This is a genomic window from Psychrobacillus sp. NPDC096389 (assembly GCF_044762855.1).
GTDB lineage: Bacteria > Bacillota > Bacilli > Bacillales_A > Planococcaceae > Psychrobacillus.
On sequence record NZ_JBIWFB010000001.1, the window covers coordinates 1,268,775 to 1,310,602 of the forward strand.

A 41,828-nucleotide genomic window follows, 5' to 3' on the forward strand; every position below is an offset into this window, starting at 1 on the left:
ATGCTAACAGATGTGAACGTCCATCCAGCTAAACATCAAATAAGACTTAGTAAAGAAAAAGAACTAATGGAGCTTGTACGACAAACTGTTCGGTCGGTTATTCACCGAGTACAGCAACCACCTAAAATTACAGAAAAACAAGAAGTGAAAAAGCAACCAAGTGTGCAATTCGATTTCTTTAAACCATACTCGCCTCCTGAAGAGCCTGTTGCACCAGTAACAAAAGAACCAACTGAGCAACCAACAATCATTCATGAAGCGCAAGTACAGTTACCAGAGGAACCGACACCAGTAGTTGATCCGTATGTGGAAGAAGCATATGTAGAAGAAGTGGTGGAAGCAAAACAGCCTTTTCCCGATTTACATGTCGTAGGACAAATTCATGGAACATATATTGTTGCGCAAAGCGATGACGGTTTTTATTTGATTGACCAACATGCAGCACAAGAACGAATAAAATATGAATTTTACAAAGAAAAAGTCGGAGAAGTAAATGCAAGCGAACGGCAAGCATTATTACTGCCCCTAACCTTTCATTATTCACTAGACGAAGCATACCGGATTAAAGAGTCACTGCAAGCACTCCAGGATGTTGGCATATTTTTAGAGGAGTTTGGTACTTCGAGTTTTGTTGTCAGAGAGCATCCAACATGGTTTCCAAAAGGGCATGAAACGAAAATTATTGAAAACTTAATCGAACAAGTATTAAACACTCGAAAAGCGGATATTAAAAAACTGCGAGAAGAAGCAGCTATTATGATGAGTTGTAAATTATCGATTAAAGCGAATCATTATTTAACGATGCATGATATGGAGCAACTGTTAGAAAGCTTGAAAAATGCACAGCATCCACTTACTTGTCCGCACGGGCGACCTGTTATTGTTCATTTTTCAACGTATGAAGTGGAAAAGATGTTTAAACGAGTCATGTAGGAGGGGTCCAGATGGGGAAATTTATTTTATCAATTGATCAAGGTACTACGAGCTCTCGAGCAATATTATTCGATAAACAAGGCAATAGTGTGCATACTGCCCAAAAGGAATTTACACAATATTTTCCGAAGCCAGGATGGGTGGAACATGATGCACAAGAAATTTGGGGTTCTGTATTATCCGTTATTGCAGGTGTTTTAACAGAAAGTGGGTACCAACCAGAAGATGTGCATGCGATCGGTATTACGAATCAGCGTGAAACAACGGTCGTTTGGAATAAGAAAACAGGAAAGCCAATCTATCATGCGATCGTTTGGCAATCGAGACAAACGCAAAACATTATCGATGAGTTGAAAAAAGAAAAGCTCGATACCTTTTTCAAGGATAAAACAGGACTTATGCTAGACCCTTATTTTTCTGCTACGAAAGTAAAATGGATTTTAGACAATGTGGATGGTGCAAAAGAGCAGGCTGAAGCAGGGGAACTACTTTTTGGAACAATCGACACTTGGTTAATCTGGAAATTATCAAATGGCAGTACACATGTGACAGATTACTCCAATGCTTCAAGAACGATGCTTTATAACATTTATAAACAAGAATGGGATAAAGAAATTTGTGAGAAGCTACAGATTCCAATGAATATGCTTCCGAAAGTCGTACCTTCGTCTGAAGTATATGCACAAACGGATCCTTCTGTATTTTTCGGGAAGGCAATTGATATTGCTGGAGCAGCAGGGGATCAGCAGGCAGCATTATTTGGTCAATGCTGTTTTGAAAAAGGAATGGCTAAAAACACGTATGGTACTGGTTGTTTCATGCTACTTAATACGGGAGAAGAAGCCGTGCAATCCTCCTCTGGGCTGCTAACAACGATTGCCTGGGGGCTAAATGGGAAAGTGACCTATGCACTTGAAGGGAGTGTCTTTGTTGCTGGTTCTGCCATTCAATGGCTCAGAGATGGGCTGCGGATGGTGAAAAAGGCAGCGGACTCAGAAGACTATGCAAAAAGAGTGGAGTCGACAGAAGGGGTATATATTGTTCCTGCTTTTGTAGGTCTTGGTACGCCTTATTGGGACTCCGATGCAAGAGGTGCTATTTTTGGGCTATCTCGCGGAACGACAAAAGAGCATTTCATCCGCGCGACACTGGAGTCTTTAGCGTATCAATCAAAAGATGTACTCCATACGATGGAACAAGATTCCGGTGTGGATGTGGAAGTGCTGCGTGTGGACGGCGGTGCTGTTGGTAATGAATTTCTCATGCAATTTCAAAGTGATTTACTCGATTTACCAGTGGAGTTAGCTAAGTTAAATGAAACAACTGCTCTTGGTGCCGCATTTTTAGCAGGTCTCGCTACCGGGTTTTGGAAAGATGAGCAATCTCTTTCGGATATGCGGGAGAGTCAAAAACTGTACGAACCGAAAATGGATGCATCTACGCGTAACCAGCTATATAAAGGATGGAAAAAAGCAGTGGAAGCAACAAGAGTATTCAAACTTTCAGATGAAGAGGTGGATTAAGTGAAATCTTCTGTGGAACGAGAACAAATTTTGCACACATTAAATTTTTATGAATTCGATGTATTAGTCATTGGTGGAGGGATTACAGGAGCGGGAATTGCTCTAGATGCAGTGACTCGAGGTATGTCCGTAGCACTAGTCGAGATGCAGGATTTTGCTGCTGGAACTTCTAGTAGGTCGACGAAACTGGTACACGGGGGACTTCGCTATTTAAAACAACTAGATGTAAAAGTAGTGGCAGAAGTCGGCAAAGAACGAGAAATCGTGTATGAAAATGCTGTACATGTGACAGAACCGGAATGGATGTTACTGCCCTTTCATAAAAAAGGAACATTTGGACCAATTAGCACATCAGCTGGATTGAAAGTATATGACTTTCTCGCGGGAGTAAAAAAAGAAGAGCGACGTCATATGTTAACGCCGGAACAAACACTAGAAAAAGAACCGCTTATTAAAAGCAAGGATTTACTAGGTGGAGGCTATTACGTCGAATATCGAACAGATGATGCAAGACTGACGATTGAAGTGTTGAAAAAAGCAATGGAAAAAGGTGCCGTTTGCTTAAACTATGCGAAAGCAAAATCGTTTTTATATAGCGAACAAAACAAAATCATCGGTGCAGAAATTGTAGATGTAGTCAAAAATAAACGCATTCACATCCATGCCAAAAAAGTCGTCAATGCAACTGGCCCTTGGGTAGATACAGTTCGGGCACTGGACGCAATTGATAATAAGAAAAAATTGAAATTAACAAAAGGTGTCCATATTGTCATGGATCAATCTGTTTTTCCTTTAAGGCAGGCTATTTACTTTGATGCACCAGATAAACGGATGATTTTCGCTATTCCACGTGATGGAAAAACATATGTTGGCACAACGGACACTTTTTTTGAAGGCAATATCGAACATCCAACTGCTACAGAAGAAGATGTGGACTATTTAGTCAATGCCATTCATCATATGTTCCCACTCGTAAATGTGTCGAAAAACCAAGTGGAATCGACTTGGGCTGGTGTCCGTCCGCTTATTTATGAGGACGGGAAAAACCCTTCCGAAATTTCTCGCAAAGATGAAATTTGGCGGTCCGAAGCTGGATTATTTACAATAGCTGGTGGAAAATTAACTGGTTATCGTAAAATGGCGGAAACAATCGTCAACGCTATTTCCAAAGAGCTAGGGGACGAACAGTATGGTCCTTGTGTTACAAAGCATATAACTTTATCTGGTGGCGATATTGGAGGAGCGGACCAATTCGAAGCTTTTATCGCGACAAAAGCACAAATTGCTCCTTCTTATGGATTAACAACCGCAGAAGGAAGAAGCTTAGCAAAATTTTACGGGACAAATGTGGACCGGGTGTTTCATTATGCGCATATATTATCGGCAATGCCATCTACTTTACCGTTAAGCCTTCTTGCACAAGTCTATTATGCGGTGCATGAAGAAATGGCCTATACGCCAGCTGACTTTTTAGTAAGAAGAACAGGCATGCTTTATTTTCAAATCGCGCAATATAAAACGTATAAAGAGGATATATTGAACGTTATGAGTCAATTATTGTATTATACCGAACAAGAAAAGAATTTTTTCCAAAAACAATTAGATGCACTATTAATAGAAGCTACTATTTATGAAAGCGGGGCTGCTCTCTGAAAACGATACTAGAAGGTCAAATGTCTGATCATCACTTGGTTCATATTGTCCAATATATGCCTGAACAAACTCCCGTCGGACATGTGCACGTATTGCACGGAATGGCAGAGCATATAGAGCGTTATGATGAATTTGCAAAAGTTTTGGTGGAAAATGGCTTTATCGTAAGTGGTCATGATCATCGTGGTCATGGAAAAACGGCAGAAAAAAATGGGCAACTAGGTTTCTTTGCAGAACAAGATGGTTTTGATCGAGTAGTAGAAGATGTCAGGGAAGTATTAGTGCAAGTGAGAGAAGATATGGGGGATTTGCCGCTTATTTTATTTGGCCATAGTATGGGTTCATTTATTGCAAGAAGATATATGCAAAAATATAGTGAATCCCTTGCTAAAGTAGTACTAAGCGGCACGACATTTAGTCCAGGTTTAATGGGAGATATCGGCACGATCATTGGAAAGTTTGGAGCGAATCAAAAAACACCGCAAACCGAAAGTACTTTACTGAACAAGCTGTCTTTCGGTGGATTTAACAAGCAATTTAAAGACGCACAGACAGATTTCGATTGGTTAAGTTCTGATGCAAACGAAGTGAAAAAGTATATCGACGACCCCTTATGTGGTTTTATCCCTTCCAATCAGTTTTATATTGATCTATTTCATGGATTAAAAACGATTCATCAAGATAATGAAATAAAGAAAATTAGAAAAGATTTGCCTGTATTATTAATCAGTGGTTTACAAGACCCGGTTGGTAAATCGGGCAAAGATATTTTTAAAGTAGCGAAAGGTTTGACGAATGTAGGAATGGAAAATGTAACCGTACAATTAGTAGAAAATGCACGACATGAAATTTTAAACGAAATGAATAAAAAAGAAACATATCAATTTATCGTAAACTGGATGTTAAAAAATGACTGAAAAACCGGTAGTACTAGCAATTGTAGGACCAACAGCAGTAGGGAAAACTGCTCTAAGTATCAAGCTTGCAAAAACATTTAACGGTGAAATTATTAACGGAGATTCGATGCAAATTTATCGGGAGCTTTCGATAGGGACTGCTAAAATTACCGAAGAGGAGATGGAGGGAGTCCCTCATCATCTATTGGATATAAAGGATCCAACAGATAGTTTCTCCGTGGCGGAATATCAAAAAATCGTGCGACAACAGATAGAAGAAATCGCATCGAGAGGGAAACTGCCAATAATAGTTGGAGGCACAGGGCTCTATATCCAATCCGTTTTATATGATTTTCGTTTTACAGAGCAACCTAAAATAGACGTAGATTTACAACGCGAATTAGAAAAGTTGTCACCTGAAGCACTGTTTAATCGATTGCAAATCGTAGACCCGGAAGCAGCGAAGGAAATTCATCCAAATAATATACAACGTATTATGCGAGCGATTGAACGGGTAGAGCTTAGCGGGAAACAAAAAAAGGAAATCGAACAAGACCAAGGGCATGAAAAAGCATACCCACATTATATTATCGGGCTAACTACTAATCGTGATATTTTGTATGAACGGATCAACAAACGGGTAGATTTGATGGTAGAAAAAGGGTTAATCCAGGAAGTAAAGATGCTTCATGAAAAAGGAATTCGAGGAGTGCAATCGATCCAAGCGATAGGCTATAAGGAAATCTATGCATATTTAGATGGTCTCCTGACACTTGATGAAGCATTGGATAATTTAAAGCAAAATTCTAGAAGGTATGCCAAGCGCCAATTGACGTACTTCCGGAACAAAATGGATATTCAGTGGTATGATCCATTTGTAGATACTGAAAAAATCCTCAAAGAAATTACAGATTTCTTGCAGGAGAATAAATAAATAAGGCGAATACTAGTAGATGGAGAGTACTTTTTGTAAAATGCACAATGGGGGAATTGAAATGAAACCTATGAATATTCAAGATATTTATTTGAATCAATTAAGAAAAAACAATATTTTTGTTACTGTATTTTTATTAAATGGCTTTCAACTAAAAGGATTAGTGAAGTCCTATGATAATTTTACCGTTCTTTTTGAATCAGATGGAAAGCAACAGTTAATATACAAACATGCAATTTCAACATTCGCACCTTCTAAACCGGTCAATATTACCGAAGAATAGGTCAGGTAAATTGACAGACAAGCATGTTCCTATTATGATTTTAAAGGAATAGATAAAGAAGGGTAGAGTAAAAAATGAATGTAATTACAACTCAAGAACTATTACAAAAAATTGATGCTGGAGAAACAGTTAGCATCATTGATGTACGTGAAAGTGAAGAAGTAGCAACTGGTGTCATTCCGGGTGCAAAACATATCGCATTAGGCCAAGTGGAAACAAGTATCGATCAAATCGACAAGTCGATTCCTCATTATATTGTTTGCAAAGCTGGAGCGCGCAGTGCAATGGCTTGCGAAATTCTAGAAGAAAACGGTTTTAACGTTACAAACGTAGCAGGCGGTATGCTTGATTGGGACGGCGAGCTACAATTTTAAGAGCGAAGACTAATTTCATTCTTTGAGATTAGTCTTTTCTATTTGTCATGAATTAGCAAGGAGCGAAACAAATGAATTTTACAACAACCTTATCAGAAGAAGTTTTAGACCTAGCAAATAGCGCAGAAGCGAAAATAGCTAGCTATCATCAAGCGGTTGAAAAAATAGCATTTTTCAATCAACAAAAAGTAATTCATGCATTTAAAACGCATCACGTCAGCGATCATCATTTTAACCCATCCACTGGTTATGGTTATGATGATGAGGGACGGGATACGTTAGAAAAAGTGTATGCGACTACATTTGGAGCAGAAGCGGCACTCGTTCGTCCGCAAATTATTTCAGGTACACATGCCATTTCGATTAGTTTATTTGGTGTGCTCAGACCCAACGATGAGCTATTATATATTACTGGAAAGCCATATGACACGCTACAATCCATTGTAAGTGGTGGAGAAGAAGATACCGGTTCCCTTGCAGACTTTGGAATTTCCTATCAGCATGTCGACCTACTGGAATCTGGTGCGGTAGACTGGGAAACGGTAGAAAAAACTGTCAAAGGAAATACGAAAGTAATTGCCATTCAACGTTCGAAAGGGTACGCAGTAAGACCTTCTTTTACAGTGGAACAAATTAAAAAAATGGTAGAAAAGATTAGAGCGATCAAAGAAGACGCCATTATTTTCGTGGACAATTGTTACGGAGAGTTTGTGGAAGAATTAGAACCGACCAATGTTGGCGTAGATTTAATGGCAGGCTCGTTGATTAAAAATCCGGGTGGCGGACTAGCAAAAACTGGTGGTTATATTGCAGGAAAAAGCGACCTTGTTACGAAATGTGCATACCGTATGACTTCACCGGGAATTGGAGCAGAAGCTGGCGCATCTTTAAATACATTAATGGATATGTATCAAGGATTTTTCTTAGCTCCGCATATTGTTTCCCAAGCGGTAAAAGGAGCGATTTTTACTTCAGCCGTTTTAGAGGAAGTGGGCATGACGACAGAGCCACATTATGCACAAAAAAGGACCGACCTTATTCAATCAGTATCGTTCCAAACAGCTGAACAAATGATTCAATTTTGTAAAGCAATTCAAATGCACTCGCCGGTTAACGCCCAATTTGCTCCCGAACCTGCTTATATGCCAGGTTATGAGGACGATGTTATTATGGCTGCTGGTACATTTATCCAAGGGTCTAGTATGGAATTAACGGCAGACGGTCCAATTCGTCCTCCTTATACCGCTTTTATTCAAGGTGGTTTAACGTACGAGCATGTGAAATATGCTATTTTAGGGGCCGTACAGTCTTTAAGATAAATATAGAAATAAAGAAGTGTAGGAAGTGACTCAGTCATTTTCTGCGCTTTTTTAATACTTTTTAACATTTGTTGAAGGGGCTGGTAGTCTATTATCTTATAGTTCATGAGAATGTGGAAAGATGCGGAGGTTGATGTAATTGATTCATCAACGGTGTTCTCAATTATTTAACAAACATACTAATTAAAATTTTCAAAACATATTGAAAGATGAAACAAAATGTTTTATTATATTACCTAACGAACATTAGGTAGGTGGTGAGATTACAAATTGACAAAAAAGAAACTAATTGAAGCTGCTTTGAACATTTATGCAGAACAAGGGTATAAAGGGACCACAATGAAAAAAATAGCCGATGCCGTTGGAATTAAAGCATCCTCTATTTATTTTTTTTATCCAAATAAAGAAGCGCTGTTAGAAGAAGTATTTCAACAGATATTGGAAAATCATCAAAAGGAATTGCATCGAATTTTCGAGAAAACAAAGGGGTTACCTGTCCGTAGTGGCTTGCAACAGTTATTAAGAAGCATCGCTTATTTTCATAGAAAAGATGTAGTAAATACAAAAGCCTTTGTTCAATTAACTTCCGATTTTGCAGACTTCAAAAATGAATTTTCGGAATACTTGGATGAATTTGAAAGCTGGTTATTACAAAATTATTTTAACGAACTATCAAACGAATTTCCGAATGCAACCCACGTAGAAATCAAGCAATGTGCACATCAAATAGAACTAATTGCAAATGGGCTTTTTTGGTCAACAATCGTATATTCTGACGAGGTGTTTGAAAAACAAGTTCAAGCTGCTGAAAAATTATTACTTGCGCTTATCAATCAACTAAAAAAAGGAGAGAACGAGTCATTATGAGATTATTAGGAAAAGAAGAAATTGAAAATATTGCAATTGGTGCTGCGCTCCTTGGCACTGGAGGGGGAGGAGATCCGTACATCGGCAAACTAATGGCTTTACAAGCAATCGAAGAATATGGACCCATTCGTCTCATTTCGATTGATGAAGTGCCGGATGGTGCATTAATCGTCCCTTCTGCTATGATGGGCGCACCTACAGTAATGGTAGAAAAAATACCAAATGGTGATGAAGCAGAGGCTGCTTTTAAAGCATTGGAAAACTATATCGGGCAGGAAATTTATGCAACGATGCCCATTGAAGCTGGTGGTGTGAATTCATTATTACCGCTTGCATTGGCAGCAAAACTTGGCTTACCGGTAATTGATGCGGATGGAATGGGACGAGCTTTCCCGGAATTACAGATGGTGACATTTTATTTAAATGGCATTTCCGCATCTCCAATGGTTTTAGCGGATGAAAAAGGAAATAATCTGGTTATGAATACCATTAATAATAATTGGGCTGAACGGATTGCCCGCAGTGCCACAATTGATATGGGCGGCTCTGTCATGCTAGCAATTTATCCGATGACAAAAGAAGAAGTAAAAGAAAGTGCCATATTAGAAAGTTTGACACTGGAAGAACAAATTGGCGCTGCAATACGCAAAGCCAAAGAGCATGAAGCGAATCCAATAGATGCTGTATTGCAATTATTAAATGGTTTTGAACTGTTTAAAGGAAAGATTAGCGATATTAATCGTGTAACTGTTGATGGTTTTGCAAAAGGGCAAGCGAAAGTACAGGGCTTAGATGCTTATACCGATCAAGAGTGTATGCTTCACTTCCAAAATGAACACCTTTTAGCAACTAAGGGCGAGGAAACGCTATGTGTTACACCAGACTTAATTGCTGTGCTAGACACAGATACTGGTATTCCGATTACTACGGAAGGCATTCGCTATGGAGCGCGCTGCACAGTTATTGGTATACCTGCAAATGAAAAATGGCGTACAGAAAAAGGGTTGGCAACAGTCGGACCAAACTATTTTGGATATGAAGTGCCTTATGTGGAAGTTGAAAAATTACAAGCGAAGAAGGAGTTATCGTAATTATGGAAATTTATCGGATAGGAATCGACGTTGGCGGTACTCATACGGATGCTGTCATTTTGGATGCTTCAAATAAGGTGATCGCAGAGGCAAAAGAGCCTACAACTGCAGATACATCAACTGGTATATTCAATGCATTAAAAAAAGTAGTTTCAAATTCTAACGTTGATAAAAGTCAAATTAAGTATGCGATGCTAGGTACGACTCATTGTACAAACGCGATCGTTGAACGAAAAAGATTAAACAAAGTCGCTTCGATTCGCATAGGTGCGCCTGCTACATTAGCCATTAAACCACTGGTTGGTGTACCTGAGGATTTAAAAAATATTATCGGTAAGCATCTTTATATCGTTGAAGGTGGTCACGAATTCGAGGGTAGGGAAATTACCCCACTAAATGAAGATAAAATAAGATCCATTTGTAGGGAATTAAATGGGAAAGTAGATTCGATTGCAGTTGTTTCTGTATTCTCACCGATTTCAAAAGCACATGAAGAACGTGTCAGTGAAATTATTCAAGAAGAACTCGGTTCAGATATAGCAATTTCGCTTTCGTCAGAAATTGGAAACGTAGGGTTAATCGAGCGTGAGAATGCTACGATTTTAAACGCAGCGATTGTGGATGTTGCGAAAATCACTGCCCAAAGCTTTGTTGATGCACTTGAAAACGAAGGAATTCAAGCAACTGTATTTTTTGGACAAAATGATGGCACATTAATGTCGGTTGAATACACCGTGAAATACCCGATTTTAACAATTGCTTGCGGTCCGACAAATAGCATTCGAGGCGCCTCATACTTGTCGAAAAAAGCAGATGCGCTCGTGATTGATGTCGGTGGAACAACGACGGATATCGGTGTACTAGCTAACGGATTTCCTCGCCAATCTTCTCTTGCTGTAGACGTCGGCGGCGTTCGCACCAATTTCCGGATGCCGGATATTTTATCGATGGGATTAGGAGGCGGTACAATTATAAAATTGCATGATAACGGCGAATTTACAATTGGTCCCGAAAGTGTCGGTCATCGTTTGTATAAAGAAGGCTTAGCTTTCGGCGGCAATACGTTAACAACAACAGATGTTATTATCGCTTTAGGAAAAGCTAAGATCGGAAATCCTGAGTTAGTAGCGCATTTAGATCGAAGTTTATTAGAAAAAATATATGCAGAAATGACGTTTATGGTAGAAGAGTCTATCGATAAAATGAAAACTAGTGCAGATGACATACCCGTTGTTTTAGTAGGCGGTGGCAGTATATTATTCCCATCTGCTTTAAAAGGGGCAAGTGAAGTCATTAAACCTGCTAATTTCGGCGTTGCAAATGCAATTGGATCTGCAATTTCTCAAGTGAGTGCAGAAATCGAAAAAATCTTCAAAATGGATGATTTAGGGCGGGAACAGACGTTAGATTTAGCTAAATCGATTGCATATGACGAAGCGGTAAAAGCTGGGGCTGACAAAGAAAAATTAAATGTGGTTGATATCCAAGAAGTTCCACTTGCCTACATGGCGGGGAATGCTACAAAAGTACGGGTGAAAGTTGCTGGGGATTTAATCTAAATTAATAGGGGGCATACATGATGAAAGTTAAAGTAATCTTACCAATCACTTCGGACATTTTTAACGAGGAAGTTTTGCAAGAATTTTCTTTTTACGCATCAGCTGGAACTGAAATAAGCATGACGAACTTATCCACCGGTCCCGCATCAATCGAAAGCGAATACGATGAAGCGCTTTGTTTGCCAAACTTTTTAGAGAAAGCAATTGAAGCAGAAAAAGAGGGGTATGATGCCATTATTAGTGATTGTTTCGCTGATCCTGGCGTTAAAGCGGCTCGGGAGGTACTTGATATTCCTGTGATTGGTCCAGGTGAATCCTCTATGCTTTATGCCAGTTCATTAGCCAGTTCTTTTTCGGTCGTTACTGTATTGCCTAATGTTATTTCAATGATTCGCAATGTTAGCAAGTTAGCTGGTTTAGATAGCAAACTTGCATCCGTTCGATATGTTTCAATTCCAGTGCTAGAGGTGCAAGACAAAGAACGTTTGGTGGATGCTCTCTATTCCGAAATGATCAAAGCAATCGAAGAAGATCAGGCGCACGCTTTAGTATTAGGATGCACAGGTTTCCTAGGCGTTGCAAGCGAATTGCAAGAACGTCTAAGTGCTTCCGGGTATGATGTACCTGTTATCGATCCTGCTTTTGCTTCACTTCAAATGACGGAATCACTTGTAAATATGAAAGTCAAACAAAGCCGTTTAACCTATATGACACCACCATCAAAAGTACGTATTTAATTTAAAGGGGGACTAATATGAGCGCAGCAAAAAATGCTATCGGTGATGATTTCTCGTTATCACGTGTGCCACAATCCGCACGAAAATCTTTATGGAGCATTACGATCATTCGAGTTGGGGCATTTGCCACAATTTCACAATTTATTTTAGGGGCTACAATGGGATACGGCATGACATTTACGGATGCGCTCATTGCCACTTTTTTTGGTAGCATCATACTTCAAGTTGTTGGATTCCTTTTGGGCTACATCGGTGTTAGGGAAGGGCTATCAACGAGTTTATTAACGCGTTGGGCGGGCTTCGGTAAACATGGAGGTACTATTTTTAGTATTATAATAGCAATTTCCTGTATCGGTTGGTTCGGTGTACAAAATACGATTTTTGCCAGTGGGTTAGTAGAAGCATCTAACGGCAAATTACCGTTAATACCCGCTATGTTCCTTACTGGTTTAAGTGTAACTTTCTTAGTTATTTTTGGGTTTAAATTGCTTAGCATTACAGCTGCAATTGCAGTGCCTGCTTTTTTACTTGCCGTATCGGCAGGGGTATTTTCTGTCTTTCGTGAGACTTCTTTATCCGAGCTCTTTTCAGCAGCTCCAGCGGGTGAGCCGCTATCAATTGGGGTAGCTTCTACAATGATTGCGGGCGGTTTTATCGTAGGGGCAATCATTACGCCTGATATTAGTCGTTTTGCTAGAAGTGGAAAAGATGTGTTCTGGATGACTACAATTGGCTTAATTATAGGAGAACTAGGTATCAATATGATAGCAGTTTTACTAGCATTAGCTGCAAGAACAAATGACGTTGTCAGTATTATGGTTCAAGCATCAGGGGTTATTGCCGCATTAGTCGTTGTTTTTTCTACTATTAAAATTAATAATGTCAATTTATACGCTGCATCTCTAAGTGTTACATCCATTTTTGATTCTGTCTTTAATTTACGGTTAGGTCGTGCGAAAGTTACCCTTGTCATTGGAATAATCGGTACAGTGTTATCTGCAATCGGGATTTTAAATTATTTTATCGATTTCCTAGTAGTACTTGGTGTGTTAGTTCCTCCGGTTGCGGGAATTATTATTATAGACTACTTCATTCTTAAAACGAGTCGTCAAGTATTAGATGAATCCAGAGAACGTGGCGAGTTACCAAGTGTTGCCGGTAGATTAAGTCCTATTACGATCATTGCTTGGGCAAGCGGGTTTTTAGTGGGCTATTTTGTAACGTGGGGCATTCCATCTTTGAATGCACTATTCGTTAGCGGCGTTATATATTACATTGGAGGACTGGTTGTACGTACTAGAAGTGTGGCTATCTCGTAGGATAGTAGTAGACTTGCATATTAAAAGTATTTTAATGCGTCCCTGAGTTAGAAAAAAGAAGCGTGGAAGATGATTTAATCATTTTCTGCGCTTTCTTTATTTTCAGTTTGTTTAGTTTAGATTTTGATAGGGAAATCATGGAACGGTAGGCTCAGCTAAATAAATCCCACTAAATGGCTAAAGGAAACCAGCTGGTCAGTAAAAACAACCACGGCTCAAAGTAAAAGGATTAAGTGGTGTGAGAAAATGATTATTTCTAAGAGTTAAGTGGCTTTTTATGTTAAATAAAAATTCATGTCACTTTTTCTGACATGATGTTGACATGTTAGCTAACATGACATATACTACTTATATATCCAACTAGGAGGTGCAGCGATGGAAAAGGAATGGAGACGTTCCATGCCACTGCTATCTATGAATATTGTCATGCAGTTAACTGGCTTAACAGCTAGACAAATTCGATATTATGAAGAGCATGAACTTGTTCAGCCTGCACGGACAGAAGGAAAACAACGCATGTTCTCACTGGATGATATCGATATTTTATTGGAAATAAAAGATATGCTTTCAACTGGCGTGAACATTGCAGGTATTAAACAAATTTTTGAAATGAAAAACAATCCAGCTGCAAAAAATGATACAAAACAAGTGATCACAGATGCACAACTACGTGCAATCGTAAAAGAAGAAATGCAGCTAGCCCAAAGGCATCAACGGGCATCTTTACGGCAAGGAGACCTATCTCGATTCTTTCGATAGAACGGGGTTTGACTATAAAATAATTTAGGAGAGTGAAAAAATGAGCAAGTATACAAAAGAAGATATTAAAAAGTTCGTTCAAGAACACGAGGTGAATTTTATTCGTCTTCAGTTTACAGACATACTAGGTACGATTAAAAACGTTGAAATTCCAGTGAGTCAGCTCGATAAAGCTCTCGATAATAAAATGATGTTCGACGGATCTTCTATTGAAGGATTCGTACGAATTGAAGAATCAGATATGTATTTAGTTCCGGATTTAAATTCATGGGTTGTATTCCCTTGGATTACTGGTAAAGGGAAAGTAGCTCGTTTAATCTGTGATGTTAACAAAGCAGATGGAACTCCGTTCGCAGGAGATCCACGTAATAATTTAAAACGTGTATTAAAAGAAATGGAAGAGTTAGGATTCACTAGCTTTAACTTAGGACCTGAACCAGAATTTTTCTTATTTAAATTAGATGCACAAGGTGAACCAACTCTAGAATTAAACGACCACGGTGGATACTTCGACTTAGCACCAGTTGACCTTGGAGAAAACTGCCGTCGCGATATCGTACTTGAGCTAGAAGAAATGGGCTTTGAAATTGAAGCATCTCACCATGAAGTAGCTCCTGGACAACATGAAATTGACTTTAAATATGCAGATGCAGTAACAGCATGTGACAACATTCAAACGTTTAAACTAGTAGTTAAAACTATTGCTCGTAAACATGGTTTACATGCGACATTCATGCCAAAACCACTATTTGGCGTGAACGGTTCTGGAATGCACTTTAACGTTTCATTATTCAACGGCAAAGAAAATGCATTTTTTGACGAGTCGACAGAAAGTAAAATGAGTGAAACAGCTATGCAATTTATGGCAGGTGTCTTAAAGCATGTACAAAGCTTTACTGCAATCACAAATCCTACTGTAAACTCATATAAACGATTAGTTCCTGGCTACGAAGCACCATGTTATGTTGCTTGGTCAGGTCAAAACAGAAGTCCACTAATCCGTATTCCTTCTTCACGTGGATTAAGTACACGTATTGAAGTACGTTCTGTAGACCCAGCAGCTAACCCATATTTGGCAATGGCTGTAATTCTACAAGCTGGTCTAGATGGCATTAAACAAAAAATGACTCCACCACCAGCAGTTGACCGTAATATTTACGTGATGACAGAAGAGGAACGTATCGAAAACGGTATTTATAACTTACCACCAACTCTTCATGAAGCTGTGTTAGAACTTGGAAAAAGTGAAGTAATTCGTGGAGCACTTGGTGACCATATTTATGCAAACTTTGTAGAAGCGAAAGAGATTGAGTGGGATATGTTCCGTACGACTGTACACCCTTGGGAACGTGAACAGTATTTGAAGATGTATTAAGCTTGGAAACACACGAGTTATTGGGTTTTAGTATGGGGTGACTCAAGTAAAATGATTAGTCGAAATCATAGGCACCCCATATCCACCCCGTATTCCTGCAATAAATTTTTAGTTATTAACATCATATGATATACCTTTAAAGACATCGTTCAGTCAAGAATTGACTTGATCGGTGTTTTTCTTTTTTTATTTTTTCGATAAATGTATGTATACATCATTAGAGATTTCTTGACTGCCATGACCTAATTGACTTTGAATAAATTTAAGATCAACTTTTGCTTACATTACTAAAAAAGACCGCTTTGCGCTAACAGCAGTAAGAACAGACGGCTATAAGATAACTGATATTGGATTGCGTATGTTGTAACCACATGAATTATTTGCTGGACAAGGTTTCCCATCCAACTATCAGCACCCAGGGTCAAAATCAGAACAAATCAAACGTGTTGGAAATAGTGTTCCTCCACCATTTGCAGATGCCCTTGTAAAAGCTAATTTGCCAGAAGTGTGTGTTGAAAATTAAAGATATAAAGTAGCTGTTGAGGGAATAGGCAGCTACGCAGTACGACCTTAATGTTGAGTAAAGGAAGTTGAGAAAATGGAGTAAGATCTTATCTTTCATCCATTGTCAGAATCAGTAGCCTATAAACGAAGAATACACCAAGATAAGCTCCAGTTGTCAGGAAAAAAGGATTAAGAAAAATGCCATGAATTGCAGTCATAAATACAGCATTGTCAATTAGGATTTGGAATATGGAAGTAGAAGCAATACTCCCGAAAATGACTGCTGAAATAACAGCAATAATATTAAAAAGAAATTGGAATTTCATATTTTTATTCTGTAGATAAAACATAATAATTGGGAAAGAAATGCTGGCAATAACTAACAAAACCTTCAAAAGGTCACTCCTTTCGTATGTATAGCTAATTATCACCAAAAATCAGGCGAATAAACAAAGCGGAATATTATTTAATAAAGTAGACAAGATGTTGTGAGTTTATTAAAGACAAATTGGATGTTGCGTAGTTCGGCCATTATTTGCAACTAATGGAGTTCAAGCTTTCTTCTTACGGTACTCCTTTATAAAAATAAGATAGATAAAGGTACTGTATAAAAGATTAACAGCGATGATTATTAAAAATGTATGCATGAGGTTCACCTCGTTTGAATAAAAACAACAGAACCTAGATTGGCAAATCAACAGAGCTTCCTAAGAACTGCTTTCGGTTCTGTGTAAAAGCATTATAAACAATTGATTGGATATTCATACATGATATTCCGACTACTAAAAGGAGCTTTTGACTCATAAAGAGACCTAATTGATGTAGTTAGAAATGTGACTAAATTACATGAGTGGAATATAGGTACATGTGTAATCCTACAATTAGTTCCAAAGAAAGGAGACGGCAATGGAACTTAATAAAATCTATCAAGGCCCAATGTCTTAATGTTTTAAAAACATTTGATGATGAGAGCGTAAATACAGTTATCACAAGCCCTTCGTATTGGGGTCTTCGTGACTATGGAATGATGGGACCTATCCTTGATGAACAAAGCAATCCTCTAATGAAAGATGTCAATTATGTGGACTTCAACGAATCATCTATGGTGGATGGTTCAATCATTACTGAGGTTAAACAAGATAAAGATGGTGTATCTATCAAGCTGGCACAAGATGAAAGCATTAGACAACCTATCATTATACTTAGACCTCTTCCCTGACGAGTTCCAACGTGAAGTTGAAGAAGAAAAACTTAAAATCGTGCATCATCAAGCATTCGGAGCTAATTAATTAGAAGAGTATGAAAATGATGGTTTCAACAAAGCACAAAATGTAATAACTTCGGAGGTGCGCGGCAATGTCAACGCCAACGCCAAAGAATCCTAAAACTAGCTATCTTTCGTTCTTCACTGAAAAGAGTAAGTTTAAAAGAAGCCAGCACCTTTCAAATTTAAAACGTTTTCTACCAAAAAGAAGCAAGTTTTAACTTGGTGGCGTGACGTTTCACCTATGAAGGGATATGGATGGTATCATTTGTGACGGATCCCTACGTACTGATAAAACGGTTGTTACCTCCCTTCCATATGTTATGTGGGTAATGAACGTGGATGATAATGATTTTGAATTGTAGTTACAGTTTGAAAAAGCAAATAATGATTTAGAAGATGCTATTGAAAGTGAGAGCGGACCAAGAGGAAACCCTAATATTCTTTTAACTGAAAGATATAATTGCTTTAAAGAATTTATTCAGAGTAGCATAGTTACGTATAAAATATAGAAAACTGTATATTAGAAAATAACTGTGAAGAAAACTTTAGTATGTTTATATGATAGTTGGAACATAAAGCGTCATAAGAAAAAAGTGAATAAGTTTTATGAGGAACCCCCATTGGGCATTCTTATTGTCTACAGCTTCAGGAATATGCCTTTAACTATAAAAAAAATTATTATATATCCGATAATAATATTACTAAGTAGGCTAAAGGAGATTATTAATTGGATATTGTAGAACTGGTGAAGAAAATCAACCAATGCTTCGATAATTTGGACTTAGTAAGAGCAAGAAAATATATCGAGGAAAATCTCGAATTATTAAATCAGAATAAACATCTCCTTCGGGGCAATGCTAGGTCGTTGTTGGATTTTATAACAAACAGAACAGATGCAGGAGTTATTCCGTTAAATCGCAATGAAATGAACGTGATTTATTCTATAAATGCCTATGCTTCTAAATTTGATTTAAGAGGACTAAAGTTATCGGTCAAAAACAACACTAACTTATTAATGAGAGAAGATGTGAAGCAATACTTTAATGAAGATGCAAGAACTCTCCTAGCGGGATTGAATGTAATTCATACAATTGAATAATTTATTTGTTTGAACGCTCTAAATGGGCGTTCTTTTTGATTTGAAAAATTGGGGGTGCAGAACGGAAAGAACAGTGGTGGTAGCTATGTTGAGTGCACTATTTGGAATGCTACTCGGTTATCTATCTTTAAGTAGTAATCGAGATGAAAAAGTAAAAACAGATGCTGCAGAAAATGCAGTTGTTCGAACTAAATTTATCAAATTGGACAAGGTATGGATTCTATTAGAGGTAATTAAAGGAAGTTTTATCATTTTGAAACGAATTATACTACTAATCGTAACAAGTATAACCTTAATCATTTTGACAGCATGTGCTCGTTTCAAACTTCAGCTACGGTTATCCAAAACATTCAACCTATTATCGATGTCACACAATATAGTCGTATAGCGCCAGATCAGTTAAAAGAAAAGTTGGGGAATCCTGCTGCAGAATACGAAGAGAACTGGACAGTTCCAAGCAGCGGGGAAAAATCTGCAATGAAGATTTATTACTACGATCTGAATGGTAATTATACTAAATTTCTAGTAATAGATGATGCAGTAGATAAAATGAACATTTTCCAACAGACAATCCAGACAATGCTTTCACAATTAAAAATAAAGAAAAAATGTTTGCTCTTCTAAATATACAACCGGGAGAAAGTTTAATTGAAGTAGCTAAAAATCCAAGCACTTTTAGATACTCTTCTGTTTCTGATACTGTCAGAGGGGGGCACTATAAGTGACGGAAAAGCAGATATCATTAAAATTACATACAACTTTAACTACTTCGATTACAGTAAAAAGCCCTTCCGCAATGGAAGGACTATTTTTTATTTATGGGGATAATCCACTTTTTTGTTTTCCAATAAGACTGTATAGGATGCCATTTCTAAAAAAACTAATTTAACTACATTTCTGCAAGCCTATTTTATAGAGTGTTTAACAAGCACATCATTAGAACCGCATTTCATCCATGGGAGAGAGAACAATACTTGAAGAAGTATCAATAGAAAAAGGGCTGGAGCTGTTGGGCTCTAACGCTTTATCTTTTGATTGAATAAGTAGTTCGTGGAAAGTATTTTGAATCTGCCCCATTTCTACCCCAAAACTATTCAATTTCTTTCATGTACTCTTCAAATTTATCGATGGGTTTTTTATTTTTATTCACTATGAGATATATTACCTTATCCATATTTTAAACTTTTCATAATCTAGAAATAATATTAGGAAAGGGGGCGTATAAGATGTCTGGATATGAAGGTGAATGTGGTGAAAGAAACAATTCGAATTTTGCGTTGATTGTTGTTCTGTTTATCCTACTTATTATTGTAGGAGCATCATTCCTATATTAAAACTTGTAATTATGAAGACTATTTAGTTTGGAGAAATTTTCAGCTACGATGAGCTTCATGATTAAATCGTTGGATATAAAGTTAGTTAATAAAATCGAGATACTATCCGCCTGTTTTCACTTCTCTAAAAGTGACTTTCTCTTAATGGAGTTGGTCGCTTTTTTCTACTTAATAAAATTAATTTTATTTGTATTCGACTTTACAAGATCCTTTTTTTAGTAATCGTTTGAAAGCAGAGTACAGTTGGAGGCATTTCTGTAATGGGTCAGTGTAGTCGTTTTCCGATCGAAAAAGATTATGATCTCTGTTTTTTATTCTTTTAAAAGATTTGTGTAGTTTTAAATCGATGATGAATAGTGTATAATAAAAATGGAACGCACGTTTCTTTTTAGGGGGATAGTAATGAAGAAAGCACTTTTAGTTATAGACGTTCAAAATGGGATGTTTCAAAAAGACAATATCGTACATAATGGGGATAATTTACTGCGAAACTTGAAGGTCTTAATAAGTCAGGCCCGCTCTACTGAAACACCTATTTTATATGTGCAGCATAATGCTCCGGTCGGTAAAACTTTGGAGAATGGCACAAAAGGTTGGGAGATTCACCCGGAAATAACACCCGAAACAGGAGACATTATTATTCAAAAAAATACGCCCGATTCATTCTTTAGAACGACGTTAGATGATGAACTAAAAAAACTAGGAATCGAGCATTTGGTTGTTGCAGGAATTCAATCAGAAGTGTGTGTAGATACAACTTGTAGAAGAGCTTTTAGTATGGACTATAAAGTCACGCTCGTTTCAGATGCCCATAGTACTTGGGATTCGAAAGAATTTTTAGCTCAGCAGATTATTGACCATCATAATGATGTGTTGCGCTGGTTTGCTGATGTTTATACTAGCAAAGATATTGAATTTTGATCGTTGTGGAAAGCTGCAAAGTTAATAATGACTAATAGTCCTACTCATGTATCACGGGTAGGACTTTTTTTGTTTAATTTACCTTTTTTAGAACAGATAATTTAAATAATCTAACCTCACTCTTCCTCCAACCACTCTTGATTGTATAAAATCATCTCATTGATCTGTTCCTCACTGACCGTTACATCCTTCTTATAAAGTAATTCCAAAAAGACTTTATGTGAATAGAGTGTTTGTTCGATATTGCTTGATTGTTTAGAGGCAATCATCTTGGGTTTATACAATTCATAGATGGTTTTTCCGATTTCGATTACAAAGGCATTTTCAGTAGCTTCTAGTACAGCATAGTGGAATTCTAAGTCAATGTCGGCCAGTTCCTCAGGGCTTAAATCGGGCTTTAGTCGTTGGGCTTGACTATAATAGACTTCCTCAATTTTCTTTATTTTTTCTTCGGACCATTTGGCACGAATGAGATTGATCATTAGAATTTCAAAGTGTTGACGGAATTCGATTAGCATTTGTGTATTATTGCTGTGCAAAATCAAGCTGAAAATCAAGGGATTTAAGGAAAAGTGGGAAGGATTATTGGTGATGAACATCCCTTCACCGCGCTTAATCTGTATAACTCCAATCGATTCCAGTACTTTTATTGCTTCCCGAAGAGGGGTCCTGCTTACACCGAGCTGTTCGACCAATTCAGCTTCTGTTGGTAATTTATCGCCATTTTTAAGTGTTCCGTCTAATAGTTTGTTTTTTATAGTGGAGACAATTTCGGTTGAGATTTTGTCGGAAGTTGTTAGTTTTTCGAAATGCATAAGGTGAATCCCCCAGTCCTGTTTACATTCTTTTCTTTAGATTATATCGGATAAACTCATTTATAAATGAAAAATATTAATTTTATAATTATTTAGAATATTTCATTTACAATATGCAGTTATGATGATAACATATAAAATTGAGTACATCATATGTAGTATGTAATGAGCAGAAAGGAAGTGTAGTGTTTGATTAAGCACACAATCGCAAGTATTCCAGGGGATGGAATCGGTCCAGAAGTTATAGAGGAAGCCATCAAAGTATTAAGAGCAGTGGAAGAGATACATGGAAATTTGCAATTTGAAATCGATTCTTATGATTGGAATTGTAAGCGTTATTTGGAAACCGGACGAATGATGCCGGAAGACGGTATAAAAACATTGGCTCCCTATGACGCTATTTTATTTGGTGCAGTTGGATCGCCAGAAGTGCCGGATCATATTTCCGTTTGGGAGTTAATCCTGCCGATCAGAAGAGAATTTCAACAATACATAAATTTAAGACCTATCAAATTATTAAAAGGAATTGAAAGTCCTTTAGCAAACAAAGGCATTGAAGATATTGACTTTGTCGTAGTGCGAGAAAATACGGAAGGGGAATACTCCAATAGTGGAGGCCGCTTGCATGTAGGAACTCCATATGAAGTAGTAGTTCAAAATAGTGTTTTTACAAAAATGGGTAGTGAACGGGTTATAAAATATGCCTATGAATTGGCTCGAAAAAGAGGTTCTAAGCATTTATCTGTTGCTACTAAATCTAATGCCATAAACTTTTCAATGCCGTTTTGGGATGAAGTGACGAGAGAGGTTGGCGTAGATTATAAAGAAATAGAACCGAAATTTTACCATATTGATGCCTTAGTTGCCTTTTTTGTATCGAAGCCAGAAATCTTTGATGTAGTAGTCGGAAGCAACTTGTTTGGTGATATATTAACAGATTTGGGAGCAGCGATTTCAGGTGGACTTGGAACTGCGCCTTCAGGAAATATCAATCCAGAAAAGAAATATCCTTCTATGTTTGAAGCAATACATGGCTCTGCCCCAGATATCGCGGGTAAAGGCATTGCAAATCCAATCGCACAAATTTGGAGCACTTCTTTAATGTTAGAACATCTAGGGTATCCGGACCTAGCAAAAATAATTGTCGATGGAATAGAAGATACATTAGTAGATGGTAAAGTGAGAACACCGGATTTAGGTGGAAATGCTTCCACAACAGAATTTGCAGATAAAATTATTGAAAATATGAAAAAGTATGCTAAAGGGGGAATTTTAAATGGGTCAATTAGAAGCTAAAGTCATTGCTGTCACAGGAGCTGGCGGAGGAATGGGAAAAACAGTAGTAGAAAATCTTTTGGCAGAAGGTGCAACAGTCGTTGCTTTGGATATTAACACAGAATCTTTATCATCAATCGAAAATGAAAATCTACGTGTTAAAGCTATTAATCTTTTAGAAGAAAACAGTATTCAGCAGACTTTCAAAGAAATATTTGATGAGTTCAACAAATTAGATGGGCTAGTCAATATAGCTGGAATCGCACAGTCTGCAAAACCAATTACAGAAGTAGAGCTTTCGGAGTGGCATAAAATAATCGATATCAATGCCACTGCGATATTTTTAACGAGCCGTGAAGCGGTAAAATATATGAAGGAAACAAAAAATGGATCTATTATTAATGTAGGTTCCGTTTCTGTTACAAGACCGCGTCCAGGTTTGCAAAGCTATGTTGCCTCAAAAGGGGCAGTAGAAGCATTTTCCAAAGCTTTGGCACTGGAAACAGCACCATTTAATATTCGTGTAAATGTATTACACCCTGGTCCAGCGGATACACAAATGTTAGGACAATTCTCTTCCGCTCAAGCTGGCGAAGTAGAATTAAATAAAGATATTTTTGCAGAGAGCGTTCCATTAGGTAGATTGATTAATCCAACTGATATTTCAGCAACGGTAACACACTTATTAACAGATGGTGCTCAAATTATTACTGGTGCAGTAATCCATGTAGATGGCGGAAGAAGTATCTAGAAAGGAAGATCAAAATGGAAAATATACAAATGCTAATTGACGGAGAATGGGTTGGAAGCGAGCAAGAACAATGGATCGATGTGCTTAATCCTGCTACTGGAGAGTTAATTACACAAATCGTTCGTGGGAATGAAAAACATGCAGATCGTGCTGTCGAAGCGGCGAGAAAAGCGTTGAAAAGTAAAGAATGGAAATCTTATAAACCCTTTCAAAGAGGACAATTTTTACAAGAAACGGCAAGATATATTAGAGAGAATGCGCAAAGATTAGCGGAACTTGAATCGACGGATATTGGTAAGCCGAGTGCACAAGCAAAAGGGGATATTGAAGCAGCTGCTCGTTATTTTGAATTTTATGCTGGCTTGGCAGACAAAGTGTTTGGAGATAGTATTCCCATTGAAGAAGACTTATTGAATGTAACGGTTATTGAGCCGATTGGAGTTACACTTCATATTGTTCCTTGGAATTATCCTATCCAAATTACCGCTCGTAGTGTTGCGGCTGCAATTGCTACGGGAAATGTAGTTATTGTAAAAAGTTCGGAAGATACACCACTGACAACGAACTTTTTAGCCAAATGGTTCCACGAAAAACTTCCGCAAGGAGTATTTCAACATCTTACAGGATATGGAGCAGAAATTGGCTCTGCATTGACTTCTCATACAGGTGTCAACCAAATTACTTTTACAGGCTCCGTTCCAACAGGAATAGCAGTAATGAAATCAGCTGCAAACAATGTTGTGCCTGTTACACTTGAGTTAGGTGGAAAATCACCGAATGTTGTTTTTAAAGATGCTGATTTAGAAAGAGCAGTTCCTGTGATCGTTAATTCGATTGTACAAAATGCTGGTCAAACTTGTTCAGCAGGATCTCGTTTATTAGTAGAGGAAACCATTGCAGACGAATTACTAGAAAAGTTAGTAGAGAAATTTAAAACTTTAAAAGTGGGACCACCTGCTAACAATGCAGATGTGGGACCGATTATTAATGAAAAACAGTATAAGCGAATTTTAGAGATTTTAGGATCTGTTGATGATCAAGCAAAGATTTTAGTAGGCGGGGAAGCTGTTCAAGTGGAAGGTTATGAAAATGGCTTTTATATCAGTCCAACCATAATCGAAGCATCTGATCATGATAATTCTTTTGTACAGGAAGAAATTTTCGGACCTGTGCTCAGTGTTGTACGTTTTAGTGATGTGGAGGAAGCAATTGAACTAGCAAATGCCACAGAGTATGGACTAGTTGCTGGCGTTTGGTCTAAAGATATTGATGTTGCACATTATGTCGCTTCGCGTATTGACAGTGGTCAAGTTTTCGTTAATAGTTACGGAGCTGCAGGCGGCGTTCAGATGCCGTTTGGTGGATACAAAAAAAGCGGCATTGGACGAGAAAAAAGTCATTTAGCCGTTCAAAACTATATCCAAATAAAAAATATTGCTATTCAAGTTCAGCTGTAATGTACTCAAGCAAGCTGAGTAAGGAGACAAAAAATGAAAGCACTAAGCACAATAAGTAGTTTTGCAGGTAAATACTTTGCTTTTATAGTAATCGTATTTTCCATCTTGGCTTTTATGGTTCCTAATTTATTTTCTTCATTTGGTGCGTATATAACGATCTTACTTGGAGTCGTCATGTTCGGTATGGGTTTAACGCTTAAAGCTTCTGACTTTAAACTAGTTTTTACAAACCCAATCCCTGTTTTAATAGGAATAGTTGCGCAGTTTTCGATTATGCCAACGATCGCTTTTATTATTGCTTACTTATTAAAATTACCCGCAGAACTTGCAGCAGGCTTAGTTTTATTAGGTAGTGTTCCTGGAGGGACTTCTTCCAATGTAATGGTCTATTTGGCAAAAGGAAACGTACCTCTTTCGATTACGATGACGAGTGTTTCTACCTTACTTGCGCCTATCATGACGCCACTGCTCTTGTTGATTTTTGCAGGGCAATGGTTGCCAATTGATCCAATGTCTATGTTTATGTCCATTATACAAGTGATTATTATTCCGATCATTTTAGGTTTATTAGTTAGTAAATATTTACCTACTGTTACCCAAAAAAGCGAATCTATTTTACCGTTAATCTCCATTGTGGCGATTACAATTATAGTTTCTGCTATTGTTGCAAACAATAAAGAAAATATTGCGACTGCCGGAGCACTAGTATTCGTAGCGGTATTAATGCACAATGGATTTGGTCTTCTATTAGGATACTTTGCGGCGAAGGCTTTAAGACTTTCGCGTCAAGACCAGCGTGCCATATCGATTGAGGTAGGAATGCAAAACTCTGGGCTCGGTGTAGCTTTAGCTGCATCTTATTTCACGCCACTAGCTGCATTACCAAGTGCATTTGCATCTGCTTGGCAAGTAATTACCGGAACATTTCTTGCCTCTTACTGGGCCAAACATGAAGTAACAAATGATACTAACTCTAAATTAGAAAAAAAATCACATCCCAAGACTTTAGCTAAAATAGAAGAAGTCAAATAATATAAAAAAGCGTTTTGGCCATAACTAGCCTCAACGCTTTTTTTTTATTTATTTTTAGTGTATTCGATTGTACTAAATCACCCTATATATAAGATGAAGGGAGAATTTGATGATGAATAAATACACTGAAATTCGGAGCATGATAACGCAATTAAGTGGACAAGATCGCATCGTTACAATTCTTAAATTATTTATTGAAATGACAGGTGACCTGGCGGAATCTATCTTGTTAAATCAAATTGTTTTTTATTCGGATAAGTCCAAAAGGACGGATGGATTTTTCTATAAATCGAACAAAGAGTGGTACGAAGAAGTATGTTTAACCCAAAGGCAAGTTCGTTATGCAACGACTATATTGGCAGAAAAAGAATTGATCGAAACTAAACTTTTTAGAGCAAATGGAGCCCCGACTGTCCACTATAAAATTCGTTTTGACAATCTTATAAGAAATAGCAGTGCCTATTAGATGAATTCTATTTCTTAAAATTGATAGAAGAGGTAGATTTCCTAGTGTTGGATGATCTTGGTGCAGAGTCAGGAGCAATCGATATAGAAAAGGCGGCTACAGACTTTGTCCATAAGTTTTTATACGCTTTATCATCTAGCAGACAACATAAAGTGACCATTTACAAAACTAATTTATCAAGTACTACATTGACCAAATTATACGATGAAAAATTTCTATCGCGTTGTTTTAAAAAACCAAAGTTTATAGTGTTTAAAGAAACGAAAGACTACCGAATTGGAAATGTTCCATTTTAGATGGGTGGAGGTGACATGTCATGACAAATTGGACACCGGGACCAGGATTTTACATTGTGCAACCTTCTGGACCTATTGATGAAAAAGGATATACAAAGCGGCTAGAAGAGGTAAAACGAAAAGTAGAAGAAGCAGAAAGAAGGTTTGCCGCGGAGATTTTTGAAATAAATTATGTAAACGCATGATAAGAAACTATGAAATAATATTTCTTCTGCATTTAATAATAAAGAGACTAAAAAACTACAAATAGTAGAGAAAGGAAAAATAGCATGTTTATTAGACCATGTGAAGGAAGAATCACTTCGAGGTTTAGTCCCCTTCGAAAAAATCCGGTCACAGGAGAATGGAAGGCGCACAAAGGAGTAGACTTTGGAAGTGATGGAAGCCCAATAATAATAGCTTCCGAAAAAGGGAAAGTGAATCGAGCGGAAGTCATTGATGGGTACGGAAATGCGGTTATTCTAACACATATAGTAAACGGAAAAAAATACGAAACATTGTACGCACATTTGAAATCCATGTCTGTAAGAGCAGGACAGACAGTCAAACAAGGACAACAAATCGGGATAAAAGGAACTACAGGCAATAGTACAGGTGTACATTTACATTTTGAAATGCATATTCCTGCATATGCACCTGGTCAACCAAATGCTGTAAATCCATTACATTATATCGTTGACCCAGCAGTGGAAGAAGTGCAGAAAATGTTAGTCTTTATTGGCTACGAGCTTAATGTGGATGGGATTGAAGGACCAATTACAGAAGCGGCAATTAAAAGCTTCCAACAATCGAAAAATCTAGCAGCAGACGGAATTGTAGGAGCCAACACATTGGCTGCATTAAATGATGCAGTTGCAGCGAAAAAGGAGGAGTTAAGTATGGCAGAACCAAGACTAACAGCTGGACAAGAAGCGATTCGTCAAGAAGCAATGAGATTGAAAATTACGGATGGCAATGATCCATTTAAAAGCGTCAACCAGTACTATGCTTGGGCGGTTGCAGTACCTATAGCACAAAAAGTCGAAGAGCTAGAAAAGCGGATCTTAGAATTAGAGAAAAAAATTGTGTAATAAAAGAGGTTGTTGAAAAAGTCTATGTGGTGACTTATTCAACAATCTTTTTTATTTTAAGAAAAGCATGCTAATTTTCGTCATATTACATTAACGTTTGGGGAAACATAGGTAGAAGTTTCGTTTTGTTCAAATTGTGGTACTAGTGATGAGAATGCTGAATTGAGGAAAGAGTCTGGATAATACAGAGTAGTTGACTAATGGCTAGTATTCTAATAGGATTTTATTGGTAAGAGCACAGTAGTGATTTAAAGGAGGAAACAAAGATGAAAAAAGGTAACTTACTATTAATGATAGTAGCTGCAACTGTTTTGCTTTTAGCAGCATGTGGAACTAATACAACGAAAGAAAATGATAAGAACACATTGTCTGCTATACAAGATAAAGGTGAAATAACTGTTGGAATCATGGGTACATATGCTCCTTATAATTTCATGAACAAAGAGCAAGCATACGATGGATTTGACGTAGACATTGCAAAAGAATTAGCAAAACGTTTAGATGTGGAAGCTAACTTTGTCGCACAGGAATTTTCAGGTTTGATCCCTGGTTTGCAAAAAGGGAAATTCGATATTTTGGTTAGTCAAGTAACGATTACGGAAGATCGACAAAAACAATTAGATTTCACAGAACCTTATATAACGAATGAAGTAAAAGTAATTGTCAAAGAAGATAATACAACTATCCAATCAGTAGAGGATTTCAAAGGTAAGAAAATTGCAGTAGGCTTAGGGACGAACGATGAATCTTTTCTACGCAATGATTTAATGCCTCAGGTTGGCGACTTCCAGATCAACACGTACGACGATGTCATCACAACACTAAAAGACCTAGAGGCTGGACGTGTGGATGCGACGATTAATAATGCATACGCTTTAAAACCGATCGTTGAAGAAAATGGATTTAAAATAAAGGCAGTAGGAGCACCAATCAAAGCAGACCAAGCGGCGGTAGCAGTTAAAAAAGGCAACACGGAATTAGTTGATGCCCTTAATAAGGCGCTCGAAGAAATGAAACAAGATGGTACGTATAAAGAAATTTTCGTTAAATGGTTTGAAGAAGAACCTAAGGCCGAGTAAAGAAAGAGGTAGTGTACATGGATTTAATAATAGATAATATACCTTTTTTATTAAAAGGAGCTTATTATACGTTATTAATAACGGTGGTATCTATGTTTTTCGGTTTGATCATCGGTTTGATAACAGCGATTGCACGATTAAAGGGCAATCGCTTCTTTCGTAATGTAGCGAGAGTGTACGTATCGATTATTCGGGGAACTCCACCACTAGTCCAAATTTTTATTGTGTATTTTGGACTAGTAGATTTTGGCATTGAGTTAGGTTCATTGACAGCTGCTTATATTGCCTTAAGTATTAATATCGGAGCCTATGTATCAGAAGCGTTCCGTGGTGCAATTCAAGCGGTCCCGGCAGGTCAAACAGAAGCTGCGCTTGCTACGGGGATGACAGAAGGACAAGCTATTCGACGTATTGTCATCCCGCAAGCGATACGCATCGCCATTCCTCCATTAGGAAATACATTTGTCGGGATGTTGAAAGAGACTTCCTTAGTTTCTGTTATTGCAGTTACAGAACTAATGCGCTCAGCACAGTTATTGATTGCGCAATATTATGTCTATATGCCGTTTTATTTAACGATTGCGTTAATGTATTGGATTATGAGTACTGTATTTACATTTATTTTGAATAAATTAGAGAAACGATTATCCGTTTATTAAAGGGGGAAAAGTCTTGATACAAGTAAATGATTTATCGAAAAGCTTTGGTCAAAATGAAGTATTAAAAAATATTTCATTGACGATTCCCGCTCATCAAGTAGTTGCTGTCATTGGACCAAGTGGTTCCGGAAAAAGTACGTTTTTACGTTGTTTAAATGGATTAGAGACGATTACGAGAGGCTCAATTTCAGTTAATAATCATCTAATCAATGCGACAGACACGAAAAAAATGCAACAGAAAAAGATCCACGCAATCCGTCAAGATACCGGCATGGTTTTCCAACAATTTAACTTATATCCACATAAAACGGTGATTGAAAATGTAATGGAAGCTATTATCGTCGTGAAGAAACAATCAAAAGAACAAGCGAAAAAGATCGCTTCCCAATTGTTGAAAAGGGTAGGCTTGCAAGAAAAAGAAAATGTCTATCCTTCGAAACTATCAGGAGGACAGCAACAACGTGTAGCGATTGCGCGAGCACTTGCAATGGAACCGAAAATAATGTTGTTCGATGAACCAACTTCCGCATTAGATCCAGAACTAGTCGGAGAAGTACTAAAAGTGATGAAAGAACTAGCAGATGAAGGAATGACAATGGTTATCGTCACACATGAGATGAAGTTTGCTCAAGATGTCGCGGATCGAATTTTATTTATGGCGGACGGTCAAATGGTAGAAGATGCAGAACCGAAGAAGTTTTTCTTGCATCCATTTACAGAACGTGCCCAAAAGTTTTTAGCAAAAGTAAATGAATTTTAACTAAAGGAGTATGATCAATCATGGAAGTAAAAGCAATATGGCAAGGCGGACGAGCATTTGAAGCAAAAGGACCTTCTGGTTATCCGATGGTAATGGATGCAACGGCAAATTATGGAGGACTAGGACAAGCACCGACGCCAACCGAAATGTTATTAAGCTCGTTAGCTGGTTGTATTGGAATTGACGTCACAATGATTTTAAAACCCCATTTAGAAAAAATTGAATCGATTGAAATTACAGTGGATGGGGCACGTCGAGAAGAATTACCAACAGCTTTTACTGCAGCGGCATTATTATTCGACGTAAAAGGAGATATTGATGCGAAAAAAGTCATTCGCGCTATAAAACTTGGAGAAGAAAAATATTGTGCAGTTTCTGCTTCGTTGAAAGCAGACATTTCCTATCGTTTAATCTTAAACGGGGAAGAAGTAGAAATGCAAACAGAAGCATAAAACAAAACCCTCCCATCTTCTACAGATGGGAGGGTTTTTCGATGATTTAAACGAAAATGTCCACTTTTCGTTTAAATATGATATCGGCTCTTTGTCATCATACGGACATTCGTTTTATTTGTCAAGTTTACAAGAATTTTATTACGCATCAACGATAAGTCAAGACTCCCACTTTAATCAGTTGGGAAGGTCCCCTCACTGATTGAATTTCATCTTATTGTATATGACGGTATACGCCGACTACTTTTCCAAGAATCGATACTTGGTTCACGATAATTGGATCCATCGATGAGTTTTCTGGTTGCAGACGGAAGAATGATTTCTCTTTGAAAAAGCGTTTAACTGTCGCTTCGTCTTCTTCTGTCATAGCGACAACTATATCCCCATTATTTGCAGATTGCTGTTGTTTTACGACTACATAATCCCCATTTAAAATTCCTGCCTCAATCATACTATCTCCCATAATCTCTAACATAAACAAGTGATCATCGGCTGTACCGAATGTTTCAGGCAGTGGGAAAAACTCTTCGATATTTTCAATTGCAGTAATTGGAAGGCCTGCGGTTACTTTACCTACTAGCGGCACATGCACGACACCTTGTTTTTCTGCAGTGCCATCAAGGATTTCTATTGCGCGTGGTTTCGTTGGATCTCTTCTAATAAGACCTTTGCTTTCCAGGCGAGCAAGATGCCCATGCACAGTAGAACTCGATGCTAGTCCAACTGCTTCCCCAATTTCTCGTACAGAAGGCGGATATCCTTTCGTACGAACTTCTTCCTTAATAAAAGCTAAAATATCTTCTTGTCTTTTCGACGCTTTTTTCATTGAGTTCACCTCTTTTTTATGTTCATTTTTCTACTAATTTCTTTCTTACTAATAGTATAACAGTCTCTCAAACTTTATGCAAACATAGGTTCTAATAAGTGTTGACAAAAACAAACGTTCGTTTTATTATTAGAACATACATTCCGAACAAACATTCTTATTAGGGGGATTTATGATGAATTGGATAAAAGAAAACTATTTTATTACATTATTTTTAGGATTAAGTGTCGTTTTTTTGACGACATTTGTCATCTCTAATACAATATCGACAGAACAACAACATCAAATTAAAATAGAACATGGTGACTCTTTATGGGAACTTGCAAATAAGTTTGCAGTAGATGAACCAAAAGAAGTTTGGATAAAAAACGTGATGGTCATGAATAATTTACAAACCGCTCATATTAGAGCAGGGGAGACGCTTATTATTCCAGAGATAAGAGATAATTTTCATTTTGATCACGGTACAGAGATAGCGAGTGATAGCAATTGAAAGCAGTAATATATTGTCGTGTAAGCACTGAAAAAGAAACACAAGAATCTTCTTTAACTAGACAACAAGAAGAACTGTTAGAATTTGCACAAACGAAAGGTTATGAAGTAAGCGAAGTTTTTACGGACCAACATAGTGGATATGATATTGAACGCGATGGATTGCTTGACCTACTTACATATGTAAAAGAATTCGATATTAAAGCAATTTTTGTCCAAGATGAGACCCGGATTGGACGGGGAAATGGTCGAATGGCTGTACTCCATTTACTTCAAAAAACAAATACTTCTGTCTTCACTTTACAAGATAAAGGAATATTAAATTTAAATGAAATGGATTCCATGCTGTTAGAAATATTGGCTCTTGTGGAGGAGTATCAACGAAAGCTTCATAATGCAAAGATAAAGCGAGGCATGAAGCGTGCTGTCTCACAAGGATTTCGACCAGAGAAAAACTTAAAATCAAAAGGAAATCCAGAAGGAAGAGAACGTATAGATGCTCCTGTAGAAGAAATTGTAAGGCTTAGAAAAGCTGGCTTAACTTACGACGAAATCGCTTCTACTTTAAAAGGATTAGGTTTTGAAATCAGTAAAGCAACTATTCATCGTAGATATATTGAATTTGTGGAGTCTCAGGAAGTGTAAAGACTTGCACTCTGGCGCTTTTTTCCTTACCTTTATAAGAGGTACAAAAGGAAAGGATGAATTAAATATGTTAAGTAAACAAAAGCTAGCAAGAATTAGCGAACTGTCCAAAAAATCTAAAACAACAGGATTATCAATAGAAGAAGCAAAAGAACAAAGTGCTCTAAGAAAAGAATACCTAGAAACGTTTCGTTCTACGATGAGAGATACAATTGAGAGTGTTAAAGTTATTGACCCTGCTGGAAATGATGTTACTCCTGCAAAAGTACAACAAGCGAAGAAAGGTAAGTTTCTGAATTAATTAATCATTTCAGAAACCATTGATAATACGTGCATTGTTGTCTAAACTAGTACTATAGTTAAAAATTTTGTTCGAGAGGATGTCATTTATGTCATTACAGTCAGATTTACTTGCAATTAATACAATTCGTACATTATCCATTGATGCGATTGATAAAGCGAATTCAGGTCATCCAGGTCTTCCTATGGGAGCAGCACCAATGGCTTATACTTTATGGACAAAGCATTTACGTCACAACCCAAATAATCCAAACTGGTTTAATCGTGACCGTTTTGTGTTATCTGCGGGCCATGGTTCTATGCTTCTTTATAGTCTTCTTCACCTTGGTGGATATGACTTACCAATGGAAGAGATTAAAAACTTTAGACAGTGGGGCTCTAAAACTCCAGGACATCCAGAGTTTGGACATACTGTAGGTGTTGAAGCAACAACAGGTCCTCTTGGACAAGGTATTGGTATGGCAGTAGGGATGGCAATGGCGGAAGCTCATTTAGCTGCCACTTACAATAAAGAAAATCATGCTATTGTAGATCATTACACATATGCTCTTTGTGGAGACGGCGATTTAATGGAAGGTGTTGCAGCTGAGGCAATCTCGCTTGCGGGACATTTACAATTAGATAAGCTGATCGTTTTATATGATAGTAATGACATCTCCCTAGATGGAGATTTACAAAAATCTTTCTCTGAGAAAATTGAAAAACGCTTTGAATCTTATGGATGGAATTATATTTTAGTAAAAGACGGTAATGATATCGCTGAAATTTCTGCTGCAATTGACAAAGCAAAAGGTCAAAATGACAAACCGACACTGATTGAAGTAAAAACGGTTATCGGATTTGGTTCTCCAAACAGAGCAGGTAAATCGGATGCGCATGGTATGCCACTAGGTAAAGATGAAACAGCTTTAGCAAAAGCTGCATACGAATGGGCTTTCGAAGGTGACTTCCACGTGCCCGAAGAAGTGTATGAAACTTTCAAAGAAGCTTCCGAACGCCAAGGTGTAACTGAAGAAACTGCTTGGAATGAAGTATATAACGCATATGAAGCTGCATACCCAGAACTTGCTGCTACTTTTAAACAAGCGATTAGTGGAGAAATGCCAGCGAATTTTGCGGATGCTTTGAAAACGTATGAAGAAGGAACGTCCCATGCGACTCGTTCTGCTTCAGGCGATGCCATTAATGCAATCGCACAAAATCTACCTTCATTCTTTGGAGGAAGCGCAGATTTAGCAGGTTCTAACAAAACGACGATGAAAAACGCAGGAGATTTTGCTGCTGAAAATTATGCTGGTAAAAATATTTGGTTTGGCGTGCGTGAATTTGCTATGGGTGCTGCATTAAACGGAATGGCTCTTCATGGTGGATTGAACGTTTTCGGTGGTACTTTCTTTGTATTTAGTGATTATGTAAGACCAGCTATTCGTTTATCTGCTCTTATGGGCTTACCTGTAACATATGTATTTACACATGATAGTATTGCTGTAGGAGAAGATGGTCCAACACATGAACCTATTGAGCATTTAGCTTCCTTACGTGCTATGCCAGGTCTATCAGTTGTACGTCCTGCAGATGCAAACGAAACTGCGGAAGCATGGAAACTTGCGGTATCTGCAAAAGATCATCCAACAGTACTTGTGTTATCACGTCAGAACTTACCAACTCTTAAAGGTTCTGTAGAACAAGCGAGTAGCGGAGTTGCAAAAGGTGCATACGTTGTTTCACCAAATGAAAACGCAGAAGCAATTTTACTTGCTAGCGGTTCAGAAGTAAGCTTAGCTGTAGAAGCGCAAGCAGTGCTTGCCAATGAAGGTATTCAAGTTTCTGTTGTTTCTATGCCATCATGGGATTTATTTGAGAAACAAGATGCTGCCTACAAACAATCAGTATTACCATCTCATTTAACTAAACGACTAGCGATTGAAATGGGAGCATCTCTAGGCTGGCATCGTTATGTTGGATTTGAAGGAGACGTTATTGCAATCGATCAATTCGGCGCAAGTGCTCCAGGTGAAATTGTGATGAAAGAGTATGGTTTCTCTGTAGAAAACGTTGTTTCGAAAATGAAAAACTTACTACAAAATTAAGAAATGTATAAAAGCAGTTCGAATACTCGTTGTTAATAGTATTCGAATTGCTTTTTTCTTTGAATATATATAGAATGCATGGGGAATATATAGTATAATTTTCAATGGTGTCCTGTACACGTAGACAAGCACGTAAAGGAGGAGAAAATATGCAAACTTGGATATGGATTATTATTGTAATCGTTGCGTTAATCGCTGGTGCGGCAATCGGTTTCTTTGCAGCACGTCAATATATGATGAAATACTTAAAAGAGAACCCACCTATTAATGAACAAATGCTTCGTATGATGATGGCACAAATGGGACGTAAGCCTTCTGAAAAACAAGTGAAACAAATGATGAACCAAATGAATAAAATGCAAAATAAATAGAAGCACTCTTCAAAGAGTGCTTCAGACTGTAGACAAACTCGAAAATTCGAGTTTGCTTACAGTCTTTTTTATTTTACAATAAAATTAAGATAATATTCGATATTAAAGTAGAGCTAAAAGATAAAGTGAAAACTACTAAGAGGTGATAGATATGATGACTAAAAACCATAATCAGGAACGTGATCAAATCGAGATGATAACTATTGATGATCTTGTACCACAGGATCATCTTGTAAGAAAGCTCGAATCGGCGATTGATTTTTCTTTTATCTATCCACTAGTAGAATCACTGTATTCTACATTAGGTCGACCAAGTGTCGACCCAGTTGTGTTAATCAAAATGACTTTTGTTCAGTATGTATTTGGTATTCGTTCCATGCGTCAAACCATCAAAGAAATTGAAACAAACATGGCGTATCGTTGGTTTTTAGGCTTCGGTTTTCATACAGATGTCCCACACTTTTCAACCTTCGGTAAAAACTATGAACGCCGCTTCCAAGATACGGATATCTTTGAACAAATCTTCTATCGGATTCTTAAAGAAATTGCGGATAAAGGATTACTAAGTGCCGACCACGTTTTCATCGATTCAACTCATGTTAAAGCGAGTGCGAATAAACGTAAATTCGAAAAGAAGATTGTGCGAAAAGAGACTCGGGCATATGAAGCGAAACTTCAAGAAGAATTGAATCAAGATAGAATAGATCACGGGAAGAAACCATTTCCGCCTGATAAATTTGAAAAAGAAGAGATGAAGGAAATTAAGGAAAGTACAACCGATCCTGAAAGTGGCTACTATGTAAAAGATGAACGAACGAAGCAATTTGCTTACTCATTTCATGCCGCAGCTGATCGATATGGATTTATACTCGGATCGATTGTGACACCTGGAAATATTCATGATAGCCACATGCTCCAACCACTTGTTGAAAAGGTAATGAAAAAAGTAAAAAAACCACTTGCTGTTGCTGCCGATGCTGCTTATAAAACACCTGCGATAACTAAATTCTTATTTGAACATGATATTCAACCAGCACTTCCTTATACACGACCAAAAACAAAGGATGGATTTTTGCGCAGACATGAATACGTTTATGACGAGTACTATGATTGCTACCTTTGTCCGAAAGGACAGGTCCTAAAATATTCGACAACGACTAAAGAAGGGAAACGTCAATATAAATCGAACCCTACTCAGTGTATAAACTGCCCTTTACTTGCTCAATGTACTAGTAGTAAGGAACACCGAAAAATCATTGAACGTCATATTTGGGCTCATCATGTGGAGGAAGCGGATCACCTTCGTCATCAAAATGATATCAAACAAATATATGCGAGACGTAAAGAAACGATTGAACGCGTCTTTGCCGATGCAAAAGAAAAGCATGGTATGCGATGGACAACCTTACGTGGGATTAAAAAATTGTCCATGCAGGCGATGCTTACTTTTGCTGCAATGAATTTAAAGAAGCTTGCCAATTGGACTTGGCAAGCTCCGGAAATGGTATAAAAAAGAATGTTCGAAGAGCATTCTTTCCTAGAATGGGTCTAAATAATACCCAAAAATCTTTAAAAATTACAAAGAGCCTTCAGAATGAGGTCGTTCTGAAGGCCCTTTGTCGACAGTCTGAAGCACTCTTCAAAGAGTGCTTTTTACTTATTCAGCAATTTATTTTCGATTAAAAAATCTGCAACTACTTGCTCATACTCTTCACTATTTTCATTAAATGATTTTGCGTGCAAACCAATATCAAATAGTTTTAATGTTTTGGCCCCTTTTTTCTGCTTGAATAATTCCTCTGTCATTTTAGGGAGTATAAAATCGTCTTGTAGACTGTGAATAAATAGAACTGGTTTTTCAATCTTATCTACTACGTCAATGGGAGACACAAGATTTAGTGTATAACCATCTCGCATCTTTAAAAATAAATTAGCAAATCGAATAGCAAGTCCTGTACGCAGTGGGGTCGTTTGTTTGATGATATGTGTCACTTGCTCTTCAAAATTGGAAAAAGCACAATCCGAAATATAGAAATCTGCGTCATCTTTTATAGAACCAGCATAAAGTAGCATGGTTGCCGCACCCATCGATTCCCCATGTATACCAATAATTGCGTTATCTCCTACACGTTCACGTACTACTTCTACAATTGACTGTAAATCAATCTTTTCATAAAAACCGAAACTGGTCGTTTTTCCACCAGAATCGCCATGTCGTCGATGATCGTATACAACACTGTTGAAACCTAGTCTTTCAAACATACGAACAAAGCGCAGGGAATTAATTTTATTTTCGGTCACACCGTGACAAATGATAACATAATTTTTTGTTTCTAATGGTTCCACGAAAATGGCTTTTAAGGAATATCCATTTATTGATTCTATCCACTGTTCTGTTTTGTTCACTGCACGGAACCAAGCCTCATCTAGCCGCTTTGATGTTATTTCGCGATTTAAAATAAAGTCATTTTCTTTTTTCTTCATATACATTAGCTTGTTCGTCACAAAAAAACCAAAAACAGTGGTAATTGCCGTGACGGCACTCGTAAAAATACTCGTCCAAACGATTACTCTTTTCTTCATAGCCTCCACTCCTAGTTTCTTTTAAGAATTTTATACATATTCGATTCAACACTCATTTGTTTAGCATATTCACAACATTTTTTTGTTGCTCCTAGTTCTTCTAATTTTTCCACAAATGGTTGAAGTTCATGCATACTTTTTTGTAGTTGTGTTTTTAATATTTTTTCATTTTTAGACCAACAAGTGCTTCACCCTCGATAATTGGGGGCTCTTTTGGTACACTTAAAAGGAATAACTCTCCCATTCTATTGTAAGAATCATTGTTTAAACAAGCAAATTTTAACTATATTTAGTAGAATTAAGAGGGTAGTCAAGTGTGGGGAATAAATATAGGGGAATATGAGGAGGAAATGAAATTGACGAACGAAGTAGTTATTGTTAGTGCAGTCAGAACAGCAATCGGATCATTTCAAGGAGCATTAAAAGATGTACCTGCAACAAAGTTAGGTGCCATTGTTATCGAAAAAGCACTTGAAAAAGCAGGGGTATCAAAAGAGTCTGTAGATGAAGTGATCATGGGGAATGTTTTGCAAGCAGGCTTAGGACAAAATCCGGCAAGACAAGCTTCTATTCAAGCAGGCTTACCTGTTGCTGTATCGGCACTTACAATTAACAAAGTATGTGGATCCGGTCTTAAAGCAATCCATCTTGCGACACAGGCAATCATCGCTGGGGATGCGGATATTATCGTTGCAGGTGGAATGGAAAATATGAGCCAAGCTCCATATTTATTGAAAAATGCTAGAGATGGCTTCCGCATGGGCGATCAAAAAGTAGTAGATAGCATGATTTCAGATGGTCTATGGTGTGCATTTAATGACTATCATATGGGAATTACAGCAGAAAACTTATGTGATCAGTATAATATTACTAGAGAAGAACAAGATGCTTTTTCAGCACGATCTCAAGCACGCGCAGCAAACGCGATTGAAGAAGGAAAATTTGCGGATGAAATTGTACCTGTAGAAATTCCACAGCGTAAAGGAGATCCAATCATTTTCGATACAGATGAATATCCGAAAAAAGGGTCTACACAAGAAAAATTAAGCACACTTCGTCCGGCATTTAAAAAAGATGGCTCTGTAACTGCGGGTAACGCTTCGGGTATTAATGACGGAGCAGCTGCTGTAGTCGTAATGTCAAAAGCAAAAGCAGATGAATTAGGGTTAAAACCATTAGCTACAATCGTAGCAAATGCATCTGCAGGTGTAGATCCAAGTATTATGGGGATTGGTCCAGTAGAAGCAGTGAAAAAAGTGTTAAATAAATCGCAAATCGCCCTTTCAGACATCGATTTAATCGAAGCAAATGAAGCATTTGCAGCACAATCGATAGCAGTAGATAGAGAATTATCCTTTAATCATGATAAATTAAACGTAAATGGTGGAGCTATCGCACTTGGTCACCCAATCGGTGCAAGTGGAGCACGCATTTTTGTATCCTTACTTCACGAAATGGAGAAACAAGATGCAAAAACAGGTCTTGCAACGCTTTGCATCGGCGGAGGTCAAGGAGTAGCGACAATCGTTAAACGTTAATATAAGAAGGTGAACCATTTGGCAAAGAAAAAACAAAAGCAACAAGTAAAACCAGTAGCTAAAAAAGAAGAAGGAAATGGTCTTTTCGATCAACTTTCTTCTGATGTACTTGATAAATTAAAAGAAACAAAGAAGCAATTAGTAGCAGAAGAGCAAGCAAAAGAAGAAGAACGACAAGCGCAGCTAGCTTTTGAAAGAAAGCAAAAAGAAAAAAATAAAACGTTTGAAGAACTACTGGATGAGTATGGATATGGTGGTTCGAAGTTTTAGGTGAAATACAAGGTTAAATAAAATGACTGCCCAGAAATCTGTTAACAGATTTCTGGGCAGTTTTTTATTTAATTATGGATTGTGTCTAAAAACTTTAACTGTGTAATATCTAGGTCTTATTTAATTTTAACTAGCAATTCCAATATTCTTTTATATAGATACGTGAAAGCTTAGCCATTACAGTTATGGCTAAGCTTATTTTAGGCACATAAAATAAATGAGGAACTTTCTAGCTCTCCCTTTTCTTATTTTACTAGCAGATTTAAAATCTTTCCCCAGTTTTATAATCCTAGTATTGTTTGCAACAGGTAATTCAATTCTTGAAACCCTATTATCAGCATCTGCATATAATTAAAAATAAAATAGTAAAAAAGTATGATAAAGATAGCAGTCTCGTTGAACTTATGATATAATTTACACAATAATCCAAATATGAAACAATTGTAATAGTTTCATATTTATTAACTACCATATTTTGAATGATAGGTGTGTGTGCCTTGTTGTTAAGCAATACTGATATAAAAAGAGAATTGGTTAGAGCTAAGAAACTAAGTATATACCCCTTAGTTCTGCACAATATCAAGGCTAGCTCAATTAATTTAACTGCTAGTGCTCATGCGTGGGATATTAAGTCAGGGGATTCTGTTGTTACATCTGATAAGAAGAAAATAATTTTAAAAGCTTTCTCAACTGTATCTATACACACCCAAGAGGCAATATGGGTTTCTAGAAGGATAGGAGGTACATATCATCCAAGAGTCTCCTTGGTAGCAAAAGGATTAAGTAACATATCCACTACCTTAGACCCTCAATGGTATGGTCTTTCTCTAGTTACAGTAAGCAATACTACAGATCAAGATATTGAGCTTAAGGTAGGGGATGCTTTTGTTTCTGTTATGCTATACTATGTCAACTCTCCCGCTGAAAGAGGAAATATAGATAATCAGGCTAGTAGACCTGACTTATATAGTAGGTTTAATTTAACAGATGAAGACAGAGACTTTCTTAACCAACCATGGCATAAAAACCATCCTTCAATAGTTGCTGCTATGAAAAACTCTGAGCCTTACAAAGAACTTGTTAAGGATAAAAAAAGGTTCAGCAGAGGACTCAAAAGATTTATTTTTAACCAAGTAACCGGTGGTATCTTAGCAGGGATAATAAGTGGTATTATAACAGGTATTATTATTTTTCAGCTAGGTATGAACTAATGCCAGTATCCAGAATTGACCTTTCCAATGATACCGAAAGGTCTTATTTTTTCAAAACATTACCTCTAAAATATTTTTTACTGTAGGTATTCTTGACAGCCTTCTCCTTCTGCTGTATAGCCCCATGTACCCCTACATCATTAGCCTGACTTCTAAAAAAGACATTATGTTTAATTGACAGCTCATTACTAATATATATGGACTCATTTCTTTTATTTTATTTTAATCAGCAACAGCTGGTTTTTTAAAGCGCATTCAAGATAACCTTGTTTAAGTACACCAATTTGTTGAGAGATATTGGGCGGAATAAATTCTTTCTCGTTGTCAGTAAAATACAGTTCATACTCCATTAAATAGCTCTGTCTTTCACAGTTTTAAAAGACTTTCTAATTATAGTAGTAGAGCATGGTTTTTGATTCTTTTTTGTAATTCATTGCGTTCATAAAAAATTAACTAGATGTATAACTCGTCAAATTTGCTCTTTTCATAATTCAATTTCCTTCATACCTCTACTTTTACTTCTTTTAAGTATTATGAAGATAAATTAAAAGAGGCTGGGACAAAACCCATCTTGAAAAATGAAAAGCCCTGGAAATTTTACGAACAGTAAAATTTCCAGGGCTTTGTTTTTAGGTATTAAAAA

The 41,828-nt window shown here is 37.3% G+C and carries 45 protein-coding genes and 1 pseudogene (1 of these 46 only partly in view); 42 read left to right on the forward strand and 4 right to left on the reverse strand.

Going from position 1 to position 41,828, the window contains the following annotated elements; genetic code table 11:
- From mutL to ACIQ38_RS06090, 16 genes and pseudogenes are all read left to right on the forward strand, one after another.
- Positions 1-933: the 3' portion of a DNA mismatch repair endonuclease MutL gene (gene mutL / locus ACIQ38_RS06015; protein WP_402819382.1), read on the forward strand. 873 nt of this gene lie to the left of the window's left edge; only the last 933 of its 1,806 coding nucleotides appear in the window; the start codon falls outside the window, past its left edge; the stop codon is at positions 931-933.
- An 11-nt stretch (positions 934-944) separates the two neighbouring features.
- Complete coding sequence (gene glpK, locus ACIQ38_RS06020) at positions 945-2,456, forward strand: glycerol kinase GlpK (protein WP_402819385.1); 1,512 nt, start codon at positions 945-947, stop codon at positions 2,454-2,456.
- Positions 2,457-4,109 (forward strand): glycerol-3-phosphate dehydrogenase/oxidase, encoded by a 1,653-nt coding sequence (locus tag ACIQ38_RS06025; RefSeq protein WP_402819388.1) that lies wholly within the window; start codon positions 2,457-2,459, stop codon positions 4,107-4,109.
- Between the two features lie 20 nt (positions 4,110-4,129).
- Positions 4,130-5,026, forward strand: a complete 897-nt coding sequence (locus ACIQ38_RS06030; protein WP_402819391.1) for an alpha/beta hydrolase — start codon at positions 4,130-4,132, stop codon at positions 5,024-5,026.
- The gene (gene miaA / locus ACIQ38_RS06035) at positions 5,019-5,939 is read left to right on the forward strand and encodes a tRNA (adenosine(37)-N6)-dimethylallyltransferase MiaA (RefSeq protein WP_402819394.1); all 921 of its coding nucleotides are present in this window, start codon (positions 5,019-5,021) and stop codon (positions 5,937-5,939) included. Before ACIQ38_RS06030 ends, miaA begins: the two co-directional genes overlap by 8 nt.
- A 61-nt stretch (positions 5,940-6,000) precedes the next feature.
- Positions 6,001-6,222 carry an RNA chaperone Hfq gene (hfq, locus tag ACIQ38_RS06040; RefSeq protein ID WP_402819396.1) on the forward strand — a complete coding sequence of 74 codons (222 nt, stop codon included), beginning with the start codon at positions 6,001-6,003 and terminating at the stop codon, positions 6,220-6,222.
- 74 nt (positions 6,223-6,296) lie between these two features.
- Positions 6,297-6,596: a rhodanese-like domain-containing protein gene (locus ACIQ38_RS06045; protein WP_402819399.1), complete on the forward strand. Its 300-nt coding sequence runs from the start codon at positions 6,297-6,299 to the stop codon at positions 6,594-6,596.
- 71 nt (positions 6,597-6,667) lie between these two features.
- The gene (locus ACIQ38_RS06050) at positions 6,668-7,915 is read left to right on the forward strand and encodes a methionine gamma-lyase family protein (RefSeq protein ID WP_402819402.1); all 1,248 of its coding nucleotides are present in this window, start codon (positions 6,668-6,670) and stop codon (positions 7,913-7,915) included.
- Between the two features lie 270 nt (positions 7,916-8,185).
- A complete protein-coding gene (locus ACIQ38_RS06055; RefSeq protein ID WP_402819404.1) occupies positions 8,186-8,782 on the forward strand; it encodes a TetR/AcrR family transcriptional regulator in 597 nt (198 codons plus the stop codon).
- Complete coding sequence (locus ACIQ38_RS06060; protein ID WP_402819407.1) at positions 8,779-9,873, forward strand: S-methyl thiohydantoin desulfurase family protein; 1,095 nt, start codon at positions 8,779-8,781, stop codon at positions 9,871-9,873. The genes ACIQ38_RS06055 and ACIQ38_RS06060 overlap by 4 nt, the downstream gene beginning before the upstream one ends.
- A 2-nt stretch (positions 9,874-9,875) precedes the next feature.
- Positions 9,876-11,432, forward strand: a complete 1,557-nt coding sequence (locus ACIQ38_RS06065; protein ID WP_402819410.1) for a hydantoinase/oxoprolinase N-terminal domain-containing protein — start codon at positions 9,876-9,878, stop codon at positions 11,430-11,432.
- A 20-nt stretch (positions 11,433-11,452) separates the two neighbouring features.
- Entirely contained in the window at positions 11,453-12,169 is a 717-nt protein-coding gene (locus ACIQ38_RS06070) for an aspartate/glutamate racemase family protein (RefSeq protein WP_402819412.1), read from the forward strand.
- Positions 12,170-12,186: 17 nt separating this feature from the next.
- A complete protein-coding gene (locus tag ACIQ38_RS06075; RefSeq protein ID WP_402819415.1) occupies positions 12,187-13,488 on the forward strand; it encodes a purine-cytosine permease family protein in 1,302 nt (433 codons plus the stop codon).
- A gap of 375 nt (positions 13,489-13,863) precedes the next feature.
- Positions 13,864-14,247, forward strand: a complete 384-nt coding sequence (locus tag ACIQ38_RS06080; RefSeq protein ID WP_402819418.1) for a MerR family transcriptional regulator — start codon at positions 13,864-13,866, stop codon at positions 14,245-14,247.
- Between the two features lie 40 nt (positions 14,248-14,287).
- Entirely contained in the window at positions 14,288-15,622 is a 1,335-nt protein-coding gene (gene glnA, locus ACIQ38_RS06085) for a type I glutamate--ammonia ligase (RefSeq protein ID WP_402819421.1), read from the forward strand.
- 283 nt (positions 15,623-15,905) lie between these two features.
- Positions 15,906-16,145, forward strand: a pseudogene (locus ACIQ38_RS06090) (DNA cytosine methyltransferase); the annotation flags it as partial.
- 88 nt (positions 16,146-16,233) lie between these two features.
- Here ACIQ38_RS06090 and ACIQ38_RS06095 read toward each other — a convergent pair.
- Positions 16,234-16,521 (reverse strand): transposase, encoded by a 288-nt coding sequence (locus ACIQ38_RS06095; RefSeq protein WP_402819423.1) that lies wholly within the window; start codon positions 16,519-16,521, stop codon positions 16,234-16,236.
- Positions 16,522-16,991: 470 nt separating this feature from the next.
- Here ACIQ38_RS06095 and ACIQ38_RS06100 point away from each other — a divergent pair, with 470 nt between their 5' ends.
- From ACIQ38_RS06100 to ACIQ38_RS06120, 5 genes are all read left to right on the forward strand, one after another.
- Positions 16,992-17,345, forward strand: coding sequence for a hypothetical protein (locus ACIQ38_RS06100; protein WP_402819426.1), 354 nt, complete (start codon positions 16,992-16,994; stop codon positions 17,343-17,345).
- A 775-nt stretch (positions 17,346-18,120) separates the two neighbouring features.
- Positions 18,121-18,492 (forward strand): hypothetical protein, encoded by a 372-nt coding sequence (locus tag ACIQ38_RS06105; RefSeq protein WP_402819429.1) that lies wholly within the window; start codon positions 18,121-18,123, stop codon positions 18,490-18,492.
- Between the two features lie 88 nt (positions 18,493-18,580).
- On the forward strand, positions 18,581-18,880 hold the full coding sequence (locus tag ACIQ38_RS06110; protein ID WP_402819432.1) for a hypothetical protein: 300 nt from the start codon (positions 18,581-18,583) through the stop codon (positions 18,878-18,880).
- Positions 18,881-19,718: 838 nt separating this feature from the next.
- The gene (locus ACIQ38_RS06115; protein WP_402819435.1) at positions 19,719-19,826 is read left to right on the forward strand and encodes a YjcZ family sporulation protein; all 108 of its coding nucleotides are present in this window, start codon (positions 19,719-19,721) and stop codon (positions 19,824-19,826) included.
- A gap of 402 nt (positions 19,827-20,228) precedes the next feature.
- Positions 20,229-20,747 carry a cysteine hydrolase family protein gene (locus ACIQ38_RS06120; RefSeq protein WP_402819438.1) on the forward strand — a complete coding sequence of 173 codons (519 nt, stop codon included), beginning with the start codon at positions 20,229-20,231 and terminating at the stop codon, positions 20,745-20,747.
- Positions 20,748-20,863: 116 nt separating this feature from the next.
- On the opposite strand, the gene ACIQ38_RS06125 is transcribed toward ACIQ38_RS06120, so the two are convergent.
- Positions 20,864-21,562, reverse strand: coding sequence for a FadR/GntR family transcriptional regulator (locus ACIQ38_RS06125; protein ID WP_402819441.1), 699 nt, complete (start codon positions 21,560-21,562; stop codon positions 20,864-20,866).
- A gap of 189 nt (positions 21,563-21,751) precedes the next feature.
- On the opposite strand from ACIQ38_RS06125, the gene ACIQ38_RS06130 reads away from it, so the two are divergent.
- The 12 genes from ACIQ38_RS06130 to ACIQ38_RS06185 all read left to right on the forward strand — a co-directional run bounded on the left by ACIQ38_RS06130 (position 21,752) and on the right by ACIQ38_RS06185 (position 30,859).
- On the forward strand, positions 21,752-22,858 hold the full coding sequence (locus ACIQ38_RS06130) for a tartrate dehydrogenase (protein ID WP_402819444.1): 1,107 nt from the start codon (positions 21,752-21,754) through the stop codon (positions 22,856-22,858).
- The gene (locus ACIQ38_RS06135) at positions 22,839-23,588 is read left to right on the forward strand and encodes an SDR family NAD(P)-dependent oxidoreductase (protein ID WP_402819447.1); all 750 of its coding nucleotides are present in this window, start codon (positions 22,839-22,841) and stop codon (positions 23,586-23,588) included. Before ACIQ38_RS06130 ends, ACIQ38_RS06135 begins: the two co-directional genes overlap by 20 nt.
- Positions 23,589-23,602: 14 nt before the next feature.
- Positions 23,603-25,045 carry an aldehyde dehydrogenase family protein gene (locus ACIQ38_RS06140; protein ID WP_402819450.1) on the forward strand — a complete coding sequence of 481 codons (1,443 nt, stop codon included), beginning with the start codon at positions 23,603-23,605 and terminating at the stop codon, positions 25,043-25,045.
- Between the two features lie 33 nt (positions 25,046-25,078).
- Positions 25,079-26,077 (forward strand): bile acid:sodium symporter family protein, encoded by a 999-nt coding sequence (locus ACIQ38_RS06145; RefSeq protein ID WP_402819453.1) that lies wholly within the window; start codon positions 25,079-25,081, stop codon positions 26,075-26,077.
- A gap of 112 nt (positions 26,078-26,189) precedes the next feature.
- Complete coding sequence (locus ACIQ38_RS06150; RefSeq protein WP_402819456.1) at positions 26,190-26,543, forward strand: hypothetical protein; 354 nt, start codon at positions 26,190-26,192, stop codon at positions 26,541-26,543.
- 44 nt (positions 26,544-26,587) lie between these two features.
- Positions 26,588-26,839 (forward strand): P-loop NTPase family protein, encoded by a 252-nt coding sequence (locus ACIQ38_RS06155; protein ID WP_402819459.1) that lies wholly within the window; start codon positions 26,588-26,590, stop codon positions 26,837-26,839.
- 20 nt (positions 26,840-26,859) lie between these two features.
- A complete protein-coding gene (locus ACIQ38_RS06160; RefSeq protein ID WP_402819462.1) occupies positions 26,860-27,024 on the forward strand; it encodes a hypothetical protein in 165 nt (54 codons plus the stop codon).
- 84 nt (positions 27,025-27,108) lie between these two features.
- Positions 27,109-27,909 carry a peptidoglycan DD-metalloendopeptidase family protein gene (locus ACIQ38_RS06165; protein ID WP_402819465.1) on the forward strand — a complete coding sequence of 267 codons (801 nt, stop codon included), beginning with the start codon at positions 27,109-27,111 and terminating at the stop codon, positions 27,907-27,909.
- A gap of 266 nt (positions 27,910-28,175) precedes the next feature.
- Positions 28,176-28,988: a substrate-binding periplasmic protein gene (locus tag ACIQ38_RS06170; protein WP_402819468.1), complete on the forward strand. Its 813-nt coding sequence runs from the start codon at positions 28,176-28,178 to the stop codon at positions 28,986-28,988.
- A 17-nt stretch (positions 28,989-29,005) separates the two neighbouring features.
- The gene (locus ACIQ38_RS06175) at positions 29,006-29,647 is read left to right on the forward strand and encodes an amino acid ABC transporter permease (protein ID WP_402819471.1); all 642 of its coding nucleotides are present in this window, start codon (positions 29,006-29,008) and stop codon (positions 29,645-29,647) included.
- A 13-nt stretch (positions 29,648-29,660) separates the two neighbouring features.
- On the forward strand, positions 29,661-30,407 hold the full coding sequence (locus ACIQ38_RS06180; protein ID WP_402819474.1) for an amino acid ABC transporter ATP-binding protein: 747 nt from the start codon (positions 29,661-29,663) through the stop codon (positions 30,405-30,407).
- A gap of 20 nt (positions 30,408-30,427) precedes the next feature.
- Complete coding sequence (locus tag ACIQ38_RS06185) at positions 30,428-30,859, forward strand: OsmC family protein (RefSeq protein ID WP_402819477.1); 432 nt, start codon at positions 30,428-30,430, stop codon at positions 30,857-30,859.
- 214 nt (positions 30,860-31,073) lie between these two features.
- On the opposite strand, the gene lexA is transcribed toward ACIQ38_RS06185, so the two are convergent.
- Entirely contained in the window at positions 31,074-31,685 is a 612-nt protein-coding gene (gene lexA / locus ACIQ38_RS06190) for a transcriptional repressor LexA (RefSeq protein WP_402819480.1), read from the reverse strand.
- A 175-nt stretch (positions 31,686-31,860) separates the two neighbouring features.
- On the opposite strand from lexA, the gene yneA reads away from it, so the two are divergent.
- The 6 genes from yneA to ACIQ38_RS06220 all read left to right on the forward strand — a co-directional run bounded on the left by yneA (position 31,861) and on the right by ACIQ38_RS06220 (position 37,093).
- Positions 31,861-32,178, forward strand: a complete 318-nt coding sequence (gene yneA / locus ACIQ38_RS06195; protein ID WP_402819483.1) for a cell division suppressor protein YneA — start codon at positions 31,861-31,863, stop codon at positions 32,176-32,178.
- Entirely contained in the window at positions 32,175-32,822 is a 648-nt protein-coding gene (locus ACIQ38_RS06200) for a YneB family resolvase-like protein (RefSeq protein WP_402819486.1), read from the forward strand. The genes yneA and ACIQ38_RS06200 overlap by 4 nt, the downstream gene beginning before the upstream one ends.
- Before the next feature lie 67 nt (positions 32,823-32,889).
- Positions 32,890-33,123, forward strand: coding sequence for a DUF896 domain-containing protein (locus ACIQ38_RS06205; RefSeq protein WP_142537269.1), 234 nt, complete (start codon positions 32,890-32,892; stop codon positions 33,121-33,123).
- Positions 33,124-33,211: 88 nt separating this feature from the next.
- Complete coding sequence (gene tkt, locus ACIQ38_RS06210; RefSeq protein WP_402819491.1) at positions 33,212-35,212, forward strand: transketolase; 2,001 nt, start codon at positions 33,212-33,214, stop codon at positions 35,210-35,212.
- 149 nt (positions 35,213-35,361) lie between these two features.
- Entirely contained in the window at positions 35,362-35,583 is a 222-nt protein-coding gene (locus ACIQ38_RS06215) for a YneF family protein (RefSeq protein ID WP_142537267.1), read from the forward strand.
- 151 nt (positions 35,584-35,734) lie between these two features.
- Complete coding sequence (locus tag ACIQ38_RS06220) at positions 35,735-37,093, forward strand: IS1182 family transposase (protein ID WP_402819494.1); 1,359 nt, start codon at positions 35,735-35,737, stop codon at positions 37,091-37,093.
- A gap of 143 nt (positions 37,094-37,236) precedes the next feature.
- Here the strand turns inward: ACIQ38_RS06220 and ACIQ38_RS06225 are convergent, their stop codons facing one another.
- A complete protein-coding gene (locus tag ACIQ38_RS06225; RefSeq protein ID WP_402819497.1) occupies positions 37,237-38,166 on the reverse strand; it encodes an alpha/beta hydrolase in 930 nt (309 codons plus the stop codon).
- A 350-nt stretch (positions 38,167-38,516) separates the two neighbouring features.
- Between ACIQ38_RS06225 and ACIQ38_RS06230 the strand changes: the two genes are divergently transcribed.
- The 3 genes from ACIQ38_RS06230 (at position 38,517) to ACIQ38_RS06240 (ending at position 41,185) form a co-directional block, all read left to right on the forward strand.
- Entirely contained in the window at positions 38,517-39,704 is a 1,188-nt protein-coding gene (locus tag ACIQ38_RS06230; protein ID WP_402819645.1) for an acetyl-CoA C-acetyltransferase, read from the forward strand.
- A gap of 18 nt (positions 39,705-39,722) precedes the next feature.
- Positions 39,723-39,974, forward strand: coding sequence for a YqkE family protein (locus ACIQ38_RS06235; protein WP_402819500.1), 252 nt, complete (start codon positions 39,723-39,725; stop codon positions 39,972-39,974).
- A 500-nt stretch (positions 39,975-40,474) separates the two neighbouring features.
- Positions 40,475-41,185, forward strand: a complete 711-nt coding sequence (locus tag ACIQ38_RS06240; protein ID WP_402819502.1) for a hypothetical protein — start codon at positions 40,475-40,477, stop codon at positions 41,183-41,185.
- The last annotated feature ends 643 nt before the right edge of the window (positions 41,186-41,828 follow it).

Excerpts from the sequence above, each read along its gene's own strand:
- glpK (WP_402819385.1), top strand. The coding sequence starts at position 945 with ATGGGGAAATTTATTTTATCAATTGATCAAGGTACTACGAGCTCTCGA.
- ACIQ38_RS06030 (WP_402819391.1), top strand. The coding sequence starts at position 4,130 with ATGTCTGATCATCACTTGGTTCATATTGTCCAATATATGCCTGAACAA.
- miaA (WP_402819394.1), top strand. The coding sequence starts at position 5,019 with ATGACTGAAAAACCGGTAGTACTAGCAATTGTAGGACCAACAGCAGTA.
- hfq (WP_402819396.1), top strand. The coding sequence starts at position 6,001 with ATGAAACCTATGAATATTCAAGATATTTATTTGAATCAATTAAGAAAA.
- ACIQ38_RS06045 (WP_402819399.1), top strand. The coding sequence starts at position 6,297 with ATGAATGTAATTACAACTCAAGAACTATTACAAAAAATTGATGCTGGA.
- ACIQ38_RS06050 (WP_402819402.1), top strand. The coding sequence starts at position 6,668 with ATGAATTTTACAACAACCTTATCAGAAGAAGTTTTAGACCTAGCAAAT.
- ACIQ38_RS06060 (WP_402819407.1), top strand. The coding sequence starts at position 8,779 with ATGAGATTATTAGGAAAAGAAGAAATTGAAAATATTGCAATTGGTGCT.
- ACIQ38_RS06065 (WP_402819410.1), top strand. The coding sequence starts at position 9,876 with ATGGAAATTTATCGGATAGGAATCGACGTTGGCGGTACTCATACGGAT.
- ACIQ38_RS06070 (WP_402819412.1), top strand. The coding sequence starts at position 11,453 with ATGAAAGTTAAAGTAATCTTACCAATCACTTCGGACATTTTTAACGAG.
- ACIQ38_RS06075 (WP_402819415.1), top strand. The coding sequence starts at position 12,187 with ATGAGCGCAGCAAAAAATGCTATCGGTGATGATTTCTCGTTATCACGT.
- ACIQ38_RS06080 (WP_402819418.1), top strand. The coding sequence starts at position 13,864 with ATGGAAAAGGAATGGAGACGTTCCATGCCACTGCTATCTATGAATATT.
- glnA (WP_402819421.1), top strand. The coding sequence starts at position 14,288 with ATGAGCAAGTATACAAAAGAAGATATTAAAAAGTTCGTTCAAGAACAC.
- ACIQ38_RS06100 (WP_402819426.1), top strand. The coding sequence starts at position 16,992 with ATGTGTAATCCTACAATTAGTTCCAAAGAAAGGAGACGGCAATGGAAC.
- ACIQ38_RS06115 (WP_402819435.1), top strand. The coding sequence starts at position 19,719 with ATGTCTGGATATGAAGGTGAATGTGGTGAAAGAAACAATTCGAATTTT.
- ACIQ38_RS06120 (WP_402819438.1), top strand. The coding sequence starts at position 20,229 with ATGAAGAAAGCACTTTTAGTTATAGACGTTCAAAATGGGATGTTTCAA.
- ACIQ38_RS06125 (WP_402819441.1), bottom strand. The coding sequence starts at position 21,562 with ATGCATTTCGAAAAACTAACAACTTCCGACAAAATCTCAACCGAAATT.
- ACIQ38_RS06135 (WP_402819447.1), top strand. The coding sequence starts at position 22,839 with ATGGGTCAATTAGAAGCTAAAGTCATTGCTGTCACAGGAGCTGGCGGA.
- ACIQ38_RS06140 (WP_402819450.1), top strand. The coding sequence starts at position 23,603 with ATGGAAAATATACAAATGCTAATTGACGGAGAATGGGTTGGAAGCGAG.
- ACIQ38_RS06145 (WP_402819453.1), top strand. The coding sequence starts at position 25,079 with ATGAAAGCACTAAGCACAATAAGTAGTTTTGCAGGTAAATACTTTGCT.
- ACIQ38_RS06150 (WP_402819456.1), top strand. The coding sequence starts at position 26,190 with ATGAATAAATACACTGAAATTCGGAGCATGATAACGCAATTAAGTGGA.
- ACIQ38_RS06160 (WP_402819462.1), top strand. The coding sequence starts at position 26,860 with ATGACAAATTGGACACCGGGACCAGGATTTTACATTGTGCAACCTTCT.
- ACIQ38_RS06165 (WP_402819465.1), top strand. The coding sequence starts at position 27,109 with ATGTTTATTAGACCATGTGAAGGAAGAATCACTTCGAGGTTTAGTCCC.
- ACIQ38_RS06170 (WP_402819468.1), top strand. The coding sequence starts at position 28,176 with ATGAAAAAAGGTAACTTACTATTAATGATAGTAGCTGCAACTGTTTTG.
- ACIQ38_RS06175 (WP_402819471.1), top strand. The coding sequence starts at position 29,006 with ATGGATTTAATAATAGATAATATACCTTTTTTATTAAAAGGAGCTTAT.
- ACIQ38_RS06185 (WP_402819477.1), top strand. The coding sequence starts at position 30,428 with ATGGAAGTAAAAGCAATATGGCAAGGCGGACGAGCATTTGAAGCAAAA.
- lexA (WP_402819480.1), bottom strand. The coding sequence starts at position 31,685 with ATGAAAAAAGCGTCGAAAAGACAAGAAGATATTTTAGCTTTTATTAAG.
- yneA (WP_402819483.1), top strand. The coding sequence starts at position 31,861 with ATGAATTGGATAAAAGAAAACTATTTTATTACATTATTTTTAGGATTA.
- ACIQ38_RS06205 (WP_142537269.1), top strand. The coding sequence starts at position 32,890 with ATGTTAAGTAAACAAAAGCTAGCAAGAATTAGCGAACTGTCCAAAAAA.
- tkt (WP_402819491.1), top strand. The coding sequence starts at position 33,212 with ATGTCATTACAGTCAGATTTACTTGCAATTAATACAATTCGTACATTA.
- ACIQ38_RS06215 (WP_142537267.1), top strand. The coding sequence starts at position 35,362 with ATGCAAACTTGGATATGGATTATTATTGTAATCGTTGCGTTAATCGCT.
- ACIQ38_RS06220 (WP_402819494.1), top strand. The coding sequence starts at position 35,735 with ATGATGACTAAAAACCATAATCAGGAACGTGATCAAATCGAGATGATA.
- ACIQ38_RS06225 (WP_402819497.1), bottom strand. The coding sequence starts at position 38,166 with ATGAAGAAAAGAGTAATCGTTTGGACGAGTATTTTTACGAGTGCCGTC.
- ACIQ38_RS06230 (WP_402819645.1), top strand. The coding sequence starts at position 38,517 with ATGAAATTGACGAACGAAGTAGTTATTGTTAGTGCAGTCAGAACAGCA.